The organism is Vibrio sp. 2096, from assembly GCF_033339595.1.
Taxonomy (GTDB): domain Bacteria; phylum Pseudomonadota; class Gammaproteobacteria; order Enterobacterales; family Vibrionaceae; genus Vibrio; species Vibrio alginolyticus.
This window is the reverse complement of sequence record NZ_JAWOUX010000003.1, coordinates 1-57,671: the sequence shown is the minus strand read 5'-3', so window position 1 is coordinate 57,671 and position 57,671 is coordinate 1. Positions and strand designations below refer to the sequence as shown.

Annotated in this window: 55 protein-coding genes, 1 pseudogene and 2 riboswitches (1 of these 58 running past the window's edge); of the genes and pseudogenes, 35 read left to right on the top strand and 21 right to left on the bottom strand. The window is 43.5% G+C overall.

Annotated elements, in window-relative coordinates; genetic code table 11:
* The 4 genes from R7Q41_RS06655 to R7Q41_RS06640 all read right to left on the bottom strand — a co-directional run.
* A protein-coding gene (locus tag R7Q41_RS06655) for a hypothetical protein (protein WP_005373609.1) crosses the window boundary here: on the bottom strand, window positions 1-312 show its 5' portion. 18 nt of this gene lie to the left of the window's left edge; only the first 312 of its 330 coding nucleotides appear in the window; the start codon lies at window positions 310-312; its stop codon lies off the left edge, out of view.
* A 329-nt stretch (window positions 313-641) separates the two neighbouring features.
* Window positions 642-1,256 carry a LysE family translocator gene (locus tag R7Q41_RS06650; protein ID WP_005373611.1) on the bottom strand — a complete coding sequence of 205 codons (615 nt, stop codon included), beginning with the start codon at window positions 1,254-1,256 and terminating at the stop codon, window positions 642-644.
* 109 nt (window positions 1,257-1,365) lie between these two features.
* Complete coding sequence (locus R7Q41_RS06645) at window positions 1,366-2,280, bottom strand: LysR family transcriptional regulator (protein WP_005385616.1); 915 nt, start codon at window positions 2,278-2,280, stop codon at window positions 1,366-1,368.
* A 40-nt stretch (window positions 2,281-2,320) separates the two neighbouring features.
* The gene (locus tag R7Q41_RS06640) at window positions 2,321-2,776 is read right to left on the bottom strand and encodes an Lrp/AsnC family transcriptional regulator (RefSeq protein ID WP_005373615.1); all 456 of its coding nucleotides are present in this window, start codon (window positions 2,774-2,776) and stop codon (window positions 2,321-2,323) included.
* A 327-nt stretch (window positions 2,777-3,103) separates the two neighbouring features.
* Here R7Q41_RS06640 and yjeH point away from each other — a divergent pair, with 327 nt between their 5' ends.
* Complete coding sequence (yjeH, locus tag R7Q41_RS06635) at window positions 3,104-4,366, top strand: L-methionine/branched-chain amino acid transporter (RefSeq protein ID WP_017819874.1); 1,263 nt, start codon at window positions 3,104-3,106, stop codon at window positions 4,364-4,366.
* Here the strand turns inward: yjeH and R7Q41_RS06630 are convergent, their stop codons facing one another.
* On the bottom strand, window positions 4,367-5,812 hold the full coding sequence (locus tag R7Q41_RS06630) for a PLP-dependent aminotransferase family protein (protein WP_318144426.1): 1,446 nt from the start codon (window positions 5,810-5,812) through the stop codon (window positions 4,367-4,369). It lies immediately after the preceding gene.
* 100 nt (window positions 5,813-5,912) lie between these two features.
* Between R7Q41_RS06630 and R7Q41_RS06625 the strand changes: the two genes are divergently transcribed.
* Window positions 5,913-6,569, top strand: a complete 657-nt coding sequence (locus R7Q41_RS06625) for a pyridoxamine 5'-phosphate oxidase family protein (RefSeq protein ID WP_017635166.1) — start codon at window positions 5,913-5,915, stop codon at window positions 6,567-6,569.
* Here R7Q41_RS06625 and R7Q41_RS06620 read toward each other — a convergent pair.
* Window positions 6,550-7,872 (bottom strand): ATP-binding protein, encoded by a 1,323-nt coding sequence (locus tag R7Q41_RS06620; RefSeq protein WP_033906363.1) that lies wholly within the window; start codon window positions 7,870-7,872, stop codon window positions 6,550-6,552. The two genes, R7Q41_RS06625 and R7Q41_RS06620, sit on opposite strands and share 20 nt — an antisense overlap.
* A gap of 3 nt (window positions 7,873-7,875) precedes the next feature.
* The gene (locus tag R7Q41_RS06615) at window positions 7,876-8,568 is read right to left on the bottom strand and encodes a response regulator transcription factor (RefSeq protein WP_005373624.1); all 693 of its coding nucleotides are present in this window, start codon (window positions 8,566-8,568) and stop codon (window positions 7,876-7,878) included.
* Window positions 8,569-8,934: 366 nt separating this feature from the next.
* Between R7Q41_RS06615 and R7Q41_RS06610 the strand changes: the two genes are divergently transcribed.
* Window positions 8,935-10,476: a hypothetical protein gene (locus tag R7Q41_RS06610; RefSeq protein ID WP_031777160.1), complete on the top strand. Its 1,542-nt coding sequence runs from the start codon at window positions 8,935-8,937 to the stop codon at window positions 10,474-10,476.
* 12 nt (window positions 10,477-10,488) lie between these two features.
* A complete protein-coding gene (locus R7Q41_RS06605; RefSeq protein ID WP_031778833.1) occupies window positions 10,489-11,178 on the top strand; it encodes a hypothetical protein in 690 nt (229 codons plus the stop codon).
* 90 nt (window positions 11,179-11,268) lie between these two features.
* Here the strand turns inward: R7Q41_RS06605 and R7Q41_RS06600 are convergent, their stop codons facing one another.
* Window positions 11,269-12,270: an AraC family transcriptional regulator gene (locus tag R7Q41_RS06600; protein WP_053304538.1), complete on the bottom strand. Its 1,002-nt coding sequence runs from the start codon at window positions 12,268-12,270 to the stop codon at window positions 11,269-11,271.
* Between the two features lie 107 nt (window positions 12,271-12,377).
* On the opposite strand from R7Q41_RS06600, the gene R7Q41_RS06595 reads away from it, so the two are divergent.
* From R7Q41_RS06595 to R7Q41_RS06530, 14 genes are all read left to right on the top strand, one after another.
* A complete protein-coding gene (locus R7Q41_RS06595) occupies window positions 12,378-12,704 on the top strand; it encodes an MFS transporter (protein ID WP_017635162.1) in 327 nt (108 codons plus the stop codon).
* Window positions 12,704-13,927 (top strand): HlyD family secretion protein, encoded by a 1,224-nt coding sequence (locus R7Q41_RS06590; protein WP_064354863.1) that lies wholly within the window; start codon window positions 12,704-12,706, stop codon window positions 13,925-13,927. Before R7Q41_RS06595 ends, R7Q41_RS06590 begins: the two co-directional genes overlap by 1 nt.
* A gap of 101 nt (window positions 13,928-14,028) precedes the next feature.
* Window positions 14,029-15,351, top strand: a complete 1,323-nt coding sequence (locus R7Q41_RS06585) for an AarF/ABC1/UbiB kinase family protein (RefSeq protein WP_318144425.1) — start codon at window positions 14,029-14,031, stop codon at window positions 15,349-15,351.
* 112 nt (window positions 15,352-15,463) lie between these two features.
* Window positions 15,464-16,810: a magnesium transporter gene (locus R7Q41_RS06580; protein ID WP_017635159.1), complete on the top strand. Its 1,347-nt coding sequence runs from the start codon at window positions 15,464-15,466 to the stop codon at window positions 16,808-16,810.
* Between the two features lie 804 nt (window positions 16,811-17,614).
* Entirely contained in the window at window positions 17,615-18,853 is a 1,239-nt protein-coding gene (codB, locus tag R7Q41_RS06575) for a cytosine permease (RefSeq protein WP_053349281.1), read from the top strand.
* 9 nt (window positions 18,854-18,862) lie between these two features.
* Window positions 18,863-20,140, top strand: coding sequence for a cytosine deaminase (locus tag R7Q41_RS06570; protein WP_053349282.1), 1,278 nt, complete (start codon window positions 18,863-18,865; stop codon window positions 20,138-20,140).
* Window positions 20,141-20,388: 248 nt separating this feature from the next.
* Window positions 20,389-21,027 (top strand): HD domain-containing protein, encoded by a 639-nt coding sequence (locus tag R7Q41_RS06565; protein ID WP_017819864.1) that lies wholly within the window; start codon window positions 20,389-20,391, stop codon window positions 21,025-21,027.
* Window positions 21,028-21,786: a helix-turn-helix domain-containing protein gene (locus R7Q41_RS06560; RefSeq protein WP_213895780.1), complete on the top strand. Its 759-nt coding sequence runs from the start codon at window positions 21,028-21,030 to the stop codon at window positions 21,784-21,786.
* A gap of 146 nt (window positions 21,787-21,932) precedes the next feature.
* Complete coding sequence (locus tag R7Q41_RS06555) at window positions 21,933-23,786, top strand: MFS transporter (protein WP_213917199.1); 1,854 nt, start codon at window positions 21,933-21,935, stop codon at window positions 23,784-23,786.
* A 117-nt stretch (window positions 23,787-23,903) separates the two neighbouring features.
* A complete protein-coding gene (locus tag R7Q41_RS06550; protein WP_005373653.1) occupies window positions 23,904-24,521 on the top strand; it encodes a hypothetical protein in 618 nt (205 codons plus the stop codon).
* 104 nt (window positions 24,522-24,625) lie between these two features.
* Window positions 24,626-24,766: riboswitch (FMN riboswitch) on the top strand.
* 113 nt (window positions 24,767-24,879) lie between these two features.
* Window positions 24,880-25,536, top strand: coding sequence for a 3,4-dihydroxy-2-butanone-4-phosphate synthase (gene ribB / locus R7Q41_RS06545; protein WP_005373655.1), 657 nt, complete (start codon window positions 24,880-24,882; stop codon window positions 25,534-25,536).
* A 105-nt stretch (window positions 25,537-25,641) separates the two neighbouring features.
* Window positions 25,642-26,187 (top strand): glutathione peroxidase, encoded by a 546-nt coding sequence (locus R7Q41_RS06540; RefSeq protein WP_213885444.1) that lies wholly within the window; start codon window positions 25,642-25,644, stop codon window positions 26,185-26,187.
* Window positions 26,188-26,197: 10 nt separating this feature from the next.
* Window positions 26,198-26,641, top strand: coding sequence for a DUF3429 domain-containing protein (locus tag R7Q41_RS06535; RefSeq protein ID WP_005396352.1), 444 nt, complete (start codon window positions 26,198-26,200; stop codon window positions 26,639-26,641).
* A 152-nt stretch (window positions 26,642-26,793) separates the two neighbouring features.
* Window positions 26,794-27,039, top strand: a complete 246-nt coding sequence (locus R7Q41_RS06530) for a hypothetical protein (RefSeq protein WP_005373664.1) — start codon at window positions 26,794-26,796, stop codon at window positions 27,037-27,039.
* Between the two features lie 69 nt (window positions 27,040-27,108).
* Here the strand turns inward: R7Q41_RS06530 and R7Q41_RS06525 are convergent, their stop codons facing one another.
* Complete coding sequence (locus tag R7Q41_RS06525; RefSeq protein ID WP_054576130.1) at window positions 27,109-27,708, bottom strand: thiol:disulfide interchange protein DsbA/DsbL; 600 nt, start codon at window positions 27,706-27,708, stop codon at window positions 27,109-27,111.
* Between the two features lie 83 nt (window positions 27,709-27,791).
* Window positions 27,792-28,172, bottom strand: coding sequence for a hypothetical protein (locus tag R7Q41_RS06520; RefSeq protein WP_005373669.1), 381 nt, complete (start codon window positions 28,170-28,172; stop codon window positions 27,792-27,794).
* A 278-nt stretch (window positions 28,173-28,450) separates the two neighbouring features.
* Here R7Q41_RS06520 and R7Q41_RS06515 point away from each other — a divergent pair, with 278 nt between their 5' ends.
* The 10 genes from R7Q41_RS06515 to R7Q41_RS06470 all read left to right on the top strand — a co-directional run bounded on the left by R7Q41_RS06515 (window position 28,451) and on the right by R7Q41_RS06470 (window position 37,488).
* Window positions 28,451-28,747 carry an isoamylase early set domain-containing protein gene (locus R7Q41_RS06515; protein ID WP_053349287.1) on the top strand — a complete coding sequence of 99 codons (297 nt, stop codon included), beginning with the start codon at window positions 28,451-28,453 and terminating at the stop codon, window positions 28,745-28,747.
* Between the two features lie 213 nt (window positions 28,748-28,960).
* Window positions 28,961-29,674, top strand: coding sequence for a response regulator (locus tag R7Q41_RS06510; protein WP_053349288.1), 714 nt, complete (start codon window positions 28,961-28,963; stop codon window positions 29,672-29,674).
* Complete coding sequence (locus R7Q41_RS06505; protein WP_213961581.1) at window positions 29,674-30,972, top strand: ATP-binding protein; 1,299 nt, start codon at window positions 29,674-29,676, stop codon at window positions 30,970-30,972. The genes R7Q41_RS06510 and R7Q41_RS06505 overlap by 1 nt, the downstream gene beginning before the upstream one ends.
* Before the next feature lie 119 nt (window positions 30,973-31,091).
* The gene (locus tag R7Q41_RS06500) at window positions 31,092-31,484 is read left to right on the top strand and encodes a hypothetical protein (protein ID WP_005385575.1); all 393 of its coding nucleotides are present in this window, start codon (window positions 31,092-31,094) and stop codon (window positions 31,482-31,484) included.
* A 160-nt stretch (window positions 31,485-31,644) separates the two neighbouring features.
* Window positions 31,645-31,968 (top strand): diacylglycerol kinase, encoded by a 324-nt coding sequence (locus R7Q41_RS06495; RefSeq protein ID WP_005385571.1) that lies wholly within the window; start codon window positions 31,645-31,647, stop codon window positions 31,966-31,968.
* Between the two features lie 21 nt (window positions 31,969-31,989).
* The gene (locus tag R7Q41_RS06490; RefSeq protein WP_262674619.1) at window positions 31,990-33,645 is read left to right on the top strand and encodes a phosphoethanolamine transferase; all 1,656 of its coding nucleotides are present in this window, start codon (window positions 31,990-31,992) and stop codon (window positions 33,643-33,645) included.
* Between the two features lie 123 nt (window positions 33,646-33,768).
* Window positions 33,769-34,701: a Gfo/Idh/MocA family protein gene (locus tag R7Q41_RS06485; protein WP_213886165.1), complete on the top strand. Its 933-nt coding sequence runs from the start codon at window positions 33,769-33,771 to the stop codon at window positions 34,699-34,701.
* Between the two features lie 218 nt (window positions 34,702-34,919).
* On the top strand, window positions 34,920-35,351 hold the full coding sequence (locus R7Q41_RS06480) for a YccF domain-containing protein (RefSeq protein WP_005373685.1): 432 nt from the start codon (window positions 34,920-34,922) through the stop codon (window positions 35,349-35,351).
* A 690-nt stretch (window positions 35,352-36,041) separates the two neighbouring features.
* Window positions 36,042-36,380, top strand: coding sequence for a hypothetical protein (locus R7Q41_RS06475; RefSeq protein ID WP_213917196.1), 339 nt, complete (start codon window positions 36,042-36,044; stop codon window positions 36,378-36,380).
* Between the two features lie 259 nt (window positions 36,381-36,639).
* Window positions 36,640-37,488: a patatin family protein gene (locus tag R7Q41_RS06470; RefSeq protein ID WP_213917195.1), complete on the top strand. Its 849-nt coding sequence runs from the start codon at window positions 36,640-36,642 to the stop codon at window positions 37,486-37,488.
* A gap of 142 nt (window positions 37,489-37,630) precedes the next feature.
* Here R7Q41_RS06470 and R7Q41_RS06465 read toward each other — a convergent pair whose 3' ends face one another.
* Window positions 37,631-38,479 (bottom strand): pirin family protein, encoded by an 849-nt coding sequence (locus tag R7Q41_RS06465; protein WP_213917194.1) that lies wholly within the window; start codon window positions 38,477-38,479, stop codon window positions 37,631-37,633.
* 401 nt (window positions 38,480-38,880) lie between these two features.
* Between R7Q41_RS06465 and R7Q41_RS06460 the strand changes: the two genes are divergently transcribed.
* The 5 genes from R7Q41_RS06460 to R7Q41_RS06440 all read left to right on the top strand — a co-directional run bounded on the left by R7Q41_RS06460 (window position 38,881) and on the right by R7Q41_RS06440 (window position 41,774).
* A complete protein-coding gene (locus R7Q41_RS06460) occupies window positions 38,881-39,090 on the top strand; it encodes a cold-shock protein (RefSeq protein ID WP_005373691.1) in 210 nt (69 codons plus the stop codon).
* A gap of 240 nt (window positions 39,091-39,330) precedes the next feature.
* The gene (locus R7Q41_RS06455; protein WP_005373692.1) at window positions 39,331-39,540 is read left to right on the top strand and encodes a hypothetical protein; all 210 of its coding nucleotides are present in this window, start codon (window positions 39,331-39,333) and stop codon (window positions 39,538-39,540) included.
* Window positions 39,541-39,590: 50 nt separating this feature from the next.
* Window positions 39,591-39,731: a PA3496 family putative envelope integrity protein gene (locus tag R7Q41_RS06450; RefSeq protein WP_017633782.1), complete on the top strand. Its 141-nt coding sequence runs from the start codon at window positions 39,591-39,593 to the stop codon at window positions 39,729-39,731.
* Between the two features lie 237 nt (window positions 39,732-39,968).
* A riboswitch (purine riboswitch) is annotated at window positions 39,969-40,068 on the top strand.
* Between the two features lie 89 nt (window positions 40,069-40,157).
* Window positions 40,158-41,174 carry an adenosine deaminase gene (locus R7Q41_RS06445; protein WP_017819853.1) on the top strand — a complete coding sequence of 339 codons (1,017 nt, stop codon included), beginning with the start codon at window positions 40,158-40,160 and terminating at the stop codon, window positions 41,172-41,174.
* 126 nt (window positions 41,175-41,300) lie between these two features.
* Window positions 41,301-41,774 carry a peroxiredoxin gene (locus R7Q41_RS06440; protein WP_005385557.1) on the top strand — a complete coding sequence of 158 codons (474 nt, stop codon included), beginning with the start codon at window positions 41,301-41,303 and terminating at the stop codon, window positions 41,772-41,774.
* A gap of 50 nt (window positions 41,775-41,824) precedes the next feature.
* Here R7Q41_RS06440 and R7Q41_RS06435 read toward each other — a convergent pair whose 3' ends face one another.
* From R7Q41_RS06435 to yghU, 3 genes are all read right to left on the bottom strand, one after another.
* On the bottom strand, window positions 41,825-42,232 hold the full coding sequence (locus R7Q41_RS06435; RefSeq protein WP_005373701.1) for an SPOR domain-containing protein: 408 nt from the start codon (window positions 42,230-42,232) through the stop codon (window positions 41,825-41,827).
* A 212-nt stretch (window positions 42,233-42,444) separates the two neighbouring features.
* Complete coding sequence (locus tag R7Q41_RS06430) at window positions 42,445-43,614, bottom strand: D-alanyl-D-alanine carboxypeptidase family protein (RefSeq protein WP_318144472.1); 1,170 nt, start codon at window positions 43,612-43,614, stop codon at window positions 42,445-42,447.
* A 1,183-nt stretch (window positions 43,615-44,797) separates the two neighbouring features.
* Window positions 44,798-45,655, bottom strand: a complete 858-nt coding sequence (gene yghU, locus R7Q41_RS06425) for a glutathione-dependent disulfide-bond oxidoreductase (RefSeq protein ID WP_005373705.1) — start codon at window positions 45,653-45,655, stop codon at window positions 44,798-44,800.
* Window positions 45,656-45,908: 253 nt separating this feature from the next.
* Here yghU and R7Q41_RS06420 point away from each other — a divergent pair.
* A pseudogene (locus R7Q41_RS06420) lies at window positions 45,909-46,028 on the top strand (dihydrofolate reductase); the annotation flags it as partial.
* A 64-nt stretch (window positions 46,029-46,092) separates the two neighbouring features.
* On the opposite strand, the gene R7Q41_RS06415 reads toward R7Q41_RS06420, so the two are convergent.
* The 3 genes from R7Q41_RS06415 to R7Q41_RS06405 all read right to left on the bottom strand — a co-directional run bounded on the left by R7Q41_RS06415 (window position 46,093) and on the right by R7Q41_RS06405 (window position 50,107).
* Window positions 46,093-47,547, bottom strand: a complete 1,455-nt coding sequence (locus R7Q41_RS06415) for a sucrose-6-phosphate hydrolase (protein WP_213917193.1) — start codon at window positions 47,545-47,547, stop codon at window positions 46,093-46,095.
* Window positions 47,548-47,578: 31 nt separating this feature from the next.
* Window positions 47,579-48,502, bottom strand: a complete 924-nt coding sequence (locus R7Q41_RS06410) for an aminoimidazole riboside kinase (protein ID WP_318144424.1) — start codon at window positions 48,500-48,502, stop codon at window positions 47,579-47,581.
* Between the two features lie 165 nt (window positions 48,503-48,667).
* Window positions 48,668-50,107, bottom strand: coding sequence for a sucrose-specific PTS transporter subunit IIBC (locus R7Q41_RS06405; protein WP_213917192.1), 1,440 nt, complete (start codon window positions 50,105-50,107; stop codon window positions 48,668-48,670).
* 235 nt (window positions 50,108-50,342) lie between these two features.
* Between R7Q41_RS06405 and R7Q41_RS06400 the strand changes: the two genes are divergently transcribed.
* On the top strand, window positions 50,343-51,329 hold the full coding sequence (locus tag R7Q41_RS06400; protein ID WP_053349295.1) for a LacI family DNA-binding transcriptional regulator: 987 nt from the start codon (window positions 50,343-50,345) through the stop codon (window positions 51,327-51,329).
* Window positions 51,330-51,392: 63 nt separating this feature from the next.
* Here the strand turns inward: R7Q41_RS06400 and R7Q41_RS06395 are convergent, their stop codons facing one another.
* From R7Q41_RS06395 to R7Q41_RS06380, 4 genes are all read right to left on the bottom strand, one after another.
* Window positions 51,393-52,766, bottom strand: a complete 1,374-nt coding sequence (locus tag R7Q41_RS06395; protein ID WP_213917201.1) for a carbohydrate porin — start codon at window positions 52,764-52,766, stop codon at window positions 51,393-51,395.
* Between the two features lie 740 nt (window positions 52,767-53,506).
* The gene (locus tag R7Q41_RS06390) at window positions 53,507-54,385 is read right to left on the bottom strand and encodes an alpha/beta hydrolase (protein ID WP_213917191.1); all 879 of its coding nucleotides are present in this window, start codon (window positions 54,383-54,385) and stop codon (window positions 53,507-53,509) included.
* Window positions 54,386-54,417: 32 nt separating this feature from the next.
* Window positions 54,418-56,361 carry a TonB-dependent receptor domain-containing protein gene (locus R7Q41_RS06385; protein WP_033906196.1) on the bottom strand — a complete coding sequence of 648 codons (1,944 nt, stop codon included), beginning with the start codon at window positions 56,359-56,361 and terminating at the stop codon, window positions 54,418-54,420.
* 151 nt (window positions 56,362-56,512) lie between these two features.
* The gene (locus R7Q41_RS06380; protein ID WP_017819843.1) at window positions 56,513-57,466 is read right to left on the bottom strand and encodes a LysR family transcriptional regulator; all 954 of its coding nucleotides are present in this window, start codon (window positions 57,464-57,466) and stop codon (window positions 56,513-56,515) included.
* Window positions 57,467-57,671 lie beyond the last annotated feature (205 nt).

The following is a 57,671-nucleotide window of genomic DNA, read 5'->3' as shown; positions in this document are numbered from 1 at the left end:
GTTGTAGGAGGCTGTGTAACCAGCCTCCCATAAATCACCATCGACACCAGAGTATGGGTTGGATTCTTTCGGAGCGCCGCTTAGGCAAGCATCTTTGCCTTCCTTCTTAATTTCATCGATGTGGTTTAAAACAAAGTCAAAGTGTTTAGGATCAGCCTTTTGTAGTAACCCGTACAAAAGGCCAAAGCCAAGCATCGTAAATACAAACAGTTCAAAAAACACCCAAATGCTCTTTGTTGAAAAGAATATCCAAGCAACGCTGCAAACACTGGTCAAAATTACTACTGGAGCTAAATCTACTATTCTTTGCATATTGCTCTCACCTTCTAAACGGTCATGGAGTCTCTACCCCTTTCATAGGGTAAGTAAGAGGAAAGTCCGTTTTTATCCAATAAAGCACTCTCGACTTAATATGCGACACTGTTAGTATTAACGTTAAGTGGCTATCGTTCTCATTATAACAATGCGTTGGAAAGTAGCTTTCACAGCAAATGAGAATATGAACCAAAGTAACACTATTGATAATATTAATTTTAGCAACGTTTAGCGTCAGAGTTACGTAAATTGTGTAAGGTTTACTGAGAGTAGACAAAAAAGCAGCCACACGGGCTGCTTTTAGTATTTCTGTCTTGCGAGCTTGTCTATACCGTTACGACCACTCTAAGAGCCAGCAGCATGAGTACTACCCCTGACAAACGATCAATCAACACTGCCTTAGAGCGAATTCTGTCAACGACTTTAGAGCTCGATAGCACTAGGGTAATAAAGGTGTACCAAAGCCCATCCACAACAAACGGCGTGGCAACAATGATCATCTGATTACTCAAATCATTACCGAGCGCGACAAACTGACTGAATAATGCGATAAAAAACAAAGCAATTTTGGGACTTAAAATCGAGATAAAAAAGCCTTCTCGCGCAGACTGGATTACCGTTGTTTCCTCACCTGACTCCAACTTCGCAGCCACACCACCTTTTGAACGCAAAGCATTAAACCCTAAATACGCAAGATATGCCGCACCCACAAGGCTAATCGTCTTGAACAGCATCGGGCTTTGCTGCAAAACAACAGCGAGCCCAATCAAGGTAATAAACGCATATATACCAATGCCAAACGCATGAGCCCAAGCCGTAGCTAATCCATTGATACGTCCACCAGCCAACGAGTGCTTAGCGACAATAGCTAAGCTGGGACCTGGTGACATAGCCCCTAATAAACACACGGTAAAAAGTGATAACCAAACTGTTAGTGTCATAAGAATCTCCCCTCTTTGAAGCTCACTCTATCAACGGAAGAGGTATAATTAGAAATCAAAGTTATTCATACTAATCATGACTTCAAGTCATAGCTAAACGGTGTACGTATTAGCGAATGGAATATTCAGAGATTTGCATTACTGAGCGAATCTCTTCTCGCACCCATTTATGCGCAGGATCCGTGTCGTATTTGGGGTGCCACATTAACCAATATTGATGAATAGGTGTTTCGAGTGGTAATGCTTTATGGGTTAAGTCCCAATGCTTAGCGAGGTTAACGGCAATATGTTCAGGAGCCACCATCAGGTGCTCACTTGCAACTAAGCGATTGATCGCAGCAGAGAAGAATGGAACCTTAAAGGTAACGTGGCGGGTGTGCCCTAGCTCTTTCAATGCTAAATCAGTGTAGGAATCTTTGTCTCCGCCGCCAGTCACTTTGATGTGTGAATATGAAATCAAGTCTTCAATACTGATCTGGTCCTGCTTTGCTAACGGATGAGAAGATTTCATCAAACAAACTGATGAATCCTCACCAATTTTAACGCTCGACACACTCTGTGGTTTTTCTGGATACATAGAAGACGCGATATGGATGCCCGTCTCATGAAGTTTATCAAGAAAGTTGGGTTGCCACAGTCGGTACGCCATATCTAACTGTGGCGCTTGTTCACCCAAGTGAGAGGCAATATCGGGCAATACGTATTGCGCCACGTAGTCACTAGAAGCAATAACAAGCTCACCTTGCCACTGCCGCGGCTCAAAAGGTTGGTCATCGAGTAAATGGTCAAACTCAGCCAGTAATGCATCAAGCTTTGATTTTAACGCTATTGCTCGTGGCGTTGGTATCAGTTGATTACCTTGACGAATAAGCAGTGGGTCACCACACAGATCGCGCAATTGTGCAAGCTGTCGACTGACGGCAGACTGCGTAATGTGCAAACGTTCTGCGGTCCGGCTGACATGACACTCCTCTAAAAGTACATGCAAGGATCTAAGTAGATTCAAATTAATGTTGTTTAACATATTCGCTCAGAAGGGTTTTCAACATGGCATCCATTCATGGTCACTTCACAAACAGGTTCCCAGTCGTGTTAAAGAATTCAGCTAAGACGGTATGAGTCATCAGGTTTCGAAGCTCTGGATATCGTTGAATTTGATCTCTGATTTCATTCAAGCGAGCCATCGTAGGCACTTCGACAAAAACCATCATGTCCGTCTCACCGCTGATCGCATGACACCATTTTACGCCATCAATTTTGTATAATTCGTCCGCGTATGATTCGCAATAATACGTAGAGGTTGATTTATCGAACTTTAAGGCAAAATAGGCGCAAATCGAATCCCCACCCGAAGGCGCAATTTCAGCGTGATACCCTAGAATCACTTTGTCATGCTCTAGCTTGCGAATACGGGCCGTTACCGCAGAACGAGAAAGGTTTACTTTATCCGCAATTTCAGTCACCGACAGCCGAGCGTTGTGCCTGAGCAGATCCACAATCTTATGATCAAACTTGTCCATACCGTTACCAAGCTTTCCTTATTTTTCTCATTCTATACCGATTCTAACTGCATAAGAAACCAACATTTTGTTGGAATTATTTAAAACAACCGTCATATTGACGGTTTAGTAAATCATTTTGTTATTAACATTTTGGATATGCTATTTGGCGGGCATGAGATGAGTGCTGTTATCCATTTCAACAGAAAATAGATAACACATTGAAATCAAATTCCCAACTTAAGTACTCAGCACATAAATAGCATCGCTTAAACACATAAAACGAAATAACCAGAAGCCACAAGCTTTTTCGTAATAAGCCTCATAACATTGGATGAATCAATTCGCATGGAAGAGCTCAAAAAAGACATTTCACTCACATCAGGTATCGCACAGTTATCCACCACATTAATGGGAACGGGGCTGTTTATGATCCCGGCTATCGCAGCAGGTATAGCTGGCCATTTTTCACTATGGGCTTGGATTTTATTGTTCATCGCGATTTGTCCTATTGCGCTGACTTTTGCTCAACTGGGTAAACGATACCCCAACGCGGGCGGAACAGCCTTTTTTGTACGCAAAGCCTTTAACGCCAAACTGGAAAGTAGTGTCGCTTGGCTATTTGTTAGTGTCATTCCGGTAGGGGTTCCGGCCGCGATTGCACTCGCCGCAGGCTTTCTACAACAAATATTGCCAGAGCCTATTAGCAACAATCTGTTTGCACAAATCCTAACGGTAGTACTACTTGTGTTCGTCAACTTGATGGGTACAAAGTCATCAGGTCATTTACAAACTCTTATTGCTTTGAGTGTCTTTGCACTTGTTGGCGCATTTTTATGGAAAGGCGACGTTAACAGCGCCGATCTTGTGATGCCCGCCATCACACAAGAGTCAATTTGGCCTATTACCGCAGCGTTAGGCGTGATGTTCTGGTGTTTTGTTGGCATAGAGGCTTTTGCCCATATGGGGGAAGAGTTCAAAAACCCTCAAAGAGATTTCCCTATTGCCATTGTGGTCGGTTGTTTTGTAGCAGGGGCTACCTATTGGGCATGCTCTGTCGTTATTTTAAAATTTGGCGCGTATGGTAACGCTCAATTTGATAACGCATCCATCCCCTGGCTTAGTGCCCAACTACTAGGCGATGGAGCCAAATGGATAATCAGCTTGATAGGTTTCTCCGCTTGTTTCGCGAGCGTTAACTTATACACACAGAGCCTAGCGCGAATGGTCTGGGCTCAAGCTCGGGAACATCGTCCTTCTAGTCCACTAGCCAAGATTTCGCGTCGTGGTGTCCCTTTCTCAGCCACCATATTAGTTGGCGGTATATTATTGATATCTTGTGTGATAGGAACCCTATCACAGCTCGATCTGGAGTTTTTCCTAAAACTCGCAAACAGTGTATTCGTTCTGGTTTACATGTTGGCGATGTTAGCCGCTTTTAAATTGCTTCGAGGATTTGGTAAAACACTTGCGGGACTGTCCCTACTGCTTTGTACCGGTGTTTTTATATGTTTAGGCTGGTCAATGTTTTATGCACTTGGCATTTTTACTCTACTTTTACTGCCTTGGAAACAGTGGCGACATAAGCGACAAACACGTGTAGTTGAATAGTCATCGCTTCCCATTTCGAAATATGTGAGCTAAACGTTGGATACCAGCGTCTATGTTCTCTAACGCGATATTGCCGTAACCAAGCACGGCACCATGCCAGTGACGTGCTTGAAAATCTGGGTGTTCATAATAGCTCAAAGGTCGCAAGATGATCCCTTCATGCTCTGCTAGTTTTATAAAACGCTGCTCATCCATACCGTCTTGCCATTTCAACGTAACATGAAGCCCCGCCGCTTGGCTAACGACGCAAACACGGTCGCCAAAATGCTGTTGAATGGATACATGCATCTGTTCATGCTTAGTTTTGTATAGTCGACGCATTTTTCGAATATGACGTAATAACCCACCTTCAGTAATAAAATCTGCCAATGCTTCTTGTGTATGCGTCGGCGAATCACCACTTAACGCATCCTTAACCACTAAGCATTGCTCTACTAAACGTTCAGGAACTACAAGGTAGCCAAGCCGCAATCCGTTAAACATCACTTTACTGAAGGAACCCACATACAACACACGATCATCTCGACCCATTTGAGCTGCTAGCCCCTGTAAGCTGGTATAGGGACGATGAGCAAACTGAAATTCGCTGTCATAATCATCCTCGATGATCCAACTTGATTGTTCGACCGCCCAGTTGATGATCTTTCCTCTTTGCTCGGTATTGAGTGTGGTACCCATCGGATATTGATTACTTGGTGTAATATACAGCGCATCGGCATCGCTTGAGGTCACCGCTTCCACATCAAAACCTAATTTCTCTGTTACGAACAAAGGCTCAAATTGATAGTTTTGGAACTGAATCAACTTCCGCATTTGCGCGTAACCTGGTTGCTCCATCAGAACCTTATCACCTTGTTTGAGCACTACCATCGTCGCAATCGACAACGCTTGCTGCGCCCCAGAGGTAATAATAATGCGCTCTGGAGAACAATTCACTGAACGGCTTGATGCGAGGTAGTCAGCTAAAGCACAGCGCAATGCCCAACTACCCTGAATATCTTGATTCCCCAACAAGCAAGTACGAGACATATGGCGAGTGAGTAACTTTTGCCATTGCGCCATCGGAAATGCGTCCAAATCCGGCACACCCGGTGCAAATGCGCGGTTGATATCAAAGTGAGCTTTCGGTGATGAGTCTCTCTGAACTGAACTAGGTTCAGGCAAGTACTGCTCTGGCAGTACTACGGCAACATAAAAGCCAGAACCTTTTTGGCTGTTCAAGTACCCTTCCGCCACTAACTGTTCGTAGGCAGAAATCACGGTATTCCTACTTAGATTAAGCTCTTGTGAAAGCTTCCGCGTAGAAGGCAGCTTCCCATTCTTCACCCACAGTCCTTGAACAATTTTCTTGCGAATAGCCAAAAACAACGCTTGCTGACGCGTTCCTTCACTGTCTTTTAAATGCAGGTCACCGATATCAATCAAAGACAAACTGGATCCATCCATTAGTTAAAACTGGCTCTCTTTAAGCTACCAGTTAAACGCTACATTGCAATCAAAGAATGAGGATCAATCGCTCGTAATCGTGAGCAAACAAGGAGAGAAAATGCTATCCAACACCAATAGAACGGAAATTAAGAAAGGCGCACATAAAGCCGTCTCTGATGTTAGCAAACTGCACGCCATCATAGATGACAGCCTAATCGCTCATATTGCGATAACCAACGAGTCAGGCCCTGTGGTCATCCCTATGCTGGCATGGCGTGTCGATGATTACGTGTATATCCATGGTGCCAACAACAGTCGACTGTTACGCTCACTCAAACAAGGAGTGCAAACGTGCTTAACCTTTACTTTGTTTGATGGTTGGGTATTGGCTCGAAGTGCGTTTCACCACAGTGCGCATTATCGCAGTGCTGTGGTCTTTGGCCAGTTTGAGGTGGTGGAAGATAACCAAGAGAAAGACAGGTTGCTGAATCACTTTATTGAACAGATCGCTCCGGGGAGAACAGAACAAGTCCGTTTGAGTAATGAAAAAGAACTCAAAGCCACCATGCTGCTGCGTATTCCACTCACAGAAGCATCGGTGAAAATCAGCAATTTTGGCGTCAACGACGATGCGGAAGACATGGACATCCCTGTTTGGGCAGGTGTCCTACCCTACCAAACCGTCGTAGGTCCGCTGCAAGCTTGTGACGATTTGTATGAAGGTATCGCAGAGCCAGACTACCGCAGTGCCTACTCTAACCGTTGGCAGGAATAAGCACCGTAAAACGTGCGCCGCCTAAGTAACTCTCGCCGACAGAAAGCTCCCACCCCAGTTGCCGCGCTGCACTGGTAGCGATGGCAAGCCCTAAACCAAAGCCTTTCATGTCGGCGTTGCGGCTTTTGTCTAAGCGCGAAAATGGCATAAATACTTCTTCTCGCATCGCCTCAGGGATGCCCGGACCATCGTCCTCAATATCGATGCTCCAGCAATCCGCTACCGTTCGAATCGTCACCTCAACGCAGGACTCACCATAACGCTTGGCGTTTTGCAGTAAATTATCGAGGACAAGGTTACCCAAAGTAGGCTGAAAGTGAATCAATTGGTTCGCGAGTTTATTTTCTGCTCTCAACATGGCGGACTCTAAGCCTAGGTAATTCATGCGGCTTTTACACCAAAGTGGCAGTTCCATGGTTTCAACAGAATCGATCCATGAGTGGTTTTTCACACTCAAGCGAGACAGCATGACGATGTCGGATGTTAAATCCGTCACGACATCAACGTATCGTTCAATATCGTCATGTAACTCTGCCTGCATTTCACCACTCGTGCGTCGAGCTAAATCCGTCGCTAGCTGAATACGACTCAGCGGAGTGCGCACTTCATGAGGAATAGCTTGAGTAAAGATGTGTGTTTGGCGCACTCGTCTCTCAATCTCTTCAGACATGCAGTTGAAGCCTTGGGCGAGCTCTTTTACGGGTTGCGAAAATTGCTTTAGATCGACTCGCGTATTCAACTCACCAGAACCAAATTGTTGTTGCGCAGCCGTTAATTGCCGAATTTGGCGGTCAAGACGTCGTACAGGTATGTAAACCATAATGCCTAAACTGCATACAACAACCAAAAGCAGAGTAAGTATAAATACAATCTCAGAATCTTCATTCCAATCAACGTGTGGGCTAAAGAAGTCCGTTTTTTCTTTGAAAACTAAACTCTTCGAAGTGTTAGGCAAAGGGAATACCGCAGCATAGGTACTGCCATCAATAAGATAAACAGGTATCCCTTGCATACGGTACAGCAGATTACAATCTCGACAAGGCGGTGATCCGTCCCAGTTTTCAACCAATGTTAAATCAAAGATAAAGAAATCTTGCTTGCCGTTTTCGGTTAACTTCTTGTAGAGAGAATCCGGAGTGCCTCGTTGCTCAATGTATTGATCGACAAAATAAGCACCGTCACTCAAAAAAACACCGACTTCTGTTTTGCGCATGTACTCTTCCCCCATAAAGAGAAACAAAGCAACAGTCAGCGCAAGGCCAGTTACTAACCCCACATATAGACGAGTAAACAGGGAAAACATGCGTCATTTACCTGTCAGCATGTAGCCGTGGTGACGTATGGTTTTAATGGTAGCCGTATGGATATGAGCCTTAGAGAATTTCTTCCTTAGTGAGGATATACGCATATCAATCGAACGATCAGTAATACAGTATTCAATGCCTCGGGCAAGACGGCAACATGATTCACGAGATACTGGCTTATCGACATTCAGCATCAGGAGCTCTAAAATTTCAAACTCAGAACTCGTTAAACCAATATCTTTTTGCAAATAAAATGCTTGGGAGCGACGAAGACAAAGACTAATGCCATATCGGCTCAGCTTTTCTTCTTCAACGATATCAACTTGACGACAATAGCGACGCAACGCTGCTTCAATACGGGCGAGCAAAATATTACCTTTTATCGGTTTGGTAAGGTAATCATCAGCACCGAACTTAAATAAGCTCACCTCGCTCATTTCATCATCGGTCGCAGTCAAAACAATGATAATACCATGATAAAACTTACGCGCCTCTTGGCATATTTCTGCGCCATTTTTTCCTGGTAACATCAAATCTAACAGCACTAGGTCCGGCTTGAGCCCCTTAATCGTTTCTAATGCATTTTGACCGTTATCGATGACAGTTACCGTATATCCTTCGGCTTCGAGGTACATTTTGGTTAATCGAGCAATCTCTGAGTCGTCTTCTACCAGTAAGATTGTATTACCCACCATGAATCATTTACTCCACCAATATGATGGAGGGAGTATATCGCTCGTCCTATACTGCGCAACCTACTTAAATGATAATTTTAATAAAACGCAGGCTTACATACGCTTACAAACCATACATATACGATAATCCTAATCATTCTATACCCCTAAAACCATGCAATAACCTGAGGTTTTATTCATTATCAGAATATAGCTTCACATAGAAAATAAAATTCGGAATAAAAATCCACTATATTTTTAAATATATCGAATAATAGGTCTTACCAAAAAACAATATCAACATATATGACTTAGTTTGCTTATATAGACAGGACTTTATGTTGCTTCTAAGTTTCCTGCTCTAATAAAGTCTACGAGTAACATGAAATGAGATATTCCAAATTAACACCTTTAGCCATATTTTGCGCGATAAGTCTAACTGCTTGTGGCGGCAGTGAATCTAATTCGAAACCATCGACAACGACACCTCCAACACCACCAATGCCAACATTGAGCACTGTCACAATCCCAACTGTCGTTTCTACAGAGTTTCCGGCCAAGTTAAAAGTGGCTGCTGATTCGGGCTTCACCCACTATGTGAAAATCTCCCTTTCCGAAGCAAACAACAACGATACATTTCACATTGTGGCTGTTGATGACGGTGCGAATAATGAAAAAATCTTTCGTGCAGCCAAAATCATCCAACACCTTCTCACAAACCAACCAGACTCTAAGTACGGTGCTGACAAGTCTCGTATCGCTAAGACATTAGCCGAGCGTGATGCCACACTAATGCTGACCGAAAACGACGAACAGAATGATGAGATGTTAACCAAAATCTTTATCAACGAACTGATTCGCCAAGGCAAATTGAACGATGCAGTTACAAGCTCGGGCTTAGCACACTCTTTTGATACGAGTTCTCTAGAAAAGTTTGTTGTAAGCATGATGGTACTTAACGAAGATGATATGGATACACTTGTCACATCTATCGCGTCAACATTAGTAACTAGTAAAGAAACACCAAACTGGCTAAGGAATAGCCAATCTTTAATGTATCGAGAACTGACAGTTGAAGGCGATTGCCATTACATGAGTAATTTTGCCGATTACTGCGCCAATCTTGGTAAAAAAGCCGAACGAGACGCCGCTTTTGAAGAAATTTTACACTTGGTCCAAGCGCAAGGTATTGCACCTAACACGGCGACTGCGGCACTGCAAAATGACATTCAAGCTCATGCGTTAAGCATCTATAACGATATTCAATCGGGCAAACCGACGGTGTGGCGCCCTACTCAGTATGACTGGGACGATTGGAAATCGGACGACTTCGATCCTGAAAGTGTGAAACAAACGGGCCCTTCATATTCTCACGAATATTTTGCTGCCGCTTTTGAAGCTTACATGGGTGTAGCAAAAGCAAACGGACATGGTTTAGATGGCTACCAAGCGTTAACGCGTGAAGAAATGCAAACCCAAGATCCACAAGCCGTTGATTGGATCAGTGGCTTATTCCACGGATACTTGCAATATACCGCGAATATCGACTCTGCGGGCGTCAAGCTCTACACAGAAAAGACAAGTCCAGGCACAGTACCTACCTTCCGTATGGCTCCCAACAAAGACGGTTTGATAGAAGCGTACACCTACAAATCTCAGTGGCTAACAAAAGTGAAGATCATTGGCGGCGACGCGATGAATGTGATCGGTAATGATCAAAACAATACTTTTGAAGGCAACAGCAAAGACAACAGCATTTATGGTGAAGGCGGTATCAACACCTATATCGTGCCACACAAACTGGCGGAATGTACTGTTATCAAAGCAAAGAGCGTTTCTGTTGAGTGCCCGAGTACAGGCACTGACGAGTTGTACGACATTCAGAACATCCAATTCACCGACCAAACCCTAGATGTAACCAAGCTATAAACAATGAAAAACATGAAGAAACTTATTCTATTCGCTCCCTTGCTCCTTGCTGGTTGTGGTGGCCTAGCCGTCATGGATCGTACTGATGCCGTAAAAGCACAACCAGAAATGCTGATCAAAACCGACGGTGATTTTTGGGGATTCGGTGCAGATGGCCATTTTGATTTTGCTGGTAAGTACAAAGGCAAGTATTCACGCAGTGCTTCTAACTCAAGTTGGTTTAACCGTATCTCTTTCAAAGAAGGTTCAATGGGCGCAGAAGTGACTCGTATCGACAGCGGAGAAACTTGGCTTTTGAACTGCACCGGAGGCGGTATGTCGGTTAACTACATGGGCGTCGATTTTGGTGGGAATGATCCTTACACCTGTGACATTACTCAAGATGGTAAAAAAGTCGGTGAGTTTGCGATGGAGCCAAAATCGGCTCTCATCGACATCAGCTTTGAAAAAAAAGAGACAGGCGTAGTGCGTATTGGTAGCACCCACTTTAATGTAGAAACTGTACATACTAGTCCTGACGCCATGATGGCGGTAGACATTCCATTGGGTTATAGCTTTAAGGAGGGCACACAAGAAATTGCCGCAGTGCAGACGAACGGTACCATTGCGGTACAGATGCTCCCTGAACTTAGCGAACAAAAAAAGGATGTAATTGCCATCGGCGCTGTTGCAAGTGCACTAAGTTGGCGCCCTAAAAAATAGCCATTACATAAAACAACAACACACAAAAAAACAAAGCCCTCTATTTTTTGAGGGCTTTTATTGCTTGTACTCATAGAGATAAGTGGAGCACTACTTCTCTAATCTTCCCGTATACTGCTTGGGCGTTAATCCACGATGTTTCTTAAACATACGATTGAAGCTCGCCACATTGGTGTAACCAAGGCGCGTGGCAATGTCATCAATACTCACGCGCTTACTCAACAAACCAGCTGCAATATTACTCAATACATAGCCAGAAACCGTCGAAAAATTGAGCCCTAATTTATGCAAACGACGTTGAAACTGCTGTTCAGATAAATCAAGCAGAGAAGAAACGCGCTCTAACGTTGGCAATCCATAATGGCTGCTGTAATTCACCACTTCATAAATCACTTTCAACTCATCTTCTGGGTCGGGCATATTAAGCAAATCATCCAAATCGGAAAAACTCATCGCTAGACGGCTGTCTTCTCGATGGCTCACTTGGCGAGAAGCTAGTCGGTCATCTCCCGGGATCCATATCTCTGTTTTTGGCTGACTCCATTCCACCTCGCAGCCGAAATATTCCCGGTATCGCTCAGTATTTTTTCTCGAGCCTGAAACCTTGACACGTAAAGGCTGGTAATCTTTGCCAAGAAATTCGCGTAACACCTTAATCATAAATACCGCACAGCGGATACTATCGTGCACCTTTACTGACGTTTCTATAAACGGGTTGTGGTAAGTCCATTTGATGATTTTACCCGACTGTTCGCCAGCAAAAAACGCCCCTGATTGTAGGTTGCTCACACCATAATTCACTCGCCGAATGGTACTGGCTAAATCATTGCCGGAGAATAACCAGCGTCCCACTGGCCCTAGCTTTTGCAGTTCAATACCTCGGCTGAGACTCAACACCACATCCGGGTCACCACTGGCTTGTTCAACACAACGGTACCATTCCGCAACGGCTTTTAGCGGGATCAGTGTCATTGGGTTGCGAAACACCGATGCTGGGATCCCTAACTCATCCGAGTCCAAATTGTATTTAGATAACGCGAGGTTATGCATGTTTAGAATGCCCATCGCACGAATAAACCGAACCGTTTTCATAACCAATCACATCAAATTTAATCCTATAGTGATTGAATCTGTCACAAAGAAAGCCGCAAATCAAATTCAGATCACAATACGCCAACAGTTTGATAGAGGAGTGTTTAATGAGTTTACTGAGTGTCCCATTTGTCGGTACAGGCGCAGATACGGCGTTACATGTTGTCGCTGCTGTCGTTTTAATCGCGAGTGTCGCGGGCGCGTGTTACGGCTTTTGGAAAATCCATGAATTACCTATCAATAAAGCACACAGCAAAGACCATCATCAGATAGGGCTCATCACTGCGCTGACCTGGATAGGGTTTGTCTGGCACTGGGTTTGGGTGCTAGCCGTGATCTTTGCATTCGTTGATATGGAAAAAGCCATCATCAATCTGCGTGATACATGGAAAAGTAAACCGCAAACAGAAACACAGCCAAAAGAGGAAGCATAATGTTAGAAGGTTTAGCGGTATGGGCACTCTTCATCTATCTGTTGCGTTTGGTTGGCATGCCTTGGAACAAAGCAACCAAATCGTTCGCTTATCTTGGCGGCTTGGGTTGGCTAATGTTCGTCTGGGTAGGTTTGATTAACTTCACCCCGATGGATTTATCCGGCGGTTCTGTCGTGCAGTCACCACACATCCAATTGCGTCCAGATTCAACCAATGTAAAAGGTAAAGTTGACCACATTTACATTGAGCCGAATCAGAAAGTTAAAGAAGGTCAGCTAATTTATGAACTTGACCCAACGCAATACAAAATCGCATTAAATCAAGCGAACGTATCCGCTGATTCTGCTCGCGTTGCATTAGCTACAGCAAAAGGCGACATCGAGATTGAAGAAGCTAATCACGAAGCGCTAGTGCAAGATCTAGAAACATCAAAGAGCCAGTTGGAAGCGGCCAAAGTTGACTACAAATTGCAGAAAAAAATGCTAGATCGTTATGTTGAGCAAAACCGAGTGGTGCAAAACACCATCACGGAAAGCGACATCGACAAACAATCGAGTGCGGTTGATATGGCACGTCACAACGTGTTAACCCTTGAGTCTCAAATTAAGAAGAAACAAGTCGATATTTCCCGAGCAAAACTGGCGATTCATAAAGCCGAGTTAGCGGTTGAAACGAAACAAGCTGAGTTGCGTCAAGCGGAAGAGCAAATTGCAAAAGCACAATGGGATTTGAACAGCACAAAAGTTCATGCCCCAACAGATGGCTTTGTCACCAACTTTATCCTGCGTGAAGGTCAGCGTGTATCGATGATGCCGCGTATCAACATGTACACTAACGAGAAGTACGTGCTGATGCGAGTCAACCACCAGGCGATTCGTAACATCAAACCGGGTCAGCCAGCGGAATTCTCTTCGTCCGTTTACCCAGGTAAGATCTTCTCAGCGACCGTCGAAGGCATTGTTGAAGCAACAGGTGAGTCACAAGGTAATCTACTGGGTTTCGATGATTCCGTACGTGTCACCACTGGAAAGAACTTACAGAACAAACACCACTTTGTTCGTCTTAAGATTGATGAGCCAGAAGGCTACGACATCCCTGTTGGCTCTGTTGGCCTCGCATGGGTCAGCGGTGAAAAACCGATAGGCTTCATGGCCTTCTTGGATGTGATTCGCGGGATCATCATCCGAATGAAGTCTCAACTGTACTTCTTCTACTCTATCTAAACTCGCAAACCGCCAGTTACGCTGGCGGTTTTCTTTTCATTTGTATCCAAACATATCCTTTTCCCGTATAACAATTAGTTAGTAAATAGCGGAGAAGATTCATGTCGGCAAAGGAAAGAAGCCTACCTACCCATCGCATCTCAAGATTCAGCAAGTTCGCTTCACTTGCTACCCGTGTCGCAGGCAATGTGATTACAGAAGGCACGAAGCAGATAGCCAAAGGCAACAAACCAAAAGCGAAAGACCTCTTGCTGACGCCACAGAACATCGCGCGTTTAACTGACCAACTTGCTCACCTACGTGGCGCTGCAATGAAGCTTGGTCAAATGCTGTCAATGGATGCTGGTGATGTTTTAGAACCTGAACTTGCCGATATTCTTTCCCGTCTTCGTTCCAACGCAGACCCAATGCCTGCAAAACAACTCAACGCAGTAATGGAAAGTTCGCTAGGAACGAATTGGAAAGCTGAGTTTCTGTCATTTAACTTCAAACCAATCGCCAGTGCATCAATAGGACAAGTGCACCAAGCTTACAGCGATGCGGGCGATAACCTAGCCGTCAAAGTGCAATATCCGGGCATACGGAAAAGTATCGATAGCGACGTCGATAATGTCGGTACACTGCTCAAGGTCGTTGGGTTGATTCCCGAGTCTGTCGACTACAAAGGATTGCTCGAAGAAGCGAAAAAGCAGCTACATGACGAGGCCGATTACGCACGAGAGGCACAATTTGCCATTCGTTATCATGACGCTTTGAAGGAGCACCCTCATTTTGTCGTACCGAAGATTCATACTGAAAGTTGCTCAGACTCCGTTCTCGCGATGGAATTCATTGATGGTAGCCCGATTGAGCAAATCGAACATTATGATCAGAGTACACGGGATTTTGTCATGCACAGCCTACTCGAATTACTGTTTCGAGAGCTGTTCGAATTTAAGATGGTACAAACCGACCCAAACTTCGCCAACTACTTATATATCGAAAACACTCGTCAAATCGGCTTGCTAGATTTCGGGGCGACCCGCGAATACAGCGAACGGTTCAGTACCGGCTATCGCCAAGCTTTTGCGTCTGTCGTGAATAATGACGAACAAGGCTTGAATAATGCGCTTGAACAAATAGGCTTCTTCAGCCAAACCATCCTTCCAGACCAGCGCCAAGCGATTCTCGATCTAGTGAAAATGGCATGTGAACCGATGTTAGTTGATGAGCCTTATGACTTTAAAGCCAGTGGCTTAGCACAAAAGCTTCGCGAAGCTGGCACTATTTTAAGCATGGAACAAGAATACTGGCATACTCCACCAGCAGATGCCCTATTTTTGCACAGAAAAATAGGCGGAATGTACTTGCTGGCAGCCCGTATTGGCGCAAAAGTGAACATTCGCCAATTGGTACAGCCATATCTCACCATCAACAGCAAATAGCCTATTGTTTTTCTGTTACTTTCAAGTACCTTGAGCAAGGTTAAGATGCATAGTTGTGCATCTCAATAACATGCCATACTTCCATAAAACGAATTAACTATCGGGGTACTCGGTGAGCAAGTTTCAAGATCTCTCCACTCTAATCCAGCAAATTGGCCAAGCCGAAGAAGCGGATCAAGTCGCAACGCTCAATGAATCTATTGAAGCGGGCCTCGAGCCCGGCGCGGTTGCCCTGATTCTAGAAGCATTTCCAATCGACGATCGTGTTCGCTTATGGCGAGCTTTACCACTAGAGCTACATATCGACGTGTTAACGGAAATGCGTGCGGACGTACGTTTCTCTATCATCAATGCGTTATCTGAAGTCGAGCTAAAACTCACTCTCGCTAAACTCGACAACTTATCGCTCATCGAATGGGCCGATTCGTTACCAGAGTCGATCATAAACGAAGCGCTCTCGTTGATAGAAAAAGATGAGTTGGAACTTTACGATCAAGCAAACGAGTATGCTGATGAAGAACTCGGCCACTGGGCTGAACGTAAGATCATCACCCTTCCCTTCAACATTACGATTGGGACAGCTAAGCAGTTAATGGAGCGCTATAGCTACGACACGCCTCAACAGGTATATCTGATTAATCGTAATAAACAGTATCGTGGAACGGTCAATTACTTCGATATCTTACGTGGTGACCCCGATATTCGCTTAAAAACACTCGTTATTGAGGCAGTGACGGTTCTAGACAGTAAAATGATGCTTCCTGAAGCGGTAGAGGCATTAGAACACAGCACACTGCCCGCTCTCCCTGTAACTGATGCAGACCAAACACTGATCGGTGAAGTCGATTGGCAGTTTGCATTGAGTACACAGCGTGAAATCTACGAAGCACGTTTGATGGCCGGTACAGGTATGGATGAAGGCGATGACTTGTTTGCGCCAGTATTAAAAAGCTCGCAAAAGCGCGGTGTTTGGTTAGGCATCAATCTGCTTACTGCGATTTTGGCGTCTGTCACTATCGGACTATTTGAAGATGTAATTGCGCAGGTGGTGGCTTTGGCGGTGCTCATGCCAATTGTTGCATCCATGGGGGGCATTGCTGGCAGCCAAACGCTCACTCTAATGATTCGTGCGATGGCGCTTAATCAGATCACCCCAGGTAACCGCTTCAAGCTTTTGAAAAATGAGTTGGGTATTGGCTCTCTGAACGGCATTGCTTGGGCGTTAATCATCGGCGGGCTCGCCGGATTGTGGTTTCAATCTCCGGTTCTTGGGGGAACCATCGCGCTGGCCATTATCGTCAATATTATTACCGCAGCTTTATTTGGTGTGCTGATTCCCATTATTCTGGATAAGTTTAAATTGGACCCCGCTTTGGCTGGCTCGGTGATTCTAACAACAGTGACAGATGTAGTTGGTTTTTTCGCCTTTTTAGGAACGGCGAGTTTAGTCATGCTTTAAAAGGTTCATTGTTTATTAATCAATCATTAGCATAATAGAGTCAAATTGCATAACGCAGTTGCAAATTGCAAACATTACTCAAACTTTAAGCAACGCATGTCACAGAAACTACGTATTTTAGGGCATATTAAAGTTGGCACAGTAACTGCATTATATAAATCGACCCTTCTTAAGCCGAGGGTCACCTAGCCAACTGACGTTGTTAGTGAACTTGATTTTGTTCACATGTATATAAGCCAATCGCACTCTTTGCGGTTGGCTATTTTTTTATGTGGCTATTGCCCTCTTATCCTCTGACCGAGCTCGGTTGTACTTTTCTTACCCACAACAGATTGTTTACTGTTTATAAAATTCAAATATTCGCCCACTAAGCCATTAGAAATACCAGCTTCAACAAAAATAAATCACCAAAACAAAATAAAACCAAGAAAACACACCCAAAAAAGAACAAATAACGTCCAAACCAAAAACCTCATCATGAAATCGTTTTCTTTTCATAGAAATCGACTGAACAATCTAGAGTTATAGATAAATTTAATCCATAAACATAAATAGCAATTCAAAACATTCATTTCACATAGAAAACCTGTCTATAAATCATATAAAACACGTAAAAACAAACTTTTTACCTTTATAAGAAAAAAATCAAGCCATTGTTATTAAAAGAAAAAATAGACATCAAAAACCAAGCAAACGTTTAAACTGCAATTTTATCATTGACTATTAAATTTACATCACGATAATACGCGCCGTTTGCCTGAAATCAGGTGCTATAATTTAATGTTTCAATGTGCGGAGGTAATAATGGCTGGAGACAATAATTACAGTCTTGGACCAGTTCCCAACACGGCCAGAAAAGGCGTGGCATCACTTACAATGGTGATGTTAGGACTCACTTTTTTCTCCGCAAGTATGTGGACTGGGGGTTCTCTCGGTACTGGGCTCTCCTTTAATGATTTTTTCCTCGCTGTTCTCATCGGTAACCTAATCCTCGGTATTTACACTTCTTTCCTCGGTTACATCGGCGCTTCTACTGGTCTCTCTACTCACCTTCTTGCTCGTTTCTCTTTTGGTTCTAAAGGCTCTTGGCTTCCTTCCGCTCTTCTTGGCGGTACTCAAGTCGGGTGGTTTGGAGTTGGTGTCGCGATGTTTGCGATTCCGGTGCACAAAGCAACGGGCATCGATACCAATACTTTGATCCTCGTCTCCGGTTTGCTCATGACCGCGACCGTTTACTTTGGCATCTCCGCACTGATGGTGTTGTCAGCAATTGCCGTTCCTGCCATTGCGCTACTTGGCGGCTACTCTGTCATCGAGGCAGTAAATAGTGTTGGCGGTATAAGCGAACTACAACAGGTTCAACCAACCGAGTCACTCGATTTTTCAATAGCTCTCGCGATGGTTGTCGGCTCTTTTGTCAGTGCTGGTACATTAACGGCGGATTTCGTACGCTTTGGTAAAAAGCCGCGCAGCGCCGTGATGATCACCATGGTGGCATTTTTCATCGGTAACTCGTTAATGTTTATCTTTGGCGCGGCAGGTGCATCGGTGACGGGTCAATCAGACATCTCTGAAGTGATGATCGCGCAAGGTCTTCTTATTCCAGCTATCATCGTTCTTGGCTTGAACATCTGGACGACCAACGACAACGCGCTCTACGCATCGGGGCTTGGATTTTCCAACATCACAGGCTTACCAAGTAAATACATCTCAATGGCGAACGGTCTTGTTGGCACACTTTGCGCTATCTGGCTCTACAATAACTTTGTTGGCTGGCTGACCTTCTTATCGTTGGCAATTCCACCGATTGGCGGCGTGATCATCGCTGACTTCTTCACGAACCGTAAACGCTACGCAAACTTTGAAGCCGCCCAATTCCAAAACGTTAACTGGGCTGGCATTATCGCTGTCGTGATTGGCGTTGGTGCGGGACACTTCCTGCCTGGCGTAGTGCCGATTAACGCTGTACTTGGCGGCGCAATTAGCTTCCTGATTCTTAACCCTATTCTTAACAAAAAAGCACTGGCTACACAGCCAGCGTAAGGAACCATCATGACAACACTACTGATCAAAAACGTAACGCTAAAAGGACAAGAAGGTCTGCAGCAAATTTTGATTGAAGATGGTCAATTCAAGCGCATTGAAAGCAACGATGTGGAGCTTAGTCATAACGGTGACATCATCGATGCTGAAGGCGGTATGGCGGTTGCGCCTTTCTGCGAGCCACACATTCACTTAGATACAACTCAAACCGCAGGCGAGCCTAGCTGGAACATCTCTGGCACATTGTTTGAGGGTATTGAACGTTGGGCTGAGCGCAAAGAAATGCTGTCGATTGAAGACGTGAAAGCGCGCGCAAAACAAACCTTAAAATGGCAGATAGCAAACGGCGTACAACACGTTCGTACCCACGTCGATGTTTCAGACCCTACCCTAATTGCCCTAAAAGCGATGGTAGAAGTGCGTGAAGAGATGAAAGAGTGGGTAGATATCCAAATCGTCGCCTTCCCGCAGGAAGGAATTCTCTCTTACCCAAATGGCAAAGAGCTGCTAGAAGAAGCCGTCAAATTAGGTGCGGACGTGATTGGCGCGATTCCACACTTTGAATTCACACGCGAATATGGCATTGAATCGCTGCACTACGTGTTCGAATTAGCGCAAAAATACGACCGTCTGATCGACGTGCATTGTGATGAAATCGATGACGAACAATCTCGCTTCGTTGAAACACTGGCAGCATTAGCGCACAAGTTTGATATGGGGAATAAAGTCACGGCCAGTCACACCACAGCGATGGGTTCCTACAACGGTGCATACGCATCTCGCCTGTTCCGTTTATTACGCATGTCCGGTATCAACTTCGTGGCAAATCCATTGGTGAACATTCACTTACAAGGCCGTTTTGATGATTATCCAAAACGTCGCGGCGTAACACGAGTGAAAGAGATGCTGAATGCCAACATCAACGTCTGCTTTGGACACGATGATGTATTTGACCCTTGGTACCCACTAGGCACTGCAAACATGCTGCAAGTGCTGCATATGGGTCTGCACGTGTGTCAGGTGATGGGTTACGACCAAATCAACAACTCACTGGATCTGATCAGCAACAATTCAGCACGTACACTGAACATTCAAGACAAGCACGGCATTGAAGAAGGCAAACCAGGTAGTTTACTGATTCTTCCCGCAGAAAATGGTTTTGACGCAGTACGTCGCCAAGTGCCGGTTCGCTACTCTGTTCGTCACGGTAAAGTGATCGCAGAAACACAGCCTGCGACAACTCATATTCATCTTGAACAAGCAGAGCAAGTAACGTTCAAACGCTAAAAAGATCGGCGAAACGAAAAAGGCCTGACGACATCGTCAGGCCTTTTTTCTACTGGTAAACATCACTGCTCGCTCTGTCTATTCTTGTCTCATAAACCACTGAACACATTGAAAGGCCATATAAAACGGCTGAGTACCAAACGTTGCACAAGGTTCTGGTGGCTGAATCTCAATTACACCATCGCACTTGGAAATTATTCTAAGCGTTGGGCATACTTCTGACTTCATTTTAGTTGTAGATATGAACCATGACGTCATTAAGCCAGATAGAACCGCAATTTTTGGAATTTATGCAGCAAGAGATGCAAGTAGATGCAGCTCATGATCTTAAACACGTAAAACGCGTGGTCAAAACAGCGAAACAGCTCTGCAAAGAAGAAAATGCAGACATCGCGATTGTATTACCGGCTGCCTATTTGCATGATTGCTTTACTTACCCGAAAGATCACCCAAATCGCAAAGAGAGCTCAATCATCGCAGCCAAAAAAGCGGTCGCATTTTTAGAGAGTATCGATTATCCGCAGCAATATCATGATGCCATTGCTCATGCGATAGAGGCACACAGCTTTAGCGCAAACATCAGGCCAAATACGTTGGAAGCCAAAATCGTCCAAGATGCCGACCGTCTGGACGCTTTAGGCGCAATTGGCGTGACGCGATGCATTCAAGTCAGCACTCAATTTAACGCGCAACTTTACAACGACAGCGATATATTTGCCGAAGAACGTGAACTTAACGATAAACAATTCACTCTGGATCACTTTCAGACCAAGTTATTCAAAATCGCTGAAACCATGAACACAGAGTCAGCAAGACGCGAAGCGCAAAAACGCAAAACCTTTATGCAAACGTACCTAGAGCAGTTACACGACGAGGTAACAGCGTAAATGTCAGAAAGCTATACGTTAATTAAAGAGCTTAAACGCCAACTAAAGTTAACTGGGCTGCATTATGCCGATGTTGCACAACACCTTGATTTAAGTGAAGGAAGCGTCAAACGTTTACTCGCTGAAGGTCAGCACATTAGCCTTGAGCGCTTAGAACGAATTTGCCAATTGATTGGTTTAGAAATGGCGGAACTATTTAAGCTCGCGGCTGCGCACAATAAAGGTCTGGAGTCGCTAACGTTAGAGCAAGAAAAGCAGCTGGTTAACGATAAAGCCCTGCTGCTCGTGGCGATCTGTGTTGTAAATGGCTATCAGTTTGAACAAATCGTTCAGCAATATACCTTCAATGAGTTGGAACTGGTGCAAAAGCTTGCTCATTTGGATCGGCTGAACATCATCGACTTGCAGCCAAATAACAAAATTCGTTTGCGTATATCTCCGACATTTAAGTGGCAGATGGGCGGCCCTATTCAACGGTTCTTCCAACAGCAAGTTCAAGACGCCTTTTTCCAAAGCTACTTTTCTGGTGAAGATGAAAAGTTCTCCATGGCAACAGGATTGATGAGTGTACCAACCAACAAGAAGCTACAACAGAAACTGCAAAAGGTCATCGATGAGTTTTATCAGGCTTGCCAAAGTGATAGCTCTCTCGATATGGACGAAAAACACGGCACCTCTCTGATTATTGCGATGCGTCGCTGGACGTTCCCTTTATTTGAACCATGGGAAAGAAAACTCACCAATAAGTCTCGCAATTAGTAACTCAATAAACAAATGGAAATAAAAGTAACGAATTTCGTTACTTTTGGTGGCATACAACGTCACTAGAAAGAGAAAGCTGGTTTAATCGTTCATTGAGCATAAAGTGCTCCCATCTCATTCGACTTTGTTTAATCGGGGCCCGTATGTTTTTCTCAAAACGCTTTTTTCCTTACTTTGTGACGCAATGCCTTGGCGCACTCAATGACAACATCTACAAAAACGTTCTGTTATTGATGGTGACATACAGCCAAATTGATAACCTACCAATATCCGTCAATCTATTCGTTAATTTGGCGGCAGGCTTATTCATCCTACCTTTCTTTCTATTCTCAGCGCATGCTGGTGCCGTCGCTGACAGCATGGACAAAGCCAAATTAATCCGACGTCTAAAGCTCATCGAGCTGGCTATCATGTCTTGCGCAGCAACCGCTATTGCCACCCAAAGTGCCATGCTGATGCTGGTTCTGCTGTTTATGACAGGCACTCAATCGGCCTATTTTGGCCCCGTGAAATACGCCTTACTACCACAAGCGCTCAAACCAAATGAGCTTGTTAAAGGAAATGCTTGGGTTGAAATGGGCACGTTCCTTTCGATTCTTATAGGTACGCTTAGTGCAGGCCTGCTGCTATCCATTCCTAATGGTACCTTGATTGCTTCTTGTACCGTGATTACCTTGTCTTTGCTTGGGTTCATGAGCAGCGTGAATATTCCAGCGATGCCTAGCCAATCAAATGACAAAGCGAAGTTTGAACCGATTTCTGGTTTAAAGAACACGTTAAAAGTGGCAAAAAAGCAGAGAGGCATCTGGATGTCTATTCTTGCCATCAGTTGGTTCTGGTTCATGGGTGCGACTTACCTAACTCAATTCCCTAACTTCGCACGCGAACATTTGTTTGCAGACAGTACTGTCGTTTCTTTACTGTTGGCATTGTTTTCCATTGGTATCGCTACAGGCTCTTGGTTGTGTGAAAAGCTCTCTTTCAACCACGTTGAGCTTGGTATTTTGCCATTCGGTATCCTTGGACTGACAGTGTTTGGCGTCGACTTGCTATGGGCAGTCCCGAGTTATCCATCGCTTCCGGTGCACTTTTATGATGTGCAAAGCTTCGTTGCTGAATCCAAACATCTGCGCGTCATGATTGACCTGTTCCTTGTTGGTGTAAGCGGCGGTGTCTTTATTGTTCCTCTTTATGCGTTCATCCAATCGCGTTCAAACAAAGGGGAATGTGCACGTGCCATTGCTGCTAACAACATCATGAATGCATTGTTTATGGTGGTGTCTGCTTTGGTTTCGATCGTTGTACTCAGCGTACTAGATCTTTCTATTGTGGAACTGTTTGCCATGATGGCAATAGGTAACTTCTTCGTGGCAATCTATGTCTATCGTCAAGTACCGGAATTTACACAACGCTTTATCAGTTATTTACTCAGCCATTGTATGTATCGTGTGTCTGTAAAGGGGCGTCAACATATTCCTGAACAAGGTGCTGTGTTAATCGTGGCTAACCATGTTAGCTATGTCGATGCGTTGATTTTGATGGGAACCTCTACTCGCCCGGTTCGTTTTGTGATGGACAAGTCCATCAGCGAGCTACCTGTTCTTAAATATGTATTCCGTCATGCCGGTGTTATCCCGATCTGTTCTCCACGTAAGTGTGCCGACACTTACCGACGAGCATTTGAGGAGATTGAACAAGCACTTTACGACGGTGAGGTTGTCTGTATCTTCCCTGAGGGTCGTTTAACGTCTAACGGTCAATTGGGTGAGTTTCGCCCTGGTGTAGAAAAAATCCTTGAACGTAACCCTGTTCCTGTCATCCCTATGGCGTTAAAAGGGCTTTGGGGTTCTTTTTTCAGCCATAAAGGCGGACATGCTCTCACAAAACGACCGACTCGTTTTTGGTCAAAAGTGGATGTTGTTATCGGTGAAGTGTTAAGTCCTGCGTCTTTAAATCGTCATCAATTGCAACAACAAGTACAGGATTTACTGGGCTGAGTCGCTTGCTACAGCAGTCAAACTTTGCAGCAAAACGTAAATATGCACCACAAAGCACAAGTAGTTTCTTGTCAATTAGAGTAGGATATCTACGACGTCATAAATCTAGGAGGTATTATGAAAATCATCATCTTACATGGTCTTTATATGCATGGGCTGGTCATGCAGCCTCTTAGCCAAAAGCTGAGAAAACTCGGATACGAAACGCAAGTACTCAGCTATAACACCGTTGCTATCGATGAGTCTTCACTGTTTGATTCTATTGATCATTCGCTTAATCCACTGACCACAAACGTGCTCGTGGGACACAGCTTGGGAGGCTTGATGATTAAGCGCTATCTCGCCAACAGAAAACCGAGCACTAACTTAATCTCTCATGTTGTCGCTATCGGTTCGCCTCTGAAAGGCGCGTCCATTGTAGGTCGAATTCAAGATCTCGGATTGGGTGCAATTTTAGGCAATTCGCCACACCACGGATTAAACAAACATGATGACGCTTGGGATTTCCCTCAAAAACTCGGCAGTATCGCAGGAACGATGCCGATTGGCGCTCGCCCATTGTTGATCCGTAATGACAACACCATGTCGGACGGTACCGTTACCGTAGAAGAGACAAGACTGGACGGTATGCAAGATCATATCGAAGTGAAGCAAACGCATACGAGCCTGATTTACAACACCTTCGTGCCGCAGCAGATTGATCACTTTATTCGCACAGATTATTTCCGTCGATAGCACACTTTTCCATCATACAGATGGAATCGACTTTCCAAGCTATTCAGTTCGCAGTACTATCCTAGCTCCACTTCTTCACAACTTGGATGAAGTGGTACATTTTTAATTGTTCTCAGGGCGGGGCGAAATTCCCCACCGGCGGTATACTTTTTCAAGTGAGCCCGCGAGCGCTCGATTCGTCGAGGTCAGCAGATCTGGTGAGATGCCAGAGCCGACGGTTATAGTCCGGATGAAAGAGAATAAGAATACACCAGCATAGCGAGTCAGATCGCTAAGAATGCTGGTGCACTTCTTTTTGATCGTATTTTACGGCGATCTCTCATACCGCCCTGATTCTGGTGAAATTTAGGAGTTAACCATGAATCAGTCATCACTACTTGCCGAATTCGGCGACCCAATTACTCGCGTTGAAAACGCACTTATCGCTTTAAAAGAAGGCCGTGGCGTACTGCTTCTTGATGATGAAGATCGCGAAAACGAAGGCGATATCATTTATTCAGTCGAGCACCTCACTAACGAGCAAATGGCATTGATGATCCGCGAATGTAGCGGCATAGTTTGTTTGTGCTTAACAGATGCTCAAGCAGACAAACTGGAACTGCCTCCAATGGTGGTAAACAACAACAGCGCAAACCAAACCGCATTTACGGTTTCTATTGAAGCGAAAGTTGGTGTAACAACGGGTGTTTCAGCAGCAGACCGCGTAACGACCATTAAAACGGCGGCAAACCCGCACGCAAAACCGGAAGATCTTGCTCGCCCGGGTCACGTATTCCCTCTGCGCGCACGTCCAGGTGGTGTAATGACTCGCCGTGGTCACACAGAAGGTACGATTGATCTGATGCAAATGGCAGGGCTTCAACCCGCTGGCGTACTGTGTGAAGTGACCAATCCAGATGGCACGATGGCAAAGGCACCGGAGATCGTAGCATTCGGTCGCCTGCACAACATGCCGGTACTGACGATTGAAGACATGGTAATGTACCTGAACCAGTTCGAGTTGAAACTGGCATAGTCAGATCTCAGCTCTTGAAAAAAGCCGCGCATTTGTGCGGCTTTTTTGATCGATCCTCTTTGCACTTGAGTAGTTATACTTATTGAAAACAAGGGGAACAACACCATGAAAGAATTACTGAAACTCGCCGCTCTCGTTAGCTTTCTCTCCATGAATTCGCTTGCTCTTGCATCTGAGTGCCCTGATATTCTTCAAGGTAAGCAAAGGTTGTTAAACTCAACGGAAGAAGTCGATCTATGCGAAAGCTTTAAGGGAAAGACACTACTAATCGTCAATACAGCAAGCCAGTGCGGCTTCACTCCTCAGTTCGAACAGTTAGAAACCCTCTATCAAACTTACAAAGACCAAAACTTCACCGTTATCGGTTTCCCGAGCAATGACTTTCGACAAGATAGAGGAAGCGAAACAAACACAGCGAAAGTCTGTTATCTCGATTACGGGGTAACCTTTCCAATGATGGCACGCTCTTCAGTATTAGGTGTAGATGCGAACCCAGTCTTCAACCAGATTACTAACCAAGCAGGCATAAAACCAAAATGGAACTTCTACAAGTTTCTAATTAGCTCTGAAGGTAAAGTTATTGCTACTTTTCCAAGCTCCACATCACCGACAAGTACTACGCTTACCAATATGATAGAGCAACAATTATAAGGTGACGACCATGACAACACGCTCAACCATGCTACAACTCGGTTACTTAGGCCTGGTTCCATTTGTGTTTAGTTTAGGGCTGATTTTCACTGACATCTCACTCTTCAATTTAAGTGGTCAGCAATTTTTCATCGCATATAGCGCCGTTATATTAAGTTTTTTATCCGGCATCCTTTGGGGTAATGGCATTGAGCATTACTACCATCGCCTTAGCCGAAATATATTAATTCTCAGCAACCTTTTTGTCTTACTGGCTTGGGGCGCATTACTGCAGGGCCACAAACATTACGCAGTCGCAACCCTACTCTTAGCAATTGGGTACCTTGCTGTTTGGTATGCAGAAAAGCTCGTGAGGAAAGTCGAACAAGACGCCGAGCCCAAGGGATATCAAGGAATGAGGAGCAAACTGACCTTCGGCGTAATCGTAATGCACGGATTGGCTTTAGTTTCATAACCTGGTCTGTCCAGTACTAAGATCACAAAAAAACGTCTTTTTATAAAACAATGTTCATTTCGTGAATGCACACATATTTTGAACACTGTTTTGTTTCATTTATGAATCAATCCACATATAAGTAATTCAAAGCATTCACAAAGGATATGAATATGTTTTTTCGCAAACTTTTGTTTAGCACTGCGATGATCAATGCAACGACAGGTTGCGTGTCTTACCAGGCACAACAAGCCGCCGCTCAAACAGTAAATAATACAGGCGCTGTGCTTACCAATGTGATTAAAACCACGATTGCTCAGCCATGTAATGTTGCAATCACTGCTGCTAGCTTGTTTTATCCGCATGCCATATTTATGACTAGTGTTCCGACTCAAGCATGTACAAGCGTTCTAAGATAATACGAAAGTGATAAGCATAAAAATGGCGACTCTACCGTCGCCATTTTTAAGCTTCAATGCTATTTACAGTTACAGCGTCAATAAGTAATTAACTAATTGATTGTACTCGTCGTAAGTACGAATTTCGTTGGCCAAAACAATGTATTTATTGTTCACAACCACACCCGGAACCCCTCTTAACGTGCTGGCAGAGAATTGCTTATCAAAACCTTTCTGCATTGAGTTTACGGCGAAACTGTTGTACGCCGCATCAAACTTCTTACCTTCTACGCCATTATCAACGAAGAGTTGTTTCAGCTCAGCTTCGTCTTTTGGCGCTTGTCGCTTTTGATGAATTTGGGCAAACATGGCAGGAATCATTGTATCTTCAACTCCTAGCGACACCATCGTCGCGTAGGACTTGGCCATCGGAATCGCCATATCTCCGCCCATGAACCCCACATGCACCTTTTCAAACTTTGCCTCTTTTGGCAGAGCAGGTTTTAAACGCTCAATAAGCGACTCAAACTTGTAGCAATGTGGGCAATAAAAAGAAAAGAATTCCGTCACAACAGGTTTCGATGCTTTCTTAACATCCAGAACTTTGTAGTGCTTCCCTTCTTCAAATTGCGCTGCATGAGCGGTAAAAGTCAGTACAAGTGCACTACATAAGGCAAGTAGTTTTTTCATTGTTTATTTCCTTGTGGCATTCAAATGCCAAATCATTTCATTTGGTAAGAAGGAGTAAACCCCAAGTAATTTGAGATGAGGAATTAAACAATCGGAGGACGATAAAGCTTGGTGATCACTGTCACTACTTTTTCGACTAGAGGCCTATCAATCAAAGCAAGGCTATAAGGAAGAAGCAGTAAGTCGTTTTGAGATAAGTTGGCGGGAATTTTGACCATGCAGGAAGAGCTACAACTCGTGTGAGATTGTTGTGCCTTATTGATGGCTGACTCATCGTGATGTGATTCTACGCAGTCGTCATTGACGCCAAGTTGTTTGTGTAGAGCAGCCTGTTGAACAATAAGATCGCGTACTTCAATTGTTTTCATCGGAGCGGAAGCCTGCGCCACAGGAGCGACACTACTCAAAAGCATAGCAACTAAGCAAACTATCGCAGTCAACAATGTACGGTTAAACTTCAACATAGCTACATCAAGGAAAATGGTGATTTAAGATAATACATGATAACGGTTTGACTTCAAGATACGGACTCTCGGCTCGCTAACAAACTCTGTTCTTTGACTATTTTAGGCTAGTGAATTTTCTCTCTAACGCTCCCTCAGTACACGAAACCAGCACAACGAGCTATTCACCGTTCGGATACTCCCCTCATCAGATACCAGCAACAATTCGATAAAACTTGAAATCATTATGAAACACGAGTAATAGTTAGAACAGTTTTTGTACGAACAAGGAAAGATCAATGCTTAAAAAAAGATTCTTTAAGACAAAAGATGAAGTCGAAGTCACGTTCGAGCTAGATAAAGATCAGTGGGACTCTGTCCAAATTGCTGGAGACTTCAACAACTGGCAGCCAGAACCGATGAAATTAGTGAAGAAAAGTCGTCAGTTTAAATTTAAAACCCGCTTACCTAAAGCGCGGAATGTTCAGTTCCGTTACTTGCTCGATGACGCGAAGTGGGAAAATGACCCACAAGCTGATGCTTACGTTCCAAATGCATTTGGCAGCGACAACAGCGTCGTATGTACCACCGAATAAGCGGTAATTTCGCTTTAAGATTCCATACCTAGGCGCAAACGTTGCGCCTTTTTACATCTCTCGAAATGTGATTGGTGATTAGATTTAAATCATTAATTGGCAATTTTATCCAATTAACTCATCCGATAACCTTATTCTGAGAAAGCTTTATTTGAAATAATTCGTAAATTTGTTTAAGTTCCATTGATATTAAATATTGTATACATCACTTAAATGAACGCACAACAAATCAAACCATCTCTAATCATTGTGGAAGACGATCCCAAATTACAAACTATGTTGGGAGAGTATTTTGTTGAACAAGGTTTTCAGGTCAAATGTATCGACAATGGGACGGACGCACCTCATGCGATTATTGACACACAACCAGACGTGGTGCTGTTAGATTTGATGCTACCCGGGCAAGATGGTCTGAGTGTATGTCGTCAAATCCGAGAATGCTACAAAGGCAAAGTGTTGATGCTGACAGCAAGTGATGATGACTTCGATCATGTCGCCGCATTAGAAATAGGCGCAGATGACTTTGTTACTAAACCCATCAAACCTCGCGTATTGCTGGCTCGTATTCGCATGCTATTAAGAAGAAAAGAGGCGGCGCCTACCGAGTCCGAAAACGGCCTACAAATTGGTGTTCTGTGTTTAAACCGATTGCGTAAATCGTGCGTAATGAACCAAGAAGAAATTGCGCTGACAGACGGCGAGTTCGATTTGTTGTGGGTTCTTGCAACGCATGCTGAAAAAACACTATCACGTGAGTGGCTGACCAAAACACTGCGTGGTATTGAATACGATGGAACAGACCGCACCATTGATAATCGCATAGTGACACTGAGAAAGAAGCTAGGCGATGCTTCTTGCTCACCACAAAAAATCATTACCGTTCGCGGCAAAGGCTACCTATTTATGCCTGATGCATGGAATGAATAATGAGACGAATTTATCTGGAAAGCTTTGTTGGCCTTATCATTCTGTTTATGGCTAGCTTGTGGGGATACGAGTTCTTAGTTTATGAGATCAACACAGATTATGACTACCTATTACAAGAGCATGAGGGTCAAGCTTTTCACGATCTGATCTACCCTATCTATAAAGAACACGGATTAGAATATACTCAACAACAGTTGGAACAATTTGCCACATCAAGCCATCGTTTGTTGGTGCCTCATACGCTTGAAGAGCTTCCAACAGACATCAAAAAGGCGTTTGAAAGTGATACCTCCGTTAACGTCGCTTACGATGAAGAAAGGGATATCTGGTTCCGCCTAGATGCGAGCACGCCTATCTTTAAAATGAGCGATAATCCGAATAGTCCTGTGGTTAAAGCAGCCAACTTTGATGACAATATCGTTTGGTTGTTCTTTTTAGCTGGATTTGCTCTGTATTGCATATTGTTGATCTGGTTCTTAAGCCGTCGGATTCGAGAGCTAGAGAGAGTGACCGTTGAGTTTGCCTCAGGTAACTTCAAGGCTCGAGCTAGTACCTCAAGCGCTAAGTCTGTTGGGACGTTAAACAAAAGCTTTAACACGATGGCCGATAAAGTATCTCGCTTGATCACTAGCAATAAAATGCTAACTAACGCCGTTGCACATGAATTGCGTACCCCAATCTTCCGCTTACAATGGCAAGCAGATTTGTTATCGGATTCAACCTTAACTGAACAACAGAAAAAGTATGTTTACAGTATCGTCGAAGACATTGACGAGATGGAAGAAATGGTTGAAGAATTGCTTTACTACGCAAAGATGGAGCGTCCTGACACAGCATTACAAACTCAAGAAGAAGTCGTCCTATTCAACTTAGTCAAAGAATTACGACAGAGATGGCAAAAAGAGACTACGCTCGCTATCTCGCTTCAAGAAGTAAACTCAGAAAACGTTCTCGCGTTTGCTGACCCAAAATTGTTAAAGCGAGCCTTAGATAACTTGCTGCGCAATGCAATGCGGTACGCGGATAAGCAGATTTTAGTAGAGATAAAACACGATCAGCACCGCTGCTTCATCAATGTTCATGATGATGGCATAGGTATTGAAAAAAAGCATTGGCCTCATCTATTCGAACCATTTTACAGCGCGGATGAATCTCGCAACAAAAAGACGAGCGGGTTTGGGCTCGGTTTGGCGATTGTCAGACAGATAATGGAGCTTCAACGTGGAGAAGTTTCGATTTGCCATAGCCCACTTGGAGGAGCTTGCTTCACACTTAGCCTCAAAAAATCAGACAGTTAACTTAACCTTCCTACCCCATTTACAGAAGACGACACTTCAATACACTCAAGCGACAGAGCCCAACAATAAAACAGTGTACATTTAATCCATAAGATTCACACACTAAATGGATAGTACTCATGTATAAATCTTTTATCCTGATTATGGCGCTTACTTCTACGCTTACAGCTTGCGCCTACAACCAAAAACCTGTCGTCGACATGACCAATGTTGACCCTAGTACATATGAACAAGACTTTCTTTACTGCCAAGGCTATGCAGAAAATGTCGACAAATCAGAGGCAGCGAAATCTGAAGCCACTAATGGGGCAGTTACAGGCGCATTGATCGGCGCAGCTGCTGGTGCGCTAGAAGACGGATTAGGTGGAGCGGCTGTCGGTGCTGCTGCCGGCGGTGCTGTAGGAGCTGGAGCTGGTGCTTTGAGTGGAACAAATGATTCAACCAAAACTCAATCTCTCGTATTGCGTAAATGCCTCCAGCACAAAGGCTATACCGTCTACGATCTTGATTAAATAAGCACTTTTCTTAAATTATCGCGCGATGGATTCTATTCACAAATGTTTCACGCTGTAACGATTAATCTCGTTACCTCTCTGGGATATGTGTTCCATCCCAATGCTTAAATAGTAAGGTCATATTTTGAAGCCAGGTAAAACAGGTATACGCCGTGTCATGGATGCGACCGGCTATTCATTTCAAGGATTGAAAGCCGCATGGACACACGAAGCCGCTTTTAGACAAGAATTGATTCTCGCCTTGGTGCTTTCCGTCTGTGCTTTTTTCCTTCCTGTCACCACATACGAAAGAGTGCTGATGATCAGTAGCCTGTTCTTGGTATTGATCGTCGAACTCATTAATTCCGCCGTAGAAGCGGTTGTCGACCGTGTTAGCGATGACTGGCACGAGCTCAGTGGTAGAGCCAAAGATATTGGCTCAGCAGCAGTATTTGTTGCGTTAACTCTTGCCCTTTTTATTTGGGCTTCGTTCTTGCTCTAATTTTTATTCAAGACACTCATTATGAAGACACATGATTTACAACAGAGAGGTATCTCTTACGTTACCTTTACTTTCCTGTTGGCGCTGTATTTCGCTCTCGTCGTAAATATCCCTATTTATAAAGAACTGATCGGCATCTTTACACACTTAGATAATGTCAAGATTGGATTTATTATCACAATACCAATTTTCTTTCTTGCCGCGCTCAATTTCCTTTTTAATTTATTTAGTTGGCCTTGGATCGGCAAGCCGTTCTTTATAATTTTAATCATTGTTTCAAGTATGGTGAGCTACGCAAGCTATAACTATGGCACACTTTTCGATTCTGGAATGATTGCCAATATTGTTGAAACCGATTCGAGCGAGGCGAGTTCTTACCTGAGTGCTCACTCTGTAATTTGGACGCTGATTATGGGAGTTATCCCTGCTATTATTGTCTTTAAGGTAAAGCTGCAATCTCAACGCCACCAATTACTGTACTTCTCTGTTACCAAATTAGTATCGATGCTGTCGTCGCTAGCTGTCATCGCCGTCATTGCCAGCGTGTACTATCAAGACTACGCATCTGTAGGGCGCAACAATAGCCACCTAAAAAAAATCATCATACCCACCCAGTTCGTTTACAGCGCGACCGGGTATGTGAAGGAGAAATATTTCACCACGCCAGAGCCATATCGAGAAATCGGCACAGATGCAAAGCAGTCAGATAGCGCCGTACAGCAAGCACAGCGCAAACCAACACTACTGGTTTTTGTCGTAGGAGAAACCGCTCGAACGCAGAACTACCAACTCAATGGCTATACACGAGAGACAAACCCTTATACTAGTAAACTGGATGTTATCTCATTTCAAGACGTCGCGTCTTGTGGTACCGCGACTGCTGTATCTGTGCCTTGTATGTTTTCACAGCTCACGCGAAACGAGTTTGAACGCACCAAAGCGGATAACCAGGACAATGCTCTCGATATAATGCTGCGCGCTGGGGTTGACCTCATTTGGAAAGAAAATGACGGTGGGGATAAAGAAGTAGCCCACAAGATCAAGAAAATTGAAGTGGATCGAAAGCAAGTAAACCCTATGTGTAATGGCCAAACTTGTTACGACATGGCGCTATTAGATCATTTTGATCAGGAAGTCGCGGATATGCACGGTAACCGAGTGGTCGCCATGCACCTTATAGGAAGCCACGGTCCGACCTACTTTCAGCGTTACCCAAGAGACAACGCCTTCTTTAAACCAGACTGTCCACGTGCAGATATCGAAAACTGTAGCATCGAACAAATAGTGAACACATATGACAATACAATACGCTACACCGATCTTGTATTGGCAGAAACCATCAAAAAACTTAAAGCGTTAGAGTCTGAGTATAATACCGCGCTAATTTACATATCGGATCACGGTGAGTCACTAGGCGAAAACGGATTGTTCTTACATGGTATGCCTTATGGCCTTGCACCAGATTTCCAAAAACGTGTTCCTTTGATTATGTGGCTGTCTTCGGGCTTTAAACAAGCGAAGCAGATCAATACCGACTGTTTGTATAAACAAGCACAGAATGCAGGCCAATACTCACATGATAACGTGTTCCACTCTTTATTAGGCATTATGGATGTACAAACTCAAGCCTACGATAGCAAGTTAGATATATTCAAAGCCTGCCGAGCCGTTTCCTAAATCATTCAATAAAGCCTGGCTCAAAGTGTGAATCAGGCTTTTTCTAACAAGGTATTTAAACTCATCGCCGCGCCAAGCGTTATACTGACAGTCCGCGATCCATACATCGAGATAAGGACTAGGATGAAAATTGGTATTATTGGTCTAGGGGATATCGCTCAGAAAGCATACCTTCCTGTTATCACTCAGCTTCCAAATATCGAACTTGTATTTTGTACCCGCAACCCAAACACACTTGAGAGCCTGGCTAAGCAGTATCGAATCTCAGAGATCTGCCAAGACTACCAGCAACTTCTGCACTTTGGCGTCGATGCCGTCATGATTCATGCGGCAACAAGCGTACACCCTCAAATAGCGGCATTTTTTCTGCAGCATGGAATTCCAACCTTTGTCGACAAACCATTAGCGAATAGTGCTGATGACGTGGAAAAGCTGTACGACATTGCCGAAAAAGAGAGACAGCCACTCTATGTGGGCTTTAACCGTCGTCACATTCCACTTTACAACCAACATATGCCACAAGTGCAGCAAGGCAACATATCTGACTTAAAGTCGTTACGCTGGGAAAAGAACCGTCACCAACTACCGGGGGATGTTCGTACCTTTATATTTGATGATTTTATTCACCCATTAGACAGCGTTAACGTCACAGCCAAAGCCGATCTAAAAGATGCTTATGTAACTCATCAACTTGAAGGTGGTCAGTTGGCGCGTTTAGATATTCAGTGGCAACATGGAGATACTTTGCTCCACGCCTCGATGAATCGCCACTTCGGTATCACTACAGAGCGCGTTCAAGCTTGTTATGCAAACAAAGCAGTGGAGTTCGACTCCTTCGTTGAAGGCAAACTATGGCAATCTAACCAAGAGCAAAAAATCAATTTGAAAGACTGGACGCCAATGCTGACGAGTAAAGGTTTCCATTCGATGTTGCTCGATTGGTTTGGCGTCGTTGAGTCTGGAAATATTGCTGATGAAGTAGTAACACGCAACATTGCCAGCCATCGATTGGCAGAGCAAATTTGTCAATATCTCGAGAAAGTTGTCTCTAGATAATGCGATTCTTGGCTATATGCTTGATTGAGTATTACGCTCTATACTAAAAAGACTTGCCTTAGGGAAGGCATTCATTCTCTGTTAAGACTACGGCGATTATTCTATCAATCAGGTGAATGAGGGCACGGAAGCACACATCGACAAAACAGACGGTTTAGATTTGTTTTACACTGCTCTCAGGTATCTGAATCATCACATTCAAGAATAAAGGAAATAGAATGAGAACACTTGGTAACATCATTTGGTTTGTATTTGGTGGCGTATTTATGGGGTTGCTATGGTGGTTTTTTGGTATTTTGGCCTTTATTAGCATCATCGGAATACCTTGGGGGCGTGCGTGTATCGTTATGGGTAATTTTTCCTTTTTCCCATTCGGTAAAGAGGCCATCTCACGCGATGAATTGACCAATGAAATGGACATTGGCACGAGTCCGCTCGGCGTTATTGGTAACGTCCTTTGGTTTGTATTTGCAGGCCTTTGGTTAGCTATCGGTCACGTACTTTCTGCCGCAGCATGCTTTGTCACCATAATCGGCATTCCGTTTGCGCTCCAACACCTCAAGCTAGCGGTTATTTCACTCGCACCAATTGGTAAAACGGTTGTATCGTCAGAAGAAGCTGCAATGGCTCGATACAACATCAATCGTTAGCAAAAAGCTAATGCGCTTTCTATCCTCTGGGCAGTCATGCTCAGAGGGTAACGCCCGTCAAAAGTAAGCCTATAATCGCTATCGCATATTCAATAATGGCTGATTGTATATTCATACCGTCACCTTTACGTTGAAGTTTATCCTAGCTCAGCACTGCTTTACTTTTATAATTAATTAATACGCCCAATCGAGTTCAAGATGCTAGACTCATAGCGTCGTCACTGACTCAAACTCCAAGAACGACGTAACGAAAAAGCGAGCTATCCTATGCTCGAAATATGGATTCTTTCCCCCTCGAAGTAGAGTTCAACAACAAAAAGACGAACTATAATCATAGCCAAAATTAATGCTTTTCGACCTAAAATATCTCACATCAATCAAAGAAAGCTTCTAAGATTTTCTCTTTTTGAGTAAATATAGACAGTTACAGTAGCGAAATTCTTCTCGGTAAAACTCCCCACTCAATCTCATGATCAGTTTTTTTAAAAAACAACAAAAATTCGTTGTTATCTAGAGTAATTATTTTATTTGTCGCAGAGCAATTCCATCAATATCATTTGCGACATCGGAGTGCTAGAGCATTGAACTTTTTAGCATTTATCACAGGTATAGAACGTAAAAAACCTTTTATTACTTATTTTTCTTTTTACATATGTTCTAACTCAACGTCTATTCAGACAGGAATATACCGTGGATAAATATCAAGCAGCTTATGCTAAGCGTCTAGAGAAACTAAATGGGGATCCATCTCCTAAAACGATAGCCCGCCTTTCGGCTTGGGATGCGTTTTTTAACAAGGAGTACGAGCTCCAAGACTTGGAATACCAGCTATCGGACGCTGCGCACCACCACTATGAACAGTCGCATGCGAAGAGCGACATTAGCTTCAAAGAATTCAAACGAGCGTTCTATAATGAATCCATCAAAATTTACAATTTAACTGATGGCGCTTCTATCCAGAAAGTATTCACCCCATTACTTTTGCTTACAACGCTCTGGATAGTGTTTGTATGCCTATTTAACAAGTGATCATCAAACTATTCCAACAACGATCAGTATGGGACTACAGGTATGGCTCTATGTAAGGGGGCTAATTCGCTCGGTCTCCTTCACTAAATTAGCGACTCAATTACCCGCAATTCCATAAGCTAAAAGTGACAAGGGCATCCGTTGATGCCCTTTTTATTCAAAGGAACGCAACCAATAGACCTTTGGCCCACTTGGGTATAAAACCATTATGCGTTAAGCTGCACGCTATTATCCGATTGATAAAGAGTGGAGCGAAGTGATGGAAAAAGTAGGCTCTCGAGCATTGATTGTCGAAGGTGGAGCCATGCGAGGCGTATTTTCATGCGGCATACTCGATCATTTTCTTGCTAGCGAGTTCTCTCCATTTGATAGCTTTTGGGGAGTGTCTGCGGGTGCTAGCAACTTGGCTGCCTACTTAGCTAAAATGCCCGGACGTAACTTAAAAATCTACCTCGATTACAGCTTAAGAAAAGAATTTATCTCTCCATCTCAACTTCTACGTGGTGGTAATATGATGAACTTAGACTGGATGTGGAATGTCACCCTCGAAGAACTTGGAATCGATAAATCTGCGCTCAAAGCTGATTCACGACCTTTCTTTTTAGGCGTGACGCGTCAAGACAATGGGCAAGCGGAGTACCACCTTCCTGATGTCGACGACTTGGCAGAAACAATGAAAGCCAGCAGCGCACTGCCTGTACTTTACCGAAATGGCGTATCACTGAACGGAATTCAATACGTTGATGGTGGCGTCTCAGACGCACTTCCTGTTGCAGAAGCAATAAAGCGAGGAGCCAAAAAGATTATGGTTTTACGCAGTCAGCCCGCAAGCTATCAAAAGCCAAGAGGAAAATTCAGCGCCCTAACTAGGAGGATGTTGAAAGAAACGCCCGGATTAATTGAACCTATGTTGACACGTGAAGTTCGCTACAATCAGACCTTAGCGCTGATCAACAACCCACCACCTGGTATCGAAATCATTCAAGTGTGTCCTCCTGAAACATTCAAGTTGAAACGGCTGAGTCGATCGCCAGCACCACTGCGTCATGCTTATGAGTTAGGAATTGAAGCAGGAAAGGAAGCCATCATACGCTGGAGTCAGAAGTAGAAAAAAGCCACGTGGATTAAACGTGGCTAACGCAAATTCGATGGCAGTGGATTATCGTATTTGCTTCTGGTCGAGCCCAATGTTCAGGCTCAAAACTGTTTTAATTTGCTCGCTAACTGAAAAAGCGAGTAGGCAGTCAAAACTAGTAAGTTTCAAATAACCCAGAGTTGTAGTCTTGGATAGCTTGTTCTATCTCTTCCATGCTATTCATGACAAAAGGGCCATAATGCACCACGGGTTCATTAATTGGCTCACCTATAAAGATCAGTGCACCACTCTCTTTTTCGGCCTGCAATTCAGCCCATTCACCTTTCGATAAAATGGCCATTTCGCCTTGATTGATCTCACGACCTTTTAATTGAATACGACCTTTATAGACATAGAGCATCATGTTGTTGTCTTGCTCCGTGTTCAAATTCAAAGCTTGACCACCCATCGCTCTCCAATCGGCTACCGTGGCAGCAACACCTGTCTCTGTTAGCGGCCCCTGAATTCGTTCGTTGTTTATAGTCATATGACCCGCAATCAAACGTACAACCCCCGTATTCGGAGTATCAAACTCAGTGATCGTTTCAGGTTGAAAGTCATGATATTGAGCTGGCTGCAGCTTATTTTTCGCGGGCTGGTTAATCCAAATTTGGAAACCATGCAATTCGCCTTCCTTCATAATAGGCATTTCGCTATGGATGACGCCTCTTCCTGCCGCCATCCACTGTGCACCACCGGAACGAAGCTCACCAACATTATCCATATGATCACGATGCTGGAAATGACCTTTCAACATATAAGTAAGCGTCTCGATACCGCGGTGCGGATGCGGAGGGAAACCGCCGATATAATCAGCGCGGTCTTCTGATTTGAGTTCATCCATCATCAAAAATGGAGAAAAGCTAGCATGATTGAAACCCGCTACTCGGCGAATTTTCACTCCATCACCATCAGCAGTAGCTTGCGCAGGAATAAGCTGACGAATGTCTCTGAATGTACTCATACTAGTTCTCCTAGTTTATCTATGTGACCGCTTGCAAATCGCATGTTCAATCTATGGCTATCGATAAGGTTCTATTTTAGGTTGATGAGCTAAAATTATGAGCCATACTATTCGTTCTACTTATTCAACTTTTTCGAACAATACAATTTATCGAGTTAATAATGAGCACATTTAATTTATCTAAAATAAATGTAGCTATTTTCTAAACAAGGTGTATAGTGTGCCTTGGCTCTTAGAAGAGAGCTGTTAATGCAACATTTAGTTTAAGTTTCCTCTCAGTAAAATCTTGAATCCCCAATTCAGACACCTGCGTACAACTTCCTCTTGATTGAACATTCAATAGCTTAGAAAAGATCCACAAAACAAATCATAATTTTAATGTTTAATTCAAAGGTATTTTTATGTCTAAAGTAACTGGTTCAGTAAAATGGTTTAACGAAACTAAAGGCTTCGGTTTTCTATCTCAAGACAACGGCGGCCAAGATGTATTCGTACACTTTAACGCTATCGTTTCTGACGGTTTCAAAACACTGACTGAAGGTCAGAAAGTAAGCTTCAATGTAGAGCAAGGTAAAAAAGGTCCTCAAGCGACTGAAGTAACTCCTCTATAAGACTGCTTTTCTTGGTGTAGCATGCCCATGCTGCACCAAACCTCTCTCCTTCAAAAATATTCTTTCATCAATCACTCAGCCTAATTTTAGGCATTGCTTTGTGCTATCTAAAATAAACTGAATAGTACTGCTTAATTTATTATTTATAGGAAAAATCATGTCCTCAAAAAGAACTGGCCGTCAAAGGCATTGGTATCAATTACTTAACAAAGAGAAAATCACTAAAAAACAGGAGAATAAATGTTAGAAATTGAATTTAATTTAGAACAACCTCAAACCTCTTGGAACGCTAAAATACATCAATTAAATGGTGATATTTTACGAAGACACGTATTACCGAAACTTCTTTCTCATAGCTTTATGATCGATTTTGAATATTGTGAGAAAACGCAATCTGGAACTATTCTCTGTGATTCAGGTTCAAAGTTAGGAAGTTTTACTGTTAACTGATTCAGTTTTCATGCATTAATGGATAATGCAACTAATTTGGAAGGTATCCAATGGCTAGAAAAAGTAAGAAGCAGTCAGAAAAAGACAAAAAAGAGTCTGAACAAAACGCGGCGGCGGTAAAGCAGAAAACTCGACGCCGCATAGAAGACATTATGGAACAAAGAGAATTTGATAAGTTATTCGATCTATAAATGCTCTCTAGTGCTTTCTCTGCCTTTATCGTTGTGCAAGGTACCGCCACCTACCTTTGCTCAAACGAATCTCCACTCTTTTAGACTACTCTTCTAATTACACGTGCCTCTCACACACGCAAAAACAACTGGCTCCTCTATACTCAAGTGACTTGCAAATAGTCGTTTCGCTCACAGGAAAACCCGTGACTAATGACAGTTAGGTTATTTGCGTATAGCCAAAGCGATATTTTTGCGTATAATCCCTCTCGTTTGCTTCGTATAACCCCAATGATATGGTTTGGGGGTCTCTACCAGTTCCCGCAAAGTGCTGATTACGAAGAGTTGAGATCATCGTGGGTCTTACTCTTTGTGATAGCGTTCGATTTATTTCTATCTATACCTATTCTTAGAGTAACTGCATCCACAATACACATAAGGTGGAATATGAACGCATTTATTCAAGGTCTTCCAAAAGTAGAGCTGCACTTACATATCGAAGGTTCACTTGAGCCGGAACTCTTATTCAAATTAGCAAAACGAAACGGCATCGAGATCCCTTACTCTTCTCCGAGTGAACTACGCAGCGCATATCAGTTTACAGACTTACAATCATTTCTCGACCTCTATTACCAAGGAGCGGGAGTTCTGCGTACGGAGCAAGATTTTTACGATCTCACTTGGGAATACTTACTGCACTGTAAAGAAGACAACGTTATTCATACCGAAATCTTTTTTGACCCTCAAACACACACAGAACGCGGCATAGACTTTGACACTGTTATCAATGGAATCGCTCGTGCGCTAAAAGATGGTCACGAAAAACTTGGCATTACTTCGCAAATTATTGCGTGTTTTCTCCGTCACCTTTCAGAAGAGAGCGCCATAGAGACCCTGCAGGCTATTCTGAAACACCGTGATAAGATCATTGGTGTTGGGCTAGATTCTTCAGAACAAGGTCATCCGCCAGCTAAATTCAAGCGCGTATTTAAACAAGCAGTAGAAGAAGGCTTACTTACCGTTGCTCACGCAGGTGAAGAAGGCCCCGCACAAAATATTAGCGATGCAATTGAAATGCTTTACGTGAGCCGCGTGGATCACGGTGTTCGCTGTGTTGATGATGAAGCATTAGTTGAATCCTTAATCGAAAGCCAAATGCCACTGACAGTGTGTCCGTTATCGAATCTTAAGCTATGTGTATTCGACGATATGAAAGATCACAATATTGTGGATTTGCTACGAAAAGGTGTCGCCGTAACGATTAACTCAGACGATCCTGTGTACTTTGGTGGCTACATGACGGATAACTTTCTGGCCGTCAACAACGCACATCCAATGAGTAAGAGTGAACTTGCCCAATTTACAATGAACGCGATTGATGCCAGCTTTATCGATAACGAGTTAAAGGCGAAATATCGTCACCTTGTTAGCCAATACGTAAACCAGCACGAAGCGTTGCAATAAAGGCATCAGTGCCACGCCTTAGGTCAAATGCGTAGGTATTAAAACCCTACAAAAACTCTGTGGTTAACCGCATTTATAAACGCTAGACTGAGAAAGCTAAACTAGCACACAAAAAGGAATAGAATCATGATTCAACAAGGCCAAGCTCTACCAGTTGCAACTCTAAGTGAGTTGACTGCCGATGGTATGGTTAACCACGACGTTACAGAACTGTTTGCGAACAAGAAAGTCGTACTCTTTGCTGTACCTGGCGCATTCACCCCTACCTGTTCAGAAGCTCATCTACCAGGCTATGTGGTATTAGCTGATGAGCTAAAGGCAAAAGGTGTTGATGTAATTGCGTGCGTTTCTGTAAACGATGCATTTGTGATGCAAGCGTGGGGCGAAGCTCAAAACGCTTCTGAGATTCTGATGTTGGGTGATGGCGACGCTAGCTTTACTAAAGCATTGGGTCTTGAAATGGATACAGGCGGCTTTGGTGGTATTCGCTCACAACGTTACGCGATGATCATTGAAAACGGCACAGTGACTAAGCTTAACGTTGAAGAGCCAAAAGAGTTTGAAGCAAGCAAAGCAGAAACGATTTTAGCGGCGCTTTAAGCTTACTCCTAAATACAAAAACGGAAGCCATCGCTTCCGTTTTTTGTTGGCTAACGCATTCTCACAACACTCGTTTGTTGCTTACGCTGCATTTCCGCAAAAGTCAGCACAAACGGGGATGACTGCTTTACACGGCTTGGTAATGAAGAAAGCGCATTGTAGGCATCCTGTTTCGTTTTAAAATCACCAACAGTTACCGTATACCAACGTGTGCCTCGGCTGTTTTTCCAGTTAACCCAAACCGGATGCTTAGGATCGATATAGCGAATATAATCTTTCACATCTTTTTCTTGCTTCAGCGCGAGTACCTGCATCGTGTAATGGTTTGGGTTTAAATAACCATATGCATCCTGAGAGGTCATGACTCCAACACATTGGCCGCTATCGACCTCCTGCTGGTAAGGCATAGCGCAGCCCATGAGCGATAAAATCAATGTCAAAGATAAAATCTTGTGCACGTGTCACTCCATTCTTGTTCTAGTTTCTTTTCTCTCGCACCCAAAAACAAAAAACGCTCTTGGTCAGGTAAAAACACACCCTTACAAGAAGGCCTGCGTTTTAACGCAACGAGTATTCCAAAAACGTAAGGCGACCACGTTGGTCACCTTAGTAAATTGATTTAATAGAACATTAACAAGATAGAGTGATATAGACAGAAGTTCGCTACTGTTTAGAACCAGCTAGCGACCAATTGTTTAAACCAATCTAAAATTCGCTTGAATAAACTGCCTTCCTCCACGGACTCCAATGCAACGAGCTCGGCTTCATTTGCGACCTTACCTTCGACTTTGTAAAGCACTTTACCAACCACTTGTTGCTCAGAAATTGGCGCAACTAAATCACCGTTGTATTCAACTTCCGCTTGCAGATTTTTTAAATCTCCTTTTGGCAAAGTGAGATAAACATCGTTAGCTACGCCGACAGTAAGCTCGTCTTTTTCGCCCATCCAAACTCGAGCTTTCGCAAGTTCCGCACCCGCCTCAGTCGGCATTACCGTATCGTAAAAGCGGAAGCCATAACTTAACAGCTGCTTGCTTTCTGATTCACGAACATTCTCACTCTTCGCTCCCATCACTACAGCAATCAAACGCATATCACCTTGTGTTGCAGAAGTCGCTAGACTATAACCCGCACCACTTGTATAACCAGTTTTCATGCCATCGACATTCATACTACGATCACGAAGCAAGCCATTACGGTTGTATTGAGTGATGCCATTGTAAGTAAACGAGGTTTCGCTATACAGCGGATAGATATCAGGTAAGTCACGAATAATCGCTTGGCCCAATTTGGCAATATCATAAGGTGTCGAATATAAACCGTCACTGTCTAGGCCGTGAGGGTTGGTGAATGCCGTGTTAGACAATTCAAGCTTGGCGGCCCAACTATTCATCAAACTCACAAACCCTGATTCACTTCCCGCAACATGCTCAGCAATAGCAACACTGGCATCGTTACCAGATTGAACAATCAGACCACGGTATAAGTCAGACAAAGAAACGGAAGTATTGACTTCAATAAACATTTTTGAAGAATCTGGGAAATTTTTTGCCCAAGCATTTCGGCTGATGACAACCTCATCATTCAACGTAATATTGCCTGTATTAATTTCTTGACCAGCTACATAAGCAGTCATCAACTTCGTTAAACTCGCGGGGTTTAAACGTTTGTGGGCATCACGTTCAACCAGTACTTTCCCCGTATGGAAGTCCATCAAAACATAACCACGAGAACTGAGTTCCGGCGCATTTGGCACAACTGAAGGCGCAGCATAAGCCAACGAGGATACAGCAGCGAACCCTGTAATTAACACTGTGTGTAATATAGTACTTTTTCTCATCATGACATCTTATCTTAGTAGCATTTAAGGCTTACAAACGGTACCCGAATGAATTCAAAGCGCGGGATTACCTAGTTAAAAAACGAGTATATTGAAACGGCGCTCAGTTACAGCCACCTTGTTACGATTGGTTACTTTTACTCAATGTTTGTCGAAAATAATGAGAGGTAGGTAGAGCTTTCGTCTTGAAGAATGAAACAGGAGCGAAAATAATTCCGTAACGCTATGTTTTTTGAGAGGGGAGAAAAAGCGCGCAAGTCAATTCAGGGAGTAAGTTGGTATAGGAAAAGTAGTTGAGCTTTTATCCATATCTAAATAGGAAACAACAAAAACAATCAACAATAAGCCCAGCTAATTATTTACCAAGAAAACATATTGAAAACGCATCATAAAATCGTAATTAATTATCGATAAATTTAAAAACCTAATATTATAATTTATGCAAATTTCATTTATTATTAAACTGGAGAAAAATACAGCTTTCCTTTTTTAAAACTAAGAGACGATTTTTTCGATGTTTTTAGGTTTATCTCATCAGAGAACTTGGTATAACAGTGAGGGATAAGACATCCGGACTTAGCGCGAAAGGATAACCCACTGTTATTTAAGTTCACACGCTGCTTTTTAATGACTAGAGACTTTAAACTGCGGTTACCTTCGGTTTGTGCGGCTATTCTTTGACGTATCCCAACCCAGTACGACTCAAACGACGACATCATACATATCCTCTTTCATGATATAAGCATTAATAATTAAACATCGCTAAAAGCTAAGCTTGTCTTAAATAAAAGTACTAGAAATTGATTTTATTTCTTCAAAACAAATCAACCCGCATATTCCACATAAATTTAGTGGTTATGTCAAATATTAATTATCATTAATTTCATTTATAATGGATATAAAATCAGTTTATAATTTTCAAATAATTTAATTATTAGAAAGCAGTATGACCAGTCCATATTTAACATGGAAATATGAGCTTTGTTTTGCATCATAATATATAAATACATTAAAGATTCATCTACGAACTAAATGCTCTTCAAGAGGTGATATAAATTAGCATTTCGATACTAAATGAGAATAAAAATAGCGCACCGTATATGGTGCGCTATAGATTTGATTAAGGTCACTGTATAAGCATAGATAAAACTAAACTCATTTGACGTAGCTAGGCCAAGATTGCTTATGGTTTAAGTTTCAATACTTTATCAATATCTTCTGCGCTGTGGCGCTCAGGTAACTGCTCCCATTCTTCACCCCATGAACGGTTCACAATTCGACCACGTTTTACCGCTTCACGCTCATCAATTACTTTTGCCCAACGCACAACGTTTTTGTAGCTTTCTACGTCTAAGAATTCAGCCGCATCGTAAGCACGACCCAACACAAGGTTGCCGTACCATGGCCATGTTGCGATATCAGCGATGCTGTACTCATCGCCACCTAGGAATTCATTGTTCGCAAGACGCTTGTCTAATACATCTAACTGACGTTTTGCTTCCATTGTAAAGCGGTTGATTGGGTACTCGAACTTCTCTGGTGCGTACGCGTAGAAGTGACCAAAACCACCGCCTAGATATGGCGCAGAACCTTGCAGCCAGAATAACCAGTTCATTACCTCAGCACGCTTAGCGCCTTCTTTTGGTAAGAAATGATCAAACTTCTCTGCTAGATAAAACAAGATGTTGCCAGATTCAAACACGTTCACTGGCTCAGAACCCGAACGGTCAACCAATGCCGGAATTTTAGAGTTTGGGTTAACAGCCACAAAGCCAGAGCCAAACTGGTCGCCATCGCCAATCTTAATCAGGTATGCATCGTATTCTGCTGCCGTTACGCCAGCCGCCAAAAGCTCTTCAAACATGATCGTCACTTTCTGACCATTTGGGGTACCCATTGAGTAAAGTTGGAATGGGTGCTCACCAACTGGAAGCTCTTGCTCATGACGTGCGCCAGAATCCGGACGGTTGATGCTCGCCCACTGACCGCCGTTTTCATTATCGTTTGTCCAAACTTTTGGTGGAATGTATTCGTTAGCCATTGTTTTCCCTTATTGTGTTTGAATGCATCTTCAAACTGACGGGTCTTACGCGCCAGCAAGCATTATTAACATCACCTCTTCGCCAACTGCGATTAGGCATACTCAAGATATTAGGTCGAATTCGCTAAATAAAAGTCCTGTAATCTCTTTTAGTTAGAACCTTTGGTTATGGGATTTTCTTTCACGCTATAAGTAAAAACGTCACGGTAATGTGAACTAGGTTCGAGATGCCAACGATGAGTAAGCTACACTCGGCGGCGCACCTCTATTTGGGGATTTAGAACAACCGCTAAACTTCAAAGTCACCAAGAATGAAGTTGTTCTGGATACCTTAGTTCAAACAACTTACGTGCGTGATAGGCAGTTAAGTTAGATAGTTAGAAAGAAAAACGCCCTTCACTAAATCAATGAAGGGCGTTTTAATGTATTCGAAACCGTTACTTAGCTGATTCAAACAAACCAGAAATACCTTTCAAAGGGAAAAGCCTTGCTTGCTCCAACCCTCTCAACGTTACCGTATTGAGGTCATCAATAAAGAAACGACTGGTCATCGTGTGTTTGCCGCCATTAATGAAAATCTCGATGACAGAATTGTCGATATACATCTCAATCGTCTGCTTAGCGTCCAATCTTGGTGCTTTTCGAATACCACCAAATTCTTCTGCGTACAAATGAGACATGTGACGACGGTCCAGCATAAACTCGTGCTCTGTCGCACTAAAGACGATGTTGTCACCTTTGAGGTTACTCAGCTCAAGTTCAAAGCCATCGCCCTCAAGGTCTAATTGGATCAAACAACTTGTGCTTTCCAGTGTATGGGACTGTGCAAAGACCACCTCTTCTTTTCTTAAACTCTCCAATTCAGGGAGTGGAGTTTGAACAAGAAAACCATCTTTCAACGTTAGTTCTCTAGGAAGAGACAACATTCCTGCCCACTGGTGTGTGACCGATGGTGTGTCGATTTCTGGCAACCCTATCCATGCAATAAGAATGCGACGCCCATTCTCATCTAAATAGGTTTGTGGGGCGTAGAAATCAAACCCATAATCTGGCTGTAAAATATCTTGGTGGTTTTCTAAAGTCATCGACTCTAGGTTCAACTGATCACCCACGATATACGCGACAGAATAGATGTTTTTGAAATCATAAGGATTACTACTGCTCACGCCCTGTGGAGAAAACAGCATCACCGATTGACCATTAATCTCAAAGAAATCAGGACACTCCCACATGTACCCAAGGTCAGAGAACTTGGTCTTGATAGGACCTTTATGCTGCCACGTTTTCAAATCTTTGCTTTGATAGAGCGCCATAGAACCATGCTCGGTTTTGGTTTGAGCACCCACCACCATCAAATAGTCGTCGCCTTTCTTCCAAACTTTTGGGTCACGAAAGTGCTCCGTGTAATGTTCGTTCTCAATGACTACACCGTGCTTTTCAATGCTGCCGTCTGAATCCATGGTGGCAAAACACTGTGTTGGGATTCGATTCCAGTTTTGGTCACGCTTGTTGCCAGTAAAAAACAGCAAAGCCTTGTTGTTTTCCACCAAAGCGCCGCCCGAATAGACACCATGTGAATCGTAGTCTTGGTCGGGATGAAGACCCACGCCATGATCAGTAAAATGGATGAAGTCTTTAGTAGAAAGGTGATACCAATACTTCATTCCATGGACTGGTCCCACAGGCGTCCACTGGTAAAAGATGTGGTGCTCACCATTGAAATAGCACAACCCATTTGGGTCATTTAACAGCCCAAATCTAGGGGCGATATGAAAACTAGGAAAGCCTTTATCTTGCTGACGTGAAAGTGTCATTTCTTCGATATCACACTGAGGGATTTGCTCAAGTCGGCGATATCTTTGCTCTACAGTCCAACGGTTGTTTAAGCTCATAATTTTTCTCAACTGAAATTGGATCTGAAGATCATTGCCCTATAAATTGCAGCAACTCTGTCTGGGTCGGAAGCGCGGTCATTGCGCCTTTTTGCGTCGTCGCTAATGCACCACAGCCATTTGCCCATTGAATCGCAGAGCTAACAACAGGATGATTTTTCCAATCGTCATGCCGAGACAGGCATGCCAGTAGCCCTCCGACAAAAGCATCACCCGCACCTGTGGTGTCAATCGGACTAACGACTTGACCTGTGATCAGTTCACTCTGACTTTCAAAGACGCGCCAAACACCTTTCGCACCTTGTGTCACCAAGACCAAAGCAATATTCAAAGAGGCTATTTGTTGTAAACCTTGCGCCATCGACGTTGAGTCAGTTAAGAACAAAAGCTCTTCTTCAGAGAACTTAACCACATCGGCCATCGCTACAGCCTTCATCACGACAGCTTGGATTTCTGATTGATCTTGCCACACTTCATCACGCAAGTTAGGGTCAAAGCTAATGAAACCACCAGCGGCTTTTGCTCTTTTGATCGCCTCAAATGTGCTGCTTCTACTTGGCTCATTTGCCAGTGAAATTGAGCAAACGTGTAGCCAGTCACCTTGCTTAAAGTTTGGGATGTCTTCAACAGACATAAACTGATCAGCGCTCGGTTTTACCATAAATGTAAAGCTGCGTTCCCCTTGATCGTCTAAATCTACCACCACTGTTGATGTTCTTTGCTCAGGGTCTTTAACGAGAAACTCCGTGCTCACGCCCTTTTGATCGAGCGTTGATTGCATGAAGCGACCAAATGGGTCATCACCTACACGTCCAAAAAACGCACTCTTACCAGATAGACGAGCAATTGCTACGGCGACATTCGCTGGTGCACCACCGGGACATTTGAGTAAAGAAGTCTCAGATTCCGGTATTAGATCGACAACTGCATCACCAGTTACCCATACTTGATTCATCTTGCTTACCTTAAAATTAAAGCCCTGATAGTCCAACGTGTTGAACACCTTCACTACCAAGTAAAAATTGAAAAAGGCTAGCCAAGCCATTAGTGCTTGGCTAGCACCCCAAACATTTAGGAAAAGAAGTGGATTTTGGGGGACTCCACCCTTAAGGAGTTCAGATTAAGCCGCTGCTTTTTTACCGACTTTAGCGCGGTCACGCATACCAAGAACAATGGTGAGAACAAATGCGGTCAAGAACGCGATCACCATACCCGCGATGTAGTACCCAATCTTCTCTGGCGTAATGGAAATGATGCCTGGAAGACCAGCTGCGCCCAATGCCTGAGCTTTCACATTAAACATTGTGATGAACGCACTTGATAACGCCGCAGCGCAAACTGCCGCAATAAATGGGTAACGTAGTTTTAAGTTAACACCAAACATAGCCGGTTCTGTAATACCCAGCAAACCCGTAACACCCGATGGAATCGCAATACCTTTCATCTTCTTATCTTTGCTCATCACGCCCACCGCCAACGCTGCCGCTCCTTGAGAAACGTTAGACATCGCCGCAATAGGAAAGATAAAGGTGCCGCCCGTCGTCGCAATATCCGCAAGAAGTTGAGTTTCAATCGCAATGAAGCTGTGATGCATACCAGTAATAACAAACGGAGCATAAATAAGACCAAATACCGCACCACCAACAAAGCCAGCTGTGTTGTATAGCCAGTTCAGACCATCACCCAATAGGAAACCGATATCACGCGTGAACGGACCGACGACAGTAAACGTCAGCAAACCCGCTATGAAAATCGCCAGTAATGGCGTTAAAAGGTTGTCTAAAACAGAAGGGATGACTTTACGTAAGCCTAGCTCAACCTTCGCAAGAATGAATGCCGATACCAAAACCGGTAACACCGAACCTTGGTAACCCACTTTTTGGATTTCAAAGCCAAGAATATTCCAAACCGGAATGTTGCCAGACACAGATGCGTCGCCGAATCCCCAACCATTCAGCAAGTCAGGGTGAACCATCAACATACCTAGCGCCGCCCCTAAATATGGGTTACCGCCAAACTTCTTACTGGCTGAAAATGCCAGCAGAATAGGCAGGTAAACAAACGGCGCGTTCGCAAACGTGTTGATCATGTTCGCCAAGTCTGTCAGTCCTGGGTTGGCATCAATCAAAGATTTGCCATCAATGAACAAGCCTTGAGCAGTCAATAGGTTATAGATACCCATCAACAAACCACCAGCGACGATTGCTGGAATGATTGGAACGAAAATATCAGACAGCCCTTTCACCGCGCGCTGAACAATGTTTTGTTTCTCTGCGCCAGCAGACGCAACGTCGTTGGTGGACATTTCACTCATCCCCGTCAACTTCGCCATTTCTGCATAAACTTGGTTTACGATGCCAGATCCAAAAATGATTTGGTACTGACCCGCAACTTTGAACTGCCCTTTTACTCCTTCAAGGCTATCAATCGCTTGTTCATCTATTTTTTGCTCATCTGCAACGGCAAGGCGTAAGCGTGTCGCACAATGCGCAAGTGCGGTGATGTTGCTTTTACCACCTAATAGAGTTAACAACTCTTTTGCTACTGCCGGATAATTCATTTCATACCCCATTGGATTATTATCTGAGCTTGCGAAATTTTCGGGAACGTTTGCAAAACAGATTTTTGCTCAATAAAACCAAATGATCAAAGATAAAGCAGAGAGAATGTGAGAATGATCGTCAAATTCTCTCCCTAAGAGCAGTATAGGAGGTTAGAATCGCTACTTATCAAAGAGCTTTTCATCTTCTCTTTGCAAACAATCCCAAAAACGAAAAACAGAATGGATAGGAACAATGGCGAGTCTGCATGATGTCGCCCGTCTGGCTGGCGTATCAAAATCAACAGTGTCACGGGTTATAAACGATGAATATGGCGTAAAAGAAGCGACAAAACTGAAGGTCCGCCAAGCAGTAGCGGAATGTGGCTATGTGCCGAACCAAGTCGCTAAAGATCTAAAATCTCAAAAGACCAATCTGGTTGGTGTCATTGTTCCTCGGGTTTCCTCTCATGCCACATCCCAAGGTGTCGATGGATTAACCGATGTCCTTGAAAAAGCCGGGAAACATGTCTTACTTGCTAGCACTCACCAAGCCCACGAAAAAGAACTGGAATACATTCAGATCTTTAACCAAAAACGGGTTGAAGGGATCATTCTTTACGCCACCCACCTCGATTCCAAGCTGGTAAAAGCAATTCAAAACTCAGCCGTCCCAGTTGTGCTCGTCGGTCAAGATGGTTCCATGTTTAATATTCCAAGCATCATTCATGATGACGCACGAGTAGGGTTTGAAGCGGGAAATAGACTGGTTGAAAAAGGTTGCCAAACCATGGGTTTTATTGGTGTGCAAGGTGACGATATCGCGGTAGATAAGCAACGCTCTGAAGGATTTGTTCAAGCGCTACAGCATCATGGTTTTGAGCTCGCCTTCCATGCTCGTGGTGACTTTACCATCGATTCTGGCTATTCATTGGCAAAACAACACTTAACAAAGAACCCTAAGCTAGATGGCTTGTTCTGTGCGACAGACCGTATTGCTATCGGTGCGATGAGAGCGATTCAAGAGCTCGGGTTAACACCGGGTAAAGACGTTTTAGTGCTAGGCGTTGGTGATGATGAGCTCGCATCAGTGTGCACCCCAACCTTATCAACATTTAACTATGCATTTGATAAAGCAGGGGAAAATGGTGCGAAACTGTTACTAGATAGAATTGCCAACAGAAGTTTTGAAATGAGTAAGATGGTACTAACCTTCAAAACTATTGAGCGTCAGTCCTGTTAATGAAAAAGCGCCAACTGAAATCAGTTGGCGCTTTTCTTATTACTCTTTGTAGGTTAGGTCCCTTTAGAACCAAGTTTCCATTTGCAGTGCAAACAGAACTTCACCACCATCACCCATCGTTGCAGCACCCGCATCCTGGCTAATCGAGTAGCCATTCAAGTCTTCGCTCCAATCAACGTAGCTAACTGCAAAACGTAGCTCCGGACGGTCAAAGAAACCTGCAGCGGTAGACATCTTAAGCGTTGGTGCAATTGTCGCTTTGTAAAAACTGCCACTTGCTTTATCAATCGCATTGTCTAGGTCCATGTATTGGTATGAGCCTTCATAAACCATCTCAAAGTTCTGCGTAAACTCTTGCGCTAAGCGGATGTTGAACGATGCCCACGTAAATTCATCATTTTTAGCAAAGCGATCTTGGCTGTGTTCTGCTAGCAACGCAGGTGCTACACGCCAGTTGTCGCCGATGCGTGTTACACCATAGCTGAACAAGCGTACGGCTTTTGCGTCTTCTAACAAATCTCCGTTTGAACCGATGCCTTTAAGTTCCGCACCCAGTCCATCACCCATCAAAATACCGGTTTTAGAGAAGCCTTCACTCATGCCAAAGAAGTTATCGCCATGGTAAGCAAACATCGCATGTAAACCTTTGTCCGCTGCGCCTTCTACGCGATCATTGTTATCAGCTGACGTCATGCCGTTCAGCATCAATTGCCAATTACCGAAGCGGTTGTTCATTGTCGCGATATAGTTTTCAACATCCGTTGACGAGCTATCAATCTCACCAAAATCTCGACCATAGATCGAGAAGTTTGCTTTCCATGATTCGCTCATTTGGACGTCATACACACCAGCACCAGTGCCAGATAAGAAAACAATATCCGAGTCAAAGAAGTGAATGTCAAAGTTATCACGATCAAATCGTTTACCAGCCCAAAACGTCGCGTCAGCAAAAGCTCTTGATTCAGAGAACATACTCAACTTGTTTAGCTCAGCATATACCTGACGAACGTTTAATTGACTCTCGCTCGCCGTCCATTCGTTATTGGTTTCCGTACTATCTGCCAACATGATTCGGAACAATGCGCTGGAACCATCATCTGCAAAACGTTTGTGAATAAGGTTTGCTTCCACATAATGATCATCCTCTACCCCTAATCGCCCAACTGGAGCGCCAATAGCACCAGCTGCCGTCATGTAAGGACCAGTACCCACTGCACCATTCAGATCGTCATTAATCAGTAGCCCGGAACGAGCGTAGCCATGAAACTCAAAGCTTGAGGCTTTCTCATTTGCTTCTGTGGATGCTTTTTCTGTCTGCTCAAGTCTCTGTTCTAATTCATTAATTCGCTTTTCAAGAGCGTCAACATCTGTTGCTGCGAATGCAGGTGCAGTAACCATTCCAAGCGCTACTGCCATCGTCAAAGTGTGTAGTTTCATTTCCATAGTCTCACGTAAATTTATACTTAGGCGTATTGCAAACGTTCCCAAGGAAAAATCGCAAACTTATGGTGACTTTAAATGTCCATCTAAAGCCTGAATTTCAGAGCGCTCGTACTCAGAGCGTCTCTACTACTTATATCAATGAGGGCGATAATATATAAACTTTTCGGGAACGTTACCGTTAAGAGGCCATTTTGTTACTTCTATCACGTTCAATTGTGTTACTTACAGAAAAATCATTAACCAGCGCACATTTGAATTAATTGTTAGCGCTAGAGGAAGTAGTTTGAAGGTGACAGGCTACAAAGAAGGAGTTTAATGTTCATTTGAGAGAATACTCCCTCGCTTCCCTATGCTACTTGATGGTAACTCATCTCTATTTATTGATGAAAAGTAGCAGCTAAGGTTGAACGTAACTAAGAGCGAAGCGGATCTCGATACCTCATTTCAAACAACTTGAAAGGCTGTTAAGACGAGATAAACGACCTTCATTTTCTGTGAAGAGCGCTTTGTTGTTCTAATTCAAGCTAACGAAACACTTTTTTGGACAGAAGTACGTTAGAATACATACCCTAAAGTAGTCATAGATTTATTCAACCACTGCCTGAAAATGAGCCAGCCGCTCCCATTAATCAGAATGATAAAATGCCCAATAGAGATACATGAAAAAGCCAACTGTAATCACAGTTGGCTCAGTATTTCCCCTTGAACTTTTAAGCCTTATATTGACTAGAGCGTTAGTTCGGAAAGTGTTTATTTAAGAAGTCCAAAACATGAGTAACGTACTTCTCGGTATCAAAGACAGGTGCACTGTGTCCTACACCTTCTTCAATGAAAAGTTGGTTGGTAACTCCATGCTCATCAAGCTTAGCCTTAAGTATCTCACTTTGAGATAGAGGCACTCGCTTATCCAAGGTGCCGTGTAACTGTATATATGGTGGAGTATTTTCATTCACATAACTCGTCGTTGATGCTTTCTTGGCAAGCTTTGGAATATTGTTTGGAATATCTCCTAAGAAACGAGATACAGACGATTTTTTGCTGGTTTTCTTGCCACCTTTATTACTTAACTCAAGTAAATCGGTAGGGCCAAAAAAGCTTACTACGGCTGAGACCTTGTACTTTGGTGGCTCATAGAAATCTACTTGGTTGTATGCCGAGTTAGTCGCACCAATAAAGCCAGCGAGGTGCCCGCCAGCAGAGCGTCCCATTATCACAACATTGTCCGCTTTAATACCGAGCTTTTCAGCATTGTCGTACAAATAGTTCAGTGCATCATTAATGTCTTGTACTGGTTGAGGAAAGATCGCTTCTCCACTTAAACGATAATCAACTGAAGCTAGCGCATAACCTTCATTCAACACAGACTGAAGTAATAATGGGTTCTTTTCTGGGATGGCGTCTTTGCTCCCACGTTTCCATGCACCACCATGTACCCAGACTAATAACGGGTAATGAGTATTTGATTCAACCGAAGGCGTATAAAGATCGAGTTTAATCTCTCTTTCACCTACAGTTTTGAACAAGATATCCTTCTCTACATTGAACTCCCCAGCCAAACAGACAAAGGGCATAAGTAGCAGAGAGGTCATCGCAGACTTAATTTTCGTATTCATTGTTTTGTTATTCGCTTAAAAAAGTAAGTAGATTAGAAAGTCGCTTCAGCAGCTAACCAGTAGCGTCGGCCATCTTCAATGTAGCCAAACTCTTCCTCTGTGATTTGCTCATCGAACAAGTTATAAACCGCTGCCATTAACTTCACATTCTTAGTTACACGCCAGTTCACACCGAGATCCACGTAAGTAATAGAAGGTGCCAACGTTCTTGTGCTATCACTAGTGATGTTGTTTTTCTCTTTGCCTTGATAGTTCATGCGGGCCCATGAAGCAACATCATCACGCACTGCCCAATCACCATTAAGTGAGAAGATATGTTCAGGTGCTTGTACAAGAGGCAAGCCATCATCATCGTCATTAGTGTTCTTTTCACTACGAGTATACGAGTAGGTTGCACTTAGTGTAATTGACTCTGTAATACCCTTAGATACGGAACTTTCTGCACCATAGCTGTTCGCATCATCAATGTTGACGTAAGTGCGGTCGCAACTTCTGCTATCAGTACACGTCGGATCGACAAACTCACTTTCGATCTTGTCTTTGAAGTCGCTGTAAAACAAAGTAATGTTTGCAGAAAGGTCTCGCTCATTAACGTAATACAGTCCCATCTCTGTATTGATGGAGGTTTCTGCTGTTAAGTCTGGATTACCGTAAATAGAACAACGCCCTCTACAGCTCTCTTGAACCCACTCTTCGTCCATTTGTGTCAAACTAGGTGCTCGATAACCCGTAGACACACCACCTTTTAGCGTCCAACTAGGGTCAATAGACCAGACCCCGTAAGCTCTTGGGCTAAATTGCCCGTCAAAGATCTCATTGTCGTCGTAACGTAAACCAAGGGTGAGAGCGAATGTATCCGTGAGATACCACTCGTCCTCAGCAAATACTGCCCATTGCTTGTTTTTAGAGGTCAATGACAGTTTATTATCAGTCAGATCCTTTTGCTCGAAAGATGCGCCCAGTGTTAAGTAGTGAGCATTAAGAGGCAGACCCCATTGCGTATTAATTTGACTATTCTCGACTTCTTTATCTGCACCGATATTTTTTACTGTTTCATTACTGATAAATGAAGAACTTGTACCCCAAGAGTAGTTTCCGTCGTGGCTAAAACCAATAGATTGGCGTTCATATTCTCGTACTGCAACTTGAGACTCTCGCTCCACTGATTTACCTAGAGTGGTCTCTCGCTCTTGGTTATGATTGGTGAACTCCAGAGTAAAAGTGTCATCCGAGGTAGGTGTGAGGTACAAAGAAGCTCGATAGTTGTCGAGTGTCTTACCTGCATAACCACCTTCAATTTCATCTTCTTTTCTTTCCTGATACAGTCCAGTCAAAGAAGTACTCAACAGACCATCAATGACAGGGCCAGCAAGGTAAAGCTGCCCTTGATAGCTATTTCCAGATTTTGAATTTTCTTGAAGCGTCGTTTCTGCACGCAAGCTTCCGTGCCACTCTTGATAATTTTTACGCGTAATAATATTAATCACACCCCCCAAAGCATCAGACCCATAAAGGGTTGACATAGGGCCACGTACAACTTCAATACGTTCAATTGCACTCAACGGGGGAAGCCAGTCTTGTTCAGTAAACGTACTACCATTAGTTTGAGTTTCTCGACCAGACTGCTTCCTGCCATCAACAAGAATGGCCGTATATTGAGCAGGCATACCTCGAATTGAGATATCTTGGCCATCACCACCTCCTGTAACGGTTACCCCAGGTATATCACTTAAAGCATCAGTCAAATCTTTATATGAGCGATTTTCAAGTTGCTCTCGGGTGAGAACACTTATTGTTGCTGGCGCTTCTGTGACATTCTGTTCGTAACCAGAGGCTGTAACCACTACGGTTTCCATTGCTGTTGTATTGATACCAGTCTCAGGTAACTGGTCATTTGCAACAACGACCATAGGTACAGTAATACAAGCAGAAACAACTGATGTAGAAAATAGAGAGTATGTGAAAAGAGGCTTCATATTGAATAGGCTTAAAATGTAATTGCATTTAATAATTATTATCAATTAAACCTGATTATCATAATCACTGACAAGTTAATCACTATCGAGAAAAGAGAATATCACTATCCAATATACGAATAGTTAACCACGAATTACCCGATATAAGCATTTAAGCTAAAGTATCGGTTCCAACATAGAGCTGTTTAAAGATCTCTCGTACCCATTCACACATAGGATCATCGTTAAAGCGTTTGTGCCAATATAGGAAGACTTCTTGAAAGTCCAACTGTAGCTCGGCAGGTACTTCTCGAACGATCAAGCGAGGGTCTTGACAAGCTGCCTCTGCAAAAGGTGTCGGTAGATGAAATATAATCTCAGTCTCCGCAGCGATACTTGGAGCAGAACTAAAGTTATTCAGTTGCACTGGCGCTGATAAACGCTTTTTTTTGTTCGCTAACCCTAGCTCTTGGTATTTATGCTCAAACGACAATCGCTTCTCACCCTGCAAAGAGACTTGTCCAAAGTCAAATTCGGCCAAACGCTCTGGAGTTAGCTCTAAATCGGCCAGTGGATGATAGCGGCTCATAAGCAAACGGAAAGTACGCTTAGCAACAACCATTCGATAGATATTTTGCTCAGAGCTTGGCGGTTGATGAGAGGAAAGTGCGAAATGAACATCTCCAGCCACCAACGCATCAAAATGACGTTTTGGTGCTGAGTCCAAACTGACCTTAAGGTTTGGAGCCTCTTGCCGAATCTTAGCGATAACCTTAGGCATTAAGGTATTAATCTGAGGAAGAAGGCCGTAAACCTTAACGGTGCTTGATACAGTGCTCGGATCAAACGAGTCTCTATGGGCAAGTTTTTCTAAACTGGTAATCACATTATTGATGTCTTGCCTTACTGACTCTGCTTTTGGAGTCAGTTCATAGCCGTATTTCTTGCGCACCAGTAATTCGTCATTAAAGAAAACTCTCATTTTTTGCAGTGCTCGACTTACCGCAGACTGGCTCATATTTAAAGCCATAGCGGTGTTAGATACATGCTTCTCTTCGAGCAAGTGCTTTAAAACAAAGAGCAAATTCAGATCAATTTGAGATAAGTTCACGTCAATACCACCCATCAAGCTTCCAGTAGGTGGTATAGTACATAAATCTCTAGAGTTTGTGGTAAGTGTTTTCGATACTACAAGGCACTATTGAAACACAAGTCTGGTAGCAGGACAGTTTCCGTGCTAACACGAAAAGGGGCGTGCGACGTGAGGTCGTATGAAGCGCTGTTCACCGCTCAACGAGTGAACCATCTGTATCACCAGATGAACCTAGGAC

Excerpts from the sequence above, each read along its gene's own strand:
- R7Q41_RS06650 (WP_005373611.1), bottom strand. The coding sequence starts at position 1,256 with ATGACACTAACAGTTTGGTTATCACTTTTTACCGTGTGTTTATTAGGG.
- R7Q41_RS06645 (WP_005385616.1), bottom strand. The coding sequence starts at position 2,280 with ATGTTAAACAACATTAATTTGAATCTACTTAGATCCTTGCATGTACTT.
- R7Q41_RS06640 (WP_005373615.1), bottom strand. The coding sequence starts at position 2,776 with ATGGACAAGTTTGATCATAAGATTGTGGATCTGCTCAGGCACAACGCT.
- yjeH (WP_017819874.1), top strand. The coding sequence starts at position 3,104 with ATGGAAGAGCTCAAAAAAGACATTTCACTCACATCAGGTATCGCACAG.
- R7Q41_RS06630 (WP_318144426.1), bottom strand. The coding sequence starts at position 5,812 with ATGGATGGATCCAGTTTGTCTTTGATTGATATCGGTGACCTGCATTTA.
- R7Q41_RS06625 (WP_017635166.1), top strand. The coding sequence starts at position 5,913 with ATGCTATCCAACACCAATAGAACGGAAATTAAGAAAGGCGCACATAAA.
- R7Q41_RS06620 (WP_033906363.1), bottom strand. The coding sequence starts at position 7,872 with ATGTTTTCCCTGTTTACTCGTCTATATGTGGGGTTAGTAACTGGCCTT.
- R7Q41_RS06615 (WP_005373624.1), bottom strand. The coding sequence starts at position 8,568 with ATGGTGGGTAATACAATCTTACTGGTAGAAGACGACTCAGAGATTGCT.
- R7Q41_RS06610 (WP_031777160.1), top strand. The coding sequence starts at position 8,935 with ATGAGATATTCCAAATTAACACCTTTAGCCATATTTTGCGCGATAAGT.
- R7Q41_RS06605 (WP_031778833.1), top strand. The coding sequence starts at position 10,489 with ATGAAGAAACTTATTCTATTCGCTCCCTTGCTCCTTGCTGGTTGTGGT.
- R7Q41_RS06600 (WP_053304538.1), bottom strand. The coding sequence starts at position 12,270 with ATGAAAACGGTTCGGTTTATTCGTGCGATGGGCATTCTAAACATGCAT.
- R7Q41_RS06595 (WP_017635162.1), top strand. The coding sequence starts at position 12,378 with ATGAGTTTACTGAGTGTCCCATTTGTCGGTACAGGCGCAGATACGGCG.
- R7Q41_RS06590 (WP_064354863.1), top strand. The coding sequence starts at position 12,704 with ATGTTAGAAGGTTTAGCGGTATGGGCACTCTTCATCTATCTGTTGCGT.
- R7Q41_RS06585 (WP_318144425.1), top strand. The coding sequence starts at position 14,029 with ATGTCGGCAAAGGAAAGAAGCCTACCTACCCATCGCATCTCAAGATTC.
- codB (WP_053349281.1), top strand. The coding sequence starts at position 17,615 with ATGGCTGGAGACAATAATTACAGTCTTGGACCAGTTCCCAACACGGCC.
- R7Q41_RS06570 (WP_053349282.1), top strand. The coding sequence starts at position 18,863 with ATGACAACACTACTGATCAAAAACGTAACGCTAAAAGGACAAGAAGGT.
- R7Q41_RS06565 (WP_017819864.1), top strand. The coding sequence starts at position 20,389 with ATGACGTCATTAAGCCAGATAGAACCGCAATTTTTGGAATTTATGCAG.
- R7Q41_RS06560 (WP_213895780.1), top strand. The coding sequence starts at position 21,028 with ATGTCAGAAAGCTATACGTTAATTAAAGAGCTTAAACGCCAACTAAAG.
- R7Q41_RS06555 (WP_213917199.1), top strand. The coding sequence starts at position 21,933 with ATGTTTTTCTCAAAACGCTTTTTTCCTTACTTTGTGACGCAATGCCTT.
- R7Q41_RS06550 (WP_005373653.1), top strand. The coding sequence starts at position 23,904 with ATGAAAATCATCATCTTACATGGTCTTTATATGCATGGGCTGGTCATG.
- ribB (WP_005373655.1), top strand. The coding sequence starts at position 24,880 with ATGAATCAGTCATCACTACTTGCCGAATTCGGCGACCCAATTACTCGC.
- R7Q41_RS06540 (WP_213885444.1), top strand. The coding sequence starts at position 25,642 with ATGAAAGAATTACTGAAACTCGCCGCTCTCGTTAGCTTTCTCTCCATG.
- R7Q41_RS06535 (WP_005396352.1), top strand. The coding sequence starts at position 26,198 with ATGACAACACGCTCAACCATGCTACAACTCGGTTACTTAGGCCTGGTT.
- R7Q41_RS06530 (WP_005373664.1), top strand. The coding sequence starts at position 26,794 with ATGTTTTTTCGCAAACTTTTGTTTAGCACTGCGATGATCAATGCAACG.
- R7Q41_RS06525 (WP_054576130.1), bottom strand. The coding sequence starts at position 27,708 with ATGAAAAAACTACTTGCCTTATGTAGTGCACTTGTACTGACTTTTACC.
- R7Q41_RS06520 (WP_005373669.1), bottom strand. The coding sequence starts at position 28,172 with ATGTTGAAGTTTAACCGTACATTGTTGACTGCGATAGTTTGCTTAGTT.
- R7Q41_RS06515 (WP_053349287.1), top strand. The coding sequence starts at position 28,451 with ATGCTTAAAAAAAGATTCTTTAAGACAAAAGATGAAGTCGAAGTCACG.
- R7Q41_RS06510 (WP_053349288.1), top strand. The coding sequence starts at position 28,961 with ATGAACGCACAACAAATCAAACCATCTCTAATCATTGTGGAAGACGAT.
- R7Q41_RS06505 (WP_213961581.1), top strand. The coding sequence starts at position 29,674 with ATGAGACGAATTTATCTGGAAAGCTTTGTTGGCCTTATCATTCTGTTT.
- R7Q41_RS06500 (WP_005385575.1), top strand. The coding sequence starts at position 31,092 with ATGTATAAATCTTTTATCCTGATTATGGCGCTTACTTCTACGCTTACA.
- R7Q41_RS06495 (WP_005385571.1), top strand. The coding sequence starts at position 31,645 with ATGGATGCGACCGGCTATTCATTTCAAGGATTGAAAGCCGCATGGACA.
- R7Q41_RS06490 (WP_262674619.1), top strand. The coding sequence starts at position 31,990 with ATGAAGACACATGATTTACAACAGAGAGGTATCTCTTACGTTACCTTT.
- R7Q41_RS06485 (WP_213886165.1), top strand. The coding sequence starts at position 33,769 with ATGAAAATTGGTATTATTGGTCTAGGGGATATCGCTCAGAAAGCATAC.
- R7Q41_RS06480 (WP_005373685.1), top strand. The coding sequence starts at position 34,920 with ATGAGAACACTTGGTAACATCATTTGGTTTGTATTTGGTGGCGTATTT.
- R7Q41_RS06470 (WP_213917195.1), top strand. The coding sequence starts at position 36,640 with ATGGAAAAAGTAGGCTCTCGAGCATTGATTGTCGAAGGTGGAGCCATG.
- R7Q41_RS06465 (WP_213917194.1), bottom strand. The coding sequence starts at position 38,479 with ATGAGTACATTCAGAGACATTCGTCAGCTTATTCCTGCGCAAGCTACT.
- R7Q41_RS06460 (WP_005373691.1), top strand. The coding sequence starts at position 38,881 with ATGTCTAAAGTAACTGGTTCAGTAAAATGGTTTAACGAAACTAAAGGC.
- R7Q41_RS06455 (WP_005373692.1), top strand. The coding sequence starts at position 39,331 with ATGTTAGAAATTGAATTTAATTTAGAACAACCTCAAACCTCTTGGAAC.
- R7Q41_RS06450 (WP_017633782.1), top strand. The coding sequence starts at position 39,591 with ATGGCTAGAAAAAGTAAGAAGCAGTCAGAAAAAGACAAAAAAGAGTCT.
- R7Q41_RS06445 (WP_017819853.1), top strand. The coding sequence starts at position 40,158 with ATGAACGCATTTATTCAAGGTCTTCCAAAAGTAGAGCTGCACTTACAT.
- R7Q41_RS06440 (WP_005385557.1), top strand. The coding sequence starts at position 41,301 with ATGATTCAACAAGGCCAAGCTCTACCAGTTGCAACTCTAAGTGAGTTG.
- R7Q41_RS06430 (WP_318144472.1), bottom strand. The coding sequence starts at position 43,614 with ATGAGAAAAAGTACTATATTACACACAGTGTTAATTACAGGGTTCGCT.
- yghU (WP_005373705.1), bottom strand. The coding sequence starts at position 45,655 with ATGGCTAACGAATACATTCCACCAAAAGTTTGGACAAACGATAATGAA.
- R7Q41_RS06415 (WP_213917193.1), bottom strand. The coding sequence starts at position 47,547 with ATGAGCTTAAACAACCGTTGGACTGTAGAGCAAAGATATCGCCGACTT.
- R7Q41_RS06410 (WP_318144424.1), bottom strand. The coding sequence starts at position 48,502 with ATGAATCAAGTATGGGTAACTGGTGATGCAGTTGTCGATCTAATACCG.
- R7Q41_RS06405 (WP_213917192.1), bottom strand. The coding sequence starts at position 50,107 with ATGAATTATCCGGCAGTAGCAAAAGAGTTGTTAACTCTATTAGGTGGT.
- R7Q41_RS06400 (WP_053349295.1), top strand. The coding sequence starts at position 50,343 with ATGGCGAGTCTGCATGATGTCGCCCGTCTGGCTGGCGTATCAAAATCA.
- R7Q41_RS06395 (WP_213917201.1), bottom strand. The coding sequence starts at position 52,766 with ATGAAACTACACACTTTGACGATGGCAGTAGCGCTTGGAATGGTTACT.
- R7Q41_RS06390 (WP_213917191.1), bottom strand. The coding sequence starts at position 54,385 with ATGAATACGAAAATTAAGTCTGCGATGACCTCTCTGCTACTTATGCCC.
- R7Q41_RS06385 (WP_033906196.1), bottom strand. The coding sequence starts at position 56,361 with ATGAAGCCTCTTTTCACATACTCTCTATTTTCTACATCAGTTGTTTCT.
- R7Q41_RS06380 (WP_017819843.1), bottom strand. The coding sequence starts at position 57,466 with ATGGGTGGTATTGACGTGAACTTATCTCAAATTGATCTGAATTTGCTC.